The organism is Pseudomonas sp. Root329 (genome assembly GCF_001424925.1).
Classification (GTDB): Bacteria; Pseudomonadota; Gammaproteobacteria; order Pseudomonadales; family Pseudomonadaceae; genus Aquipseudomonas; species Aquipseudomonas arabinosi.
In genome coordinates, this window is record NZ_LMCV01000002.1 from 1 (window position 1) to 57671 (window position 57671).

Annotated in this window: 49 protein-coding genes; 30 read left to right on the forward strand and 19 right to left on the reverse strand. The window is 58.8% G+C overall.

Features of this window, described 5'->3' with window-relative positions; genetic code table 11:
* The first annotated feature begins 360 nt into the window (after nt 1-360).
* The 6 genes from ppc (at nt 361) to ASC74_RS02960 (ending at nt 6949) form a co-directional block, all read left to right on the forward strand.
* Nucleotides 361-2991, forward strand: a complete 2631-nt coding sequence (gene ppc, locus ASC74_RS02935; protein WP_056739115.1) for a phosphoenolpyruvate carboxylase — start codon at nt 361-363, stop codon at nt 2989-2991.
* A gap of 288 nt (nt 2992-3279) precedes the next feature.
* Nucleotides 3280-3927, forward strand: a complete 648-nt coding sequence (adk, locus tag ASC74_RS02940) for an adenylate kinase (protein WP_027924949.1) — start codon at nt 3280-3282, stop codon at nt 3925-3927.
* 93 nt (nt 3928-4020) lie between these two features.
* Nucleotides 4021-4695 carry a tRNA (adenosine(37)-N6)-threonylcarbamoyltransferase complex dimerization subunit type 1 TsaB gene (tsaB, locus tag ASC74_RS02945; protein WP_056739117.1) on the forward strand — a complete coding sequence of 225 codons (675 nt, stop codon included), beginning with the start codon at nt 4021-4023 and terminating at the stop codon, nt 4693-4695.
* A gap of 233 nt (nt 4696-4928) precedes the next feature.
* Nucleotides 4929-5234 (forward strand): hypothetical protein, encoded by a 306-nt coding sequence (locus tag ASC74_RS02950; RefSeq protein ID WP_008156859.1) that lies wholly within the window; start codon nt 4929-4931, stop codon nt 5232-5234.
* On the forward strand, nt 5234-6094 hold the full coding sequence (locus ASC74_RS02955; protein ID WP_056739119.1) for a DUF72 domain-containing protein: 861 nt from the start codon (nt 5234-5236) through the stop codon (nt 6092-6094). The genes ASC74_RS02950 and ASC74_RS02955 overlap by 1 nt, the downstream gene beginning before the upstream one ends.
* Before the next feature lie 33 nt (nt 6095-6127).
* Complete coding sequence (locus ASC74_RS02960) at nt 6128-6949, forward strand: isocitrate lyase/PEP mutase family protein (RefSeq protein WP_056739121.1); 822 nt, start codon at nt 6128-6130, stop codon at nt 6947-6949.
* A 49-nt stretch (nt 6950-6998) separates the two neighbouring features.
* Here ASC74_RS02960 and ASC74_RS02965 read toward each other — a convergent pair whose 3' ends face one another.
* Entirely contained in the window at nt 6999-7619 is a 621-nt protein-coding gene (locus ASC74_RS02965) for a hypothetical protein (protein WP_056739123.1), read from the reverse strand.
* A 93-nt stretch (nt 7620-7712) separates the two neighbouring features.
* On the opposite strand from ASC74_RS02965, the gene ASC74_RS02970 reads away from it, so the two are divergent.
* On the forward strand, nt 7713-8495 hold the full coding sequence (locus tag ASC74_RS02970) for a class I SAM-dependent methyltransferase (protein ID WP_008146717.1): 783 nt from the start codon (nt 7713-7715) through the stop codon (nt 8493-8495).
* Between the two features lie 118 nt (nt 8496-8613).
* Here the strand turns inward: ASC74_RS02970 and ASC74_RS02975 are convergent, their stop codons facing one another.
* Nucleotides 8614-9258: a TetR/AcrR family transcriptional regulator gene (locus tag ASC74_RS02975; protein WP_046048153.1), complete on the reverse strand. Its 645-nt coding sequence runs from the start codon at nt 9256-9258 to the stop codon at nt 8614-8616.
* Between the two features lie 93 nt (nt 9259-9351).
* Here ASC74_RS02975 and ASC74_RS02980 point away from each other — a divergent pair, with 93 nt between their 5' ends.
* The 3 genes from ASC74_RS02980 (at nt 9352) to ASC74_RS02990 (ending at nt 14760) form a co-directional block, all read left to right on the forward strand.
* A complete protein-coding gene (locus ASC74_RS02980) occupies nt 9352-10452 on the forward strand; it encodes an efflux RND transporter periplasmic adaptor subunit (protein ID WP_056739125.1) in 1101 nt (366 codons plus the stop codon).
* Nucleotides 10453-10458: 6 nt separating this feature from the next.
* Entirely contained in the window at nt 10459-13530 is a 3072-nt protein-coding gene (locus ASC74_RS02985) for an efflux RND transporter permease subunit (protein WP_056739127.1), read from the forward strand.
* Between the two features lie 96 nt (nt 13531-13626).
* Nucleotides 13627-14760: a Fic family protein gene (locus ASC74_RS02990; protein ID WP_056739129.1), complete on the forward strand. Its 1134-nt coding sequence runs from the start codon at nt 13627-13629 to the stop codon at nt 14758-14760.
* 432 nt (nt 14761-15192) lie between these two features.
* On the opposite strand, the gene ASC74_RS02995 is transcribed toward ASC74_RS02990, so the two are convergent.
* From ASC74_RS02995 to plsB, 4 genes are all read right to left on the reverse strand, one after another.
* On the reverse strand, nt 15193-15882 hold the full coding sequence (locus ASC74_RS02995; RefSeq protein WP_056739131.1) for a DUF4197 domain-containing protein: 690 nt from the start codon (nt 15880-15882) through the stop codon (nt 15193-15195).
* Nucleotides 15883-15909: 27 nt separating this feature from the next.
* Nucleotides 15910-16308, reverse strand: a complete 399-nt coding sequence (locus ASC74_RS03000) for a YbaY family lipoprotein (RefSeq protein ID WP_056739133.1) — start codon at nt 16306-16308, stop codon at nt 15910-15912.
* A 105-nt stretch (nt 16309-16413) separates the two neighbouring features.
* Nucleotides 16414-17016: a hypothetical protein gene (locus ASC74_RS31540; protein WP_156400787.1), complete on the reverse strand. Its 603-nt coding sequence runs from the start codon at nt 17014-17016 to the stop codon at nt 16414-16416.
* Nucleotides 17017-17126: 110 nt separating this feature from the next.
* On the reverse strand, nt 17127-19610 hold the full coding sequence (gene plsB, locus ASC74_RS03010) for a glycerol-3-phosphate 1-O-acyltransferase PlsB (RefSeq protein WP_056739137.1): 2484 nt from the start codon (nt 19608-19610) through the stop codon (nt 17127-17129).
* 163 nt (nt 19611-19773) lie between these two features.
* On the opposite strand from plsB, the gene ASC74_RS03015 reads away from it, so the two are divergent.
* A complete protein-coding gene (locus ASC74_RS03015) occupies nt 19774-19983 on the forward strand; it encodes a cold-shock protein (protein WP_008146705.1) in 210 nt (69 codons plus the stop codon).
* Between the two features lie 76 nt (nt 19984-20059).
* Here the strand turns inward: ASC74_RS03015 and ASC74_RS03020 are convergent, their stop codons facing one another.
* From ASC74_RS03020 to ASC74_RS03035, 4 genes are all read right to left on the reverse strand, one after another.
* Complete coding sequence (locus tag ASC74_RS03020; protein WP_008146702.1) at nt 20060-20437, reverse strand: hypothetical protein; 378 nt, start codon at nt 20435-20437, stop codon at nt 20060-20062.
* An 83-nt stretch (nt 20438-20520) separates the two neighbouring features.
* Nucleotides 20521-21330 carry a putative RNA methyltransferase gene (locus ASC74_RS03025; RefSeq protein ID WP_056739139.1) on the reverse strand — a complete coding sequence of 270 codons (810 nt, stop codon included), beginning with the start codon at nt 21328-21330 and terminating at the stop codon, nt 20521-20523.
* Nucleotides 21330-22481, reverse strand: a complete 1152-nt coding sequence (gene dapE / locus ASC74_RS03030) for a succinyl-diaminopimelate desuccinylase (protein ID WP_008146697.1) — start codon at nt 22479-22481, stop codon at nt 21330-21332. The genes ASC74_RS03025 and dapE overlap by 1 nt, the downstream gene beginning before the upstream one ends.
* Nucleotides 22482-22722: 241 nt before the next feature.
* Nucleotides 22723-25314 carry a glycosyltransferase gene (locus ASC74_RS03035; protein WP_056739141.1) on the reverse strand — a complete coding sequence of 864 codons (2592 nt, stop codon included), beginning with the start codon at nt 25312-25314 and terminating at the stop codon, nt 22723-22725.
* Between the two features lie 221 nt (nt 25315-25535).
* On the opposite strand from ASC74_RS03035, the gene tcdA reads away from it, so the two are divergent.
* On the forward strand, nt 25536-26354 hold the full coding sequence (gene tcdA, locus ASC74_RS03040) for a tRNA cyclic N6-threonylcarbamoyladenosine(37) synthase TcdA (RefSeq protein WP_056739143.1): 819 nt from the start codon (nt 25536-25538) through the stop codon (nt 26352-26354).
* Between the two features lie 87 nt (nt 26355-26441).
* Here tcdA and ASC74_RS03045 read toward each other — a convergent pair whose 3' ends face one another.
* The 9 genes from ASC74_RS03045 to map form a co-directional block, all read right to left on the reverse strand.
* The gene (locus ASC74_RS03045) at nt 26442-26846 is read right to left on the reverse strand and encodes a SufE family protein (RefSeq protein ID WP_056739145.1); all 405 of its coding nucleotides are present in this window, start codon (nt 26844-26846) and stop codon (nt 26442-26444) included.
* On the reverse strand, nt 26843-28048 hold the full coding sequence (locus tag ASC74_RS03050) for an aminotransferase class V-fold PLP-dependent enzyme (protein ID WP_056739147.1): 1206 nt from the start codon (nt 28046-28048) through the stop codon (nt 26843-26845). Before ASC74_RS03050 ends, ASC74_RS03045 begins: the two co-directional genes overlap by 4 nt.
* A gap of 88 nt (nt 28049-28136) precedes the next feature.
* Entirely contained in the window at nt 28137-29171 is a 1035-nt protein-coding gene (dapD, locus tag ASC74_RS03055) for a 2,3,4,5-tetrahydropyridine-2,6-dicarboxylate N-succinyltransferase (RefSeq protein ID WP_056739148.1), read from the reverse strand.
* Between the two features lie 32 nt (nt 29172-29203).
* A complete protein-coding gene (locus ASC74_RS03060; RefSeq protein ID WP_046046309.1) occupies nt 29204-29566 on the reverse strand; it encodes an ArsC family reductase in 363 nt (120 codons plus the stop codon).
* Nucleotides 29567-29783: 217 nt separating this feature from the next.
* Entirely contained in the window at nt 29784-30515 is a 732-nt protein-coding gene (locus ASC74_RS03065) for a M12 family metallopeptidase (protein ID WP_056739150.1), read from the reverse strand.
* Nucleotides 30516-30615: 100 nt separating this feature from the next.
* Nucleotides 30616-31425 (reverse strand): M12 family metallopeptidase, encoded by an 810-nt coding sequence (locus ASC74_RS03070; RefSeq protein WP_082555751.1) that lies wholly within the window; start codon nt 31423-31425, stop codon nt 30616-30618.
* 165 nt (nt 31426-31590) lie between these two features.
* Nucleotides 31591-32790: a succinyldiaminopimelate transaminase gene (gene dapC, locus ASC74_RS03075; RefSeq protein WP_056739152.1), complete on the reverse strand. Its 1200-nt coding sequence runs from the start codon at nt 32788-32790 to the stop codon at nt 31591-31593.
* A 43-nt stretch (nt 32791-32833) separates the two neighbouring features.
* On the reverse strand, nt 32834-35536 hold the full coding sequence (locus ASC74_RS03080) for a [protein-PII] uridylyltransferase (protein WP_056739154.1): 2703 nt from the start codon (nt 35534-35536) through the stop codon (nt 32834-32836).
* Between the two features lie 45 nt (nt 35537-35581).
* Nucleotides 35582-36364, reverse strand: a complete 783-nt coding sequence (gene map, locus ASC74_RS03085) for a type I methionyl aminopeptidase (RefSeq protein WP_046046303.1) — start codon at nt 36362-36364, stop codon at nt 35582-35584.
* 373 nt (nt 36365-36737) lie between these two features.
* Here map and rpsB point away from each other — a divergent pair, with 373 nt between their 5' ends.
* The 18 genes from rpsB to tilS all read left to right on the forward strand — a co-directional run bounded on the left by rpsB (nt 36738) and on the right by tilS (nt 57524).
* Nucleotides 36738-37475, forward strand: a complete 738-nt coding sequence (gene rpsB / locus ASC74_RS03090) for a 30S ribosomal protein S2 (RefSeq protein ID WP_003219330.1) — start codon at nt 36738-36740, stop codon at nt 37473-37475.
* A 192-nt stretch (nt 37476-37667) separates the two neighbouring features.
* Entirely contained in the window at nt 37668-38531 is an 864-nt protein-coding gene (gene tsf / locus ASC74_RS03095) for a translation elongation factor Ts (protein ID WP_033056302.1), read from the forward strand.
* A 210-nt stretch (nt 38532-38741) separates the two neighbouring features.
* Nucleotides 38742-39485 (forward strand): UMP kinase, encoded by a 744-nt coding sequence (gene pyrH, locus ASC74_RS03100; protein WP_003172271.1) that lies wholly within the window; start codon nt 38742-38744, stop codon nt 39483-39485.
* Nucleotides 39482-40039 carry a ribosome recycling factor gene (frr, locus tag ASC74_RS03105; RefSeq protein WP_008028968.1) on the forward strand — a complete coding sequence of 186 codons (558 nt, stop codon included), beginning with the start codon at nt 39482-39484 and terminating at the stop codon, nt 40037-40039. Before pyrH ends, frr begins: the two co-directional genes overlap by 4 nt.
* 13 nt (nt 40040-40052) lie before the next feature.
* Nucleotides 40053-40808: a polyprenyl diphosphate synthase gene (uppS, locus tag ASC74_RS03110; protein ID WP_033056297.1), complete on the forward strand. Its 756-nt coding sequence runs from the start codon at nt 40053-40055 to the stop codon at nt 40806-40808.
* Nucleotides 40808-41614, forward strand: a complete 807-nt coding sequence (locus ASC74_RS03115; protein WP_056739156.1) for a phosphatidate cytidylyltransferase — start codon at nt 40808-40810, stop codon at nt 41612-41614. Before uppS ends, ASC74_RS03115 begins: the two co-directional genes overlap by 1 nt.
* On the forward strand, nt 41611-42801 hold the full coding sequence (ispC, locus tag ASC74_RS03120; protein WP_056739158.1) for a 1-deoxy-D-xylulose-5-phosphate reductoisomerase: 1191 nt from the start codon (nt 41611-41613) through the stop codon (nt 42799-42801). Before ASC74_RS03115 ends, ispC begins: the two co-directional genes overlap by 4 nt.
* Nucleotides 42802-42854: 53 nt before the next feature.
* On the forward strand, nt 42855-44207 hold the full coding sequence (gene rseP / locus ASC74_RS03125; RefSeq protein WP_056739160.1) for a sigma E protease regulator RseP: 1353 nt from the start codon (nt 42855-42857) through the stop codon (nt 44205-44207).
* Between the two features lie 74 nt (nt 44208-44281).
* Complete coding sequence (gene bamA, locus ASC74_RS03130; RefSeq protein ID WP_056739162.1) at nt 44282-46672, forward strand: outer membrane protein assembly factor BamA; 2391 nt, start codon at nt 44282-44284, stop codon at nt 46670-46672.
* 45 nt (nt 46673-46717) lie between these two features.
* On the forward strand, nt 46718-47221 hold the full coding sequence (locus ASC74_RS03135; protein ID WP_010462812.1) for an OmpH family outer membrane protein: 504 nt from the start codon (nt 46718-46720) through the stop codon (nt 47219-47221).
* A gap of 2 nt (nt 47222-47223) precedes the next feature.
* On the forward strand, nt 47224-48279 hold the full coding sequence (gene lpxD, locus ASC74_RS03140) for a UDP-3-O-(3-hydroxymyristoyl)glucosamine N-acyltransferase (protein ID WP_056739164.1): 1056 nt from the start codon (nt 47224-47226) through the stop codon (nt 48277-48279).
* 107 nt (nt 48280-48386) lie between these two features.
* Nucleotides 48387-48827: a 3-hydroxyacyl-ACP dehydratase FabZ gene (gene fabZ, locus ASC74_RS03145; protein WP_008154051.1), complete on the forward strand. Its 441-nt coding sequence runs from the start codon at nt 48387-48389 to the stop codon at nt 48825-48827.
* Nucleotides 48824-49600 carry an acyl-ACP--UDP-N-acetylglucosamine O-acyltransferase gene (gene lpxA, locus ASC74_RS03150; protein ID WP_033056289.1) on the forward strand — a complete coding sequence of 259 codons (777 nt, stop codon included), beginning with the start codon at nt 48824-48826 and terminating at the stop codon, nt 49598-49600. The genes fabZ and lpxA overlap by 4 nt, the downstream gene beginning before the upstream one ends.
* Nucleotides 49601-49602: 2 nt before the next feature.
* Nucleotides 49603-50733: a lipid-A-disaccharide synthase gene (gene lpxB, locus ASC74_RS03155; RefSeq protein WP_056739165.1), complete on the forward strand. Its 1131-nt coding sequence runs from the start codon at nt 49603-49605 to the stop codon at nt 50731-50733.
* Nucleotides 50734-50744: 11 nt separating this feature from the next.
* On the forward strand, nt 50745-51371 hold the full coding sequence (gene rnhB / locus ASC74_RS03160; RefSeq protein ID WP_161990825.1) for a ribonuclease HII: 627 nt from the start codon (nt 50745-50747) through the stop codon (nt 51369-51371).
* Between the two features lie 83 nt (nt 51372-51454).
* Nucleotides 51455-54976 carry a DNA polymerase III subunit alpha gene (dnaE, locus tag ASC74_RS03165; RefSeq protein ID WP_046046294.1) on the forward strand — a complete coding sequence of 1174 codons (3522 nt, stop codon included), beginning with the start codon at nt 51455-51457 and terminating at the stop codon, nt 54974-54976.
* Between the two features lie 140 nt (nt 54977-55116).
* A complete protein-coding gene (locus ASC74_RS03170) occupies nt 55117-56064 on the forward strand; it encodes an acetyl-CoA carboxylase carboxyltransferase subunit alpha (RefSeq protein ID WP_046046293.1) in 948 nt (315 codons plus the stop codon).
* 131 nt (nt 56065-56195) lie between these two features.
* Nucleotides 56196-57524, forward strand: a complete 1329-nt coding sequence (gene tilS / locus ASC74_RS03175; RefSeq protein WP_056739168.1) for a tRNA lysidine(34) synthetase TilS — start codon at nt 56196-56198, stop codon at nt 57522-57524.
* The last annotated feature ends 147 nt before the right edge of the window (nt 57525-57671 follow it).

Genomic DNA, 57671 nt, shown 5'->3' on the forward strand with positions numbered 1-57671 from the left:
CCCCCGGCCATGGATGGCCGATGGCGGCGGGCCCCCCCCCGGCCATGGATGGCCGATGGCGGCGGGCCCCCGGAGCAATGCCGGAGTGAGGGCATGCCGAGCCTAGGCGAGGCACCGAATGGAGGGGCAAAGCCTTTTGCTTACTTTTCGGCGTTTGGAAAAGTGAGTCGCTGTAAGAGCGAAACCGTAATCAGCCATAACCGCAGAAACGGATATGTACCCACCACCCCCAACCCCAAAACTTTCTCGGGCGAACAGCATTCCCATCGTCGTCCGCTTGTAAGAACTGCTTTACAGCGGCACTCTCTAACCCAAGAGCATGGACACCAAGTCACCCGGATTTTCGCTGGAGAACTGCTGATGACCGATATTGATGCACGCTTGCGCGAGGATGTTCACCTGTTGGGTGAGCTGCTGGGCAACACCATTCGTGAACAGTACGGGGACGGTTTTCTCGACAAGATCGAGCAGATCCGCAAAGGCGCCAAGGCCGACCGTCGCGGTTCAATGGACGCTGAACTGAGCGCCAGCCTCAACCAATTGAGCGAAGAAGAGTTGCTGCCGGTGGCGCGGGCGTTCAACCAGTTTCTCAACCTGGCCAATATCGCCGAGCAATATCAGCTGATTCACCGTCGCGAAGAGTCACAGCCTGCGCCGTTCGAAGCGCGGGTACTGCCGGAACTGCTCGCCCGCCTGAGCGCTGAAGGTCATGGCGCCGAATCCCTGGCCCGGCAACTGGGACGGCTGGAGATCGAACTGGTCCTCACCGCCCACCCGACCGAGGTAGCGCGCCGCACGCTGATCCAGAAATACGACGCCATCGCTGCGCAACTGGCCGCCCAGGACCATCGTGACCTGACCACTGCCGAACACGAGCAGATCCACACGAAGTTGCAGCGCCTGATCGCCGAAGCCTGGCACACCGAAGAAATCCGCCGCACCCGCCCGACGCCGGTGGATGAAGCCAAGTGGGGCTTCGCGGTGATCGAGCATTCGCTGTGGCAGGCGATCCCCAACTATTTGCGCAAGGCTGATAAAGCCCTGCATGACGCCACTGGCCTGCATCTCCCGCTGGAGGCCGCACCGATTCGCTTTGCCTCGTGGATGGGCGGTGACCGCGATGGCAACCCCAACGTGACCGCTGCCGTGACCCGTGAAGTCTTGCTGCTGGCGCGGTGGATGGCCGCAGACTTGTACCTGCGCGATGTCGACCACCTGGCGGCCGAGTTGTCGATGCAGCAGGCCAGCGACGACTTGAGGGCCAAGGCCGGGGACAGCGCCGAACCTTACCGTGCGGTGCTTAAACAGCTGCGTGAGCGCCTGCGCGCGACGCGTAACTGGGCTCACGCCTCCTTGACGAAGACCACGCCGGCACCCGCCGATGTATTGCAAAGCAATCGCGAGCTGCTCGATCCGCTGGAGCTGTGCTACCACTCGCTGCATGAGTGCGGCATGGGTGTTATCGCTGATGGGCCGCTGCTCGATTGCCTGCGCCGGGCGGTGACGTTCGGGCTGTTCCTGGTGCGGCTCGATGTGCGTCAGGACTCGTCGCGGCATACTGCGGCCATGACTGAAGTCACTGACTACCTCGGCCTCGGTCGTTACGAAGACTGGAGCGAGGACGAGCGCATCACTTTCCTGATGCGCGAGCTGAACAACCGTCGGCCGTTACTGCCGGCGTACTTCAAGCCATCGGCCGACACCGCCGAAGTGTTGGCAACCTGTCGGGAAATCGCTGCCGCACCGGGCGCATCGCTCGGTTCCTATGTGATCTCCATGGCCGGCGCCGCTTCCGACGTGCTGGCCGTGCAACTGCTGCTCAAAGAGTCTGGCGTGTTGCGGCCGATGCGCGTGGTGCCGCTGTTCGAAACCCTTGCCGACCTCGACAACGCTGGCCCGGTGATTGAAAAACTGTTGCTGCTGCCCGGTTATCGCTCGCGCCTGCAAGGGCCGCAGGAAGTGATGATCGGCTACTCCGACTCGGCCAAGGACGCCGGCACGACGGCAGCGGCCTGGGCGCAGTATCGGGCGCAGGAGCGCTTGGTCGACATCTGCCGCGAGCAGCAAGTGGAACTGCTGTTGTTCCACGGTCGCGGTGGCACCGTGGGACGCGGCGGCGGTCCGGCGCACGCAGCGATTCTGTCGCAGCCGCCGGGTTCGGTGGCGGGGCGTTTCCGTACCACCGAGCAGGGGGAAATGATTCGTTTCAAATTTGGCCTGCCGGACATCGCCGAACAAAACCTCAATCTGTACCTGGCGGCGGTGCTGGAAGCGACCTTGCTGCCGCCGCCGCCACCGGAGCCAGCCTGGCGCAATCTGATGGACGAATTGGCCGCTGACGGTGTCAGCGCTTATCGCGCCGTGGTGCGGGAAAATCCGCAGTTCGTTGAGTATTTCCGCCAGTCCACGCCGGAGCAGGAACTGGGACGCTTGCCGCTGGGCAGTCGCCCGGCCAAGCGCCGCGCCGGCGGGATTGAAAGCCTGCGGGCGATCCCGTGGATCTTCGGCTGGACCCAGACGCGGCTGATGTTGCCGGCGTGGCTCGGCTGGGAAGCGGCGCTGAGCAAGGCGCTGGAGCGCGGCGAAGGCGAGTTGCTGGGGCAGATGCGCGAGCAGTGGCCGTTCTTCCGCACGCGCATCGATATGCTGGAAATGGTGTTGGCCAAGGCCGATGCCGATATCGCCCGGTCCTACGATGAGCGCTTGGTCGAGCCGAATCTGCTCCCTTTGGGGGCGCATTTACGCGACCTATTGTCGCAGGCCTGCTCGGTGGTCCTTGGGTTGACCGGTCAGTCGCAGCTACTGGCACATAGCCCAGCCACGCTTGAATTCATCCGCTTGCGCAACACTTACCTCGACCCTCTTCATCTATTGCAGGCTGAGTTGTTGGCGCGTTCGCGGCAACAGGAAGTGGCACAGGGCAGCCCGGTAGAACAGGCGCTGCTGGTGTCTGTGGCGGGGATTGCCGCCGGTTTGCGTAATACCGGCTAAGGTTTTCGTCGTGGGGCAAGGCACTCGGCGCGAGCGTCGGGTGCCTGTGGGCGAGGGCTTGAAAAGTGCTGCCAGGCGACAGTTAGTGATGGGGTTGCGACTAGGGTTACCCCGACGAAAGGCCACATCAGGCGTGGGTTTCTCCGACTTTCGGCGGCTTGTGTGCGTAGGATCTGCTGTGTATCTTGATCAGCCTTTGACCGTTTGGGCGGTCACGACCCTTATTTTGAGATTGGCCCCACGAGGCGAATCTGACGTTATCTATATAAAAAATTGAGGAGCACATCGATGCGCGTCATTCTGCTGGGAGCTCCCGGGGCCGGTAAAGGTACTCAGGCTAAGTTCATCACCGAAAAATTCGGCATTCCGCAAATCTCCACCGGCGACATGCTGCGTGCCGCGGTCAAGGCCGGCACCGAGCTGGGCCTGATCGCCAAGAGCGTCATGGACAGCGGTGGTCTGGTTTCCGATGACCTGATCATCAATCTGGTCAAGGAACGCATCAGCCAGGCCGATTGCGCCAACGGTTTCCTGTTCGACGGTTTCCCGCGCACCATTCCTCAGGCTGAAGCCCTGGTGAAAGCCGGCGTCGAGCTGGACCATGTGTTGGAAATCGACGTTAAAGACGAAGACATCGTTCAGCGTATCGCTGGCCGTCGTGTTCACGAGGCCAGCGGCCGCGTGTACCACATCGTCTACAACCCGCCAAAAATTGCCGGTAAAGACGACATCACCGGCGATGAGCTGGTGCAGCGCAAAGACGACACTGAAGAAACCGTGCGTCATCGCCTGTCGGTCTACCACGCCCAGACCGAGCCTCTGGTGAAGTTTTACCAGGAGCTGTCCGCCGCTCAAGGCAAACCGAAGTACAGCCACGTCGAAGGTGTTGGCTCGGTTGAAGCGATCACCGGCAAGGTGCTTGAAGCGCTGAGCTGAAAAGTCTGAATCGCTTCATCTTCTACGGCCCGCTTGCGGGCCGTAGTTGTTTATACTGACGCACTTTTTCTGACCTCTCTTACGGAAACATCGATGAGCACCTTGCTGGCCCTGGACACCGCGACTGAAGCTTGCTCCGTTGCCTTGCTGCATGACGGTAAAGTCACGAGCCATTACGAGGTGATCCCGCGCCTGCATGCACAAAAGCTGCTGCCGATGATCCAGCAACTGCTGGCGGATGCCGGCACCACCCTGCAAGCGGTCGATGCCATCGCGTTCGGACGTGGTCCGGGTGCCTTCACCGGCGTGCGGATCGCCATCGGCGTGGTGCAGGGGCTGGCGTTTGCGCTGGATCGCCCGGTGTTGCCGGTATCGAACCTGGCCGTGCTGGCGCAGCGGGCCTATCGGGAACATGGCGTGAGCCAGGTGGCTGCCGCCATCGATGCGCGGATGGATGAGGTGTATTGGGGTTGCTACCGCGAAACGGCGGGGGAGATGCGGCTGGTCGGCAAAGAAGCAGTGCTTCCGCCGGAAGTGGCCAAGTTGCCGGCTGACGCCAGCGGTGCGTGGTTTGGCGCCGGCACTGGCTGGGGGTATGCCGAGCGTATCGCCGTCAGCCTGACCGGGCAGGATGCGGGCATGCTGCCTCACGCTGAGGACCTGCTGACCCTGGCGCGTTTTGCCTGGGCGCGTGGCGAGGCGATCATGGCTGATGAAGCTCAGCCGGTGTACTTGCGCGATAAAGTCGCCACTCCCAAAGCGCGTTAAATTCCGAGACCGAGTCGGTCCTATCGCGAGCAGGCTCGCTCCCACATGGGTTAGCGCAAAACCTGTGGGAGCGAGCCTGCTCGCGAAGGCGATCTAACGAATGTAGCCAATCGTCGTTTTATACCCTCAGCTTTTAAACCTTTTCCATTTTCTGTGTTCTAGTTATCACTCGGCGGTTTGCGAAGTGGGTTCTGCGCCACTAAACTGCCATCATTGATCCCGGACATGTACTCATGCGTATAGACGGCGTTCCCTCTCAGTCCTACCCCATCAAACGCAAGCCTCGCAAAGGCCCTGTGGCGGATGACGACTACGTCGATATCGACGGCGAGCTGGAAATTCCATCCGAAGAGCAAATGGCTGCCCGCGCCGCCAAAGCCTCTGCGCAACGCTTGAGCAATCTCCCCGCCCGTCAACAAGACATGCTTTATCACCGTGCCATGAGCAGCAGTGTCGCGAAGGCCCTGGCCAGCTACCTGAGCACCGCCGGTTTTGTCGATTGGGATTCGGATGTACTGGGCCTCGACCTGTACATCTGATGCAGCTGCCTTACTTCCTGGGTTGTCCATCCTGGAGTGAAAACGCCTGGCGCGATTATCTATACCCGCCAGACGCCAAACCCGCCGAATTTCTGAGTCTCTATTCCCAAGTGTTCAACGCCGTGGAAGGCAATACGACCTTCTACGCGAGCCCGGCTGCGACGACCGTGCAGCGTTGGGCCGAGACCATGCCCGATCACTTTCGCTTCACGGCCAAGTTCCCCGGTGACATCAGCCACAGCGGCGACCTGCGCGAACAGTTGACCGCTGCCGAAACCTTCCTGCAATTGCTCAGCCCCCTGGGTGAACGGGTTTCACCGCTGTGGCTGCAACTGTCCAAAAGCTTCACGCCGCAACGATTGCCTGAACTGGCCGGTTTTATTGATGCGGTGGACCGGCCTCTGGCGGTTGAAGTGCGGCATGACGAGTTCTTCGCCAAAGGCGATGCCGAGCGAATGCTCAATCGTCTGCTACTGGATCGCGGTGTCGAGCGTATTTGCCTCGATCCCCGCGCGCTGTTCAGCTGCACATCGACCGATCCTTCCGTACTTCACGCCCAATCGAAAAAGCCGAGGGTGCCGCCGCGTCCGGCCGCCTTCACGCAATGTCCGCAGGTGCGCTTCATCGGCCATCCGCAGCTTGAGGTCAACGACCCGTTCCTGGTGCCGTGGGTCGAGAAAATCGCCGTGTGGATCGAAGAGGGCCGCACGCCTTATATCTTCCTGCACACCGCCGACAACCTGCTGGCCGCCAAACTGGCGCAACGTTTCCACGCAAAACTGATGCTGCGTTTGCCTGGCCTGCCGCCGCTGCCTGAGCTATACAGAGAGCCCGCTGCCGAGCAACTTGGCCTGCTCTGAAGCGGATTCCCTGCCCTTTTCAGGAGCCTGCCAATGGATGCGCAAACCCTTCGAGCCCAAGCGTTCAAAGCACTGCACGAACGCGCGGGGGCTTTTGTCATTCCCAACCCTTGGGACGCCGGCTCGGCGAAAATGCTCGCCAGCCTTGGTTTCGAAGCGCTGGCGACCACCAGTGCCGGTTACGCCTTTTCCAACGCCCGCCCCGATGGCGCGCTGACGCTGGACGACACCCTGGCAAACGTTCGGGCGATTGTTGCGGCAACTGAACTGCCCGTCGCCGTCGATCTGGAAAACGGCTTCGCTGACGATCCAGCGGAATGCGCACAGAGTATTTTGCGTGCGGCAGAGGCCGGCGCTGTCGGCGGCTCGATCGAAGATGCCACGGGCCGTGAAGGAGCGCCGATCTACTGCTTCGAGCATGCTGTCGCGCGCATTGAGGCTGCCGTGGCAGCGGCTCGCAGCTTGCCGTTTCCCTTTATGTTGACCGCTCGCGCGGAGAACTTTCTGCACGGCAATCCTGATCTCGCCGATACCATTCGCCGTTTGCAGGCGTTTGCCGAGGCAGGTGCCGACGTGTTGTACGCGCCGGGTCTGCGTAGTGCTGAAGATGTGTTGGCGGTGGTCCGTGCCGTGGCACCGAAACCGGTGAATGTGTTGATGTCTGGCGGACTGAAATTGACGGTCGAGCAGTTGAGCGAAATGGGCGTCAAACGCATCAGCGTCGGTTCGGCGCTGGCCTTGGCAGCGTATGGCGAGTTTTTCCGCGCTGCCGAAGAGATCAAGACGTCGGGCACGTTCGGCTTCACATCGCGATCCATGCCGTACGCCCAGGCCAATCAATTGTTCAAAGGCTGACGATGCGGTTTCGGTGGTGGCTGTGTCGCTGAGGGCTTGTTATTGAAAGTCAGGCGGCGATGCGCAAGTTTTGCAGGACGATCGGGCGAGCCCAGCCGTTATCGAAATCGAGTTGTTTCTGTTGCTCCACCCGCTCTTCGGGCGAGAACGGCGGGAATGGCTTGTCCAGCAGATCGAGTTCGAACTCCGCGATCGGCAGGTGCAGTGGACGCGGTTGCGGTGCCGCGCCAGGCTCTGGCAGCGGTTGACCGGCAGTGAGCACGATCGGGCGGACCCAGCGGCTTTCGAAGTCCTGTTGCTTCTGTTGAGCGACGATTTCTTGTGCCGGGAACGGTGGGAAAGGTTTGTCGGCCAGGTCCATTTCGAACTCGGCAATCGGCAGGAACAATGGCTCGGGCGGGCGGACCTCGGTTTCTTTCACATCGCATTCGCGCTGGGAAATGATGTGCGCCAGCAGTTCGCTGCCAACGGTGGGTTCGACCGGGCTGTCGAGATCGACCGGTGGAAAGTTGAGAGAAGCCGGTACGACATCGCCCGACTGATCGGCCAGGGCCTGGGCAAAGAAATCCTGCCACAGGTGACTGACGCCGCTCAGTGCTTGGGAGTTTCGTAGACCAAAATCGCCGTGGGGCGAGATGTAGCCTATCGATGTGCGTTGAATGTCTGACATTTCTCTCGGTCGACGCTCAGCTCTGGCAAAATGCTCGATAGTTTTGTTATCGGCCGTTTTTGCCGATCATTAATTTTTTGAGCGTGTTTTCTCATGATTGAGCAACCTGCGGCCTGCCGCATCCATGTCGAGGCCTTGGCCGCGACTTTTCAGCCACAGGCCGAACAATGGGCCGAGCGCCTGGGTTTGCCGATGCAGGTGGATGACGGTGAGTTCGCCTTGCAGGTCGGCGACCAGGGTTTGCAGCTGCAGCAACTGGGCCCGGACGCGCCGGGACCGGTGCGGGTGGACTTTGTCGAGGGCGGTGCGGCCCATCGCCGCTTGTACGGCGGCGGTAGCGGTCAGATGATCGCCAAGGCTGTCGGGGTTGCCCAGGGCGTACGTCCGCGCGTGCTGGATGCCACGGCGGGGCTGGGCAAAGATGCGTTCGTGCTGGCGAGCCTGGGCTGCGAGATGAGCCTGATCGAGCGTCAGCCGTTGATTGGTGCGTTACTTGAAGATGGCCTGGCACGCGGCGCGGAAGACTTTGAGGTGGCGCCGATCGTGGCGCGGATGCGCTTGCTCAAGGGCAACTCGATCGAGGTGATGCGCAATTGGGAAGGCGAGCCGCCGCAGGTGATCTACCTCGACCCGATGTTTCCGCATCGTGAGAAAACGGCCCTGGTGAAGAAGGAAATGCGCCTGTTCCGGCCGCTGGTAGGCGATGACCCCGATGCGCCTGCACTGCTCGAAGCCGCGTTGGCGTTGGCCAGCCATCGAGTGGTGGTCAAACGCCCGCGCAAGGCGCCATGCATCGAAGGGCCGAAGCCGAGTCATGCGCTGGACGGCAAATCCAGCCGGTATGACATTTATCCGAAGAAAGCGCTCAAGCCCTGATACCGAGTCGCTCCCTTCGCGAGCAAGCCCGCTCCCACACTGGATCTATGCAACGCCGTAGAACCCCTGTGGGAGCGGGCTTGCTCGCGAAGGGGCCAGATCAGACAACCGAAACCTATCAGGCTGTCTCTGGCCGATACGCCCGCATAAACAACGCCACCACTTCCTGAACATGGCTCTCGGCCGCATCCCCGGTCAGCGGCTCGCCACAGCCATAAAGCAACCTGAAATTCCCCGCACCCTTGAGCAGGCAGAAGAAGTGCTCGGCCGCATTGCGTGGTTTGTCGATGCTCAACGCGCCGCTCTGATCAACCTTGGTCAGCAACCGCTCCATGCCATGCAGCATGCGCTCAGGCCCTGCCTCGAAGAAGATCAGCGAGAGTTTCGGATCCTGGCTGCCCAGCGTCATCATCAGCCGATGCAGGTTGACCGATTCGTCGCTGTTGATCAGCTGATGAAAGCCGCGCGCGATGTTCAACAGCACCGTTTCTACGGCAGTGCCGTCCGGCAATTCGAAAAACAGCGTCGGCAATTGCTCTTCGCACTTGGCCATCACGGCGGCGGAGAACAGCGTCTCCTTGTCGTTGAAATGGCTGTAGACCGTCAACTTCGACACACCGGCCTCGGCCGCGACCGCGTCCATGCTGGTATTCGCATAACCCTTGCTCAGAAACAGAATTTTCGCCGCATCGAGGATCGCCTGGCGCTTGGCCAGATCCTTGGGACGGCCCGGGCCGTTGGGTACTGAAAGATTGTTAGGCATATGCGCTTTTATTACTGGACTGGTGAGTTTGCTATTAATAACATACTGCTCAGTATAATTATTCCAAGCACCATTAGCGAAAGGTCCTTCACCATGTTCCGCTATGCCTTGCCCCTCGCGTTGCCAGTCAGTCTGGCGTTTTTATTGTCTGCGTGTGGTCACGAAGAGGCGCCTCAAGTCACCGTTCGCCCGGCCATGGTCGTGCAGCCAGAGCCTTCGGCCCAGGCGATGGAAAGTTTTCCCGGTGAAGTCCGTGCACGGTTTGAGCCGGACCTGGCGTTTCGCATTGGCGGTAAAGTCAGTCGACGACTGGTCGAAGAGGGGCAGCGGGTCAAGGCCGATCAACCTCTGGCGGAACTCGATCCTCAAGACGTGCGCCTGCAACTGGAAGCCACCCGCGCCCAAGTCGCCGCAGCCGAGGCCAACCTGAGCCTGGTGCGCGCCGAACGTGATCGCTACAAGACCCTGATGGACCGTCAGATGGTCAGCCGTTCGCAGTACGACAATTCCGAAAACCTTTACCGATCCGGTGAAGCACGCCTCAAGCAAATCAAAGCCGAATTCAACGTTTCGACCAATCAGGCCAGTTACGCCGTGCTGCGTGCGCCTCAGGATGGGGTTGTGGCTAAACGCGCGGTTGAAGTCGGGCAAGTGGTGGCGGCGGGGCAAACCGTATTTACCCTCGCCACCGATGGCGAACGTGAAGTGTTGATCAGCGTGCCGGAGCAGAGCTTTGGCCGCTTCAAGGTCGGTCAGCCAGTATCAGTCGAACTCTGGACCCAACCCGACCAACGTTTCGCCGGGCGCATCCGTGAGCTGTCGCCCGCTGCCGATCCAAAATCGCGCACCTTTGCTGCCCGCATCGCCTTCACCGCCGGCAAGGTCCCCGCTGAACTCGGCCAGAGTGCCCGGGTGTTCGTTCAGACCTCCGATGTGGTGCCGCTGTCGGTGCCGCTTTCCGCACTGACAGCGGAAAACGGCGCGACCTACGTCTGGGTCGTCAACGCCAACAACACCCTGAAGAAAACTCCGGTACGTGTCGGTGCCTTCGGCGAGAAAACCGTACCGGTGCTCGAAGGCCTGAATGCCAGCGACTGGGTGGTGGCCGCTGGCGTCCATGTGCTGCTTGAAGGACAACAGGTGCGTCCGGTGGATCGCTCCAACCGCGTGGTCAATCTGGCGGACAAGGAGTAATCCCCGATGGGTTTCAATCTTTCCGAATGGGCGTTGCGTAATCGCCAGATCGTACTGTTCCTGATGCTCTTGCTGGCAGTTGTCGGCGCATTGTCCTACACCAAACTCGGCCAAAGTGAAGACCCGCCGTTCACCTTCAAGGCCATGGTGATTCGGACCAACTGGCCTGGGGCCACGGCGCAGGAGGTATCGCGCCAGGTCACCGAGCGCATTGAAAAGAAGCTGATGGAAACCGGCGAGTACGAACGCATCGTTTCGTTCTCCCGTCCGGGCGAATCACAAGTGACGTTCGTCGCCCGTGATTCCATGCACTCGGTGGAAATCCCGGACCTCTGGTATCAGGTTCGCAAGAAGATCGGCGACATTCGTCAGACCCTGCCACCGGGCATCCAGGGGCCATTCTTCAATGATGAGTTCGGCACAACGTTTGGCAACATCTATGCGCTGACGGGCGAAGGTTTTGATTACGCGGTGCTCAAGGACTACGCCGACCGCGTGCAGATTCAGCTGCAACGGGTCAAGGATGTGGGCAAGGTCGATCTGCTCGGGTTACAGGACGAGAAGATCTGGATCGAACTCTCCAACGTCAAACTAGCCACCCTGGGTCTACCTTTGTCGGCGGTTCAGCAGGCCCTTGAAGAGCAAAACGCAGTGTCCACCGCCGGGTTCTTTGAAACCAGCAGTGAGCGCTTGCAGCTACGCGTCTCGGGGAATTTTCAGACGGTCGAAGAGATCAAGAACTTTCCGATCCGCGTCGGTGATCGTACGTTCCGCATCGCCGATGTGGCGGATGTGCGTCGGGGTTTCAACGATCCGCCGGCGCCGAGCATGCGCTTCATGGCGGAAAACGCCATCGGTCTGGCCGTGGCCATGAAGGAGGGTGGCGACATTCTGGTGCTGGGCAAGGCGTTGGAAATCGAGTTCGACCGGATCCAGAAAAATCTCCCTGCCGGTATGCAGCTGCGCAAGGTCTCCGACCAGCCCGCCGCCGTGAAAAGCAGTGTCGGTGAATTTGTTCAGGTGCTGGTGGAGGCGCTGGCAATCGTCCTGCTGGTGAGCTTCTTCTCCCTCGGTGTGCGCACCGGCATGGTGGTCGCGCTGGCGATTCCCTTGGTATTGGCGATGACGTTCGCCTGCATGTATTACCTGGGAATCGGCCTGCACAAGATTTCCCTCGGGGCGTTGGTGCTGGCGCTGGGTTTGTTGGTGGACGACGCGATCATCGCCGTGGAAATGATGGCGATCAAAATGGAGCAGGGCTTCGACCGGATCAAGGCGGCCAGTTACGCCTGGACCAGCACCGCATTCCCGATGCTCACCGGCACGCTGATCACCGCCGCCGGCTTCCTGCCGATTGCCACTGCGCAATCGGGTACCGGCGAATACACCCGTTCGATCTTCCAGGTGGTGACCATCGCGTTGTTGGCCTCGTGGGTGGCCGCCGTTGTGTTTGTGCCTTATCTGGGGGAAAAACTCCTGCCGGATCTGGCGAAGATTCATGCAGCCAAACATGGCACCGGCGACGGCCAGCCCGACCCTTACGGCACGCCGTTCTATCAGCGCGTCAGACGCCTGGTGGAGTGGTGCGTACGGCGGCGCAAGACGGTCATTGTCCTGACGGTCGTGTTGTTTATCGGTTCTGTCATCCTGTTTCGCTTTGTGCCGCAACAGTTCTTCCCGGCATCAGGTCGTCTGGAGTTGATGGTCGATCTGAAACTGGCGGAAGGCGCCTCGTTGAGCAACACCCGCGATGAGGTCAAACGCCTCGAAGCACTGCTGAAGGATCACGCCGGTATCGACAACTATGTCGCTTACGTTGGCACCGGTTCGCCACGTTTTTACCTGCCGCTGGATCAACAACTTCCTGCAGCAAGCTTCGCGCAGTTTGTAGTCCTGGCCAAAACCATCGAGGAGCGCGAAATCCTGCGCACCTGGCTGATCGAAGCCCTCAAGGAACAATTCCCGGCCCTGCGCGCGCGGGTGACACGTCTGGAGAACGGGCCACCGGTTGGCTATCCGATGCAGTTCCGGGTCACCGGTGAGCACATCGAGGAAGTCCGCGCGCTGGCCCGTAAAGTCGCGGCCAAGGTTCGCGAGAATCCGCATGTGGTCAACGTCCATCTGGATTGGGAAGAACCGAGCAAAGTCGTTTATCTGAACGTTGATCAGGACCGCGCCCGGGCGCTTGGCGTGAGCACCGCGAACCTGTCGAAGTTCCTGCAAAGCTCTCTGACCGGTTCCAGCGTCAGCCAGTACCGTGAAGACAACGAGTTGATCGAGATTCTGTTGCGCGGCACGTTGCACGAACGCACCGAACTGTCATTGCTGCCAAGCCTGGCGGTGCCGACTGACAACGGTCGCAGCGTAGCGTTGTCGCAAATTGCGACCCTGGAATACGGCTTCGAAGAAGGCATCATCTGGCACCGCAACCGCTTGCCGAACGTGACGGTCCGCGCCGACATCTATGGCAAGGAGCAACCGGCGACGCTGGTGAAGCAGATCATGCCGACCCTCGATCCGATTCGCGCCGAACTGCCGGACGGGTATTTGCTTGAGGTCGGTGGCACGGTGGAAGATTCGGCTCGCGGGCAGAATTCGGTGAAGGCCGGTGTGCCGCTTTTCATCGTGGTGGTGCTGACGTTGCTGATGCTGCAACTGCGCAGTTTCTCACGCACGGTCATGGTGTTTCTGACGGCGCCTTTGGGTTTGATCGGTGTGACCTTGTTCTTGATGGTGTTCCGTCAGCCGTTCGGTTTCGTCGCCATGCTCGGGACGATCGCGCTGTCCGGGATGATCATGCGTAACTCGGTGATTTTGGTGGACCAGATCGAGCAGGACATCGCCGCCGGGCTCAAGCCGTGGCAGGCGATTATTGAAGCCACGGTGCGGCGCTTTCGGCCGATTGTGTTGACTGCGCTCGCGGCGGTGCTGGCGATGATTCCGCTGTCGCGCAGTGTGTTTTTCGGTCCGATGGCGGTGGCGATCATGGGCGGGTTGATTGTGGCAACGGCGCTGACATTGCTATTTCTGCCGGCGCTGTATGCGGCGTGGTTCAGGATCAAGAAAGACCCGGTCTAACGTCCTACGTGTATTTCAGATCCCTCTGATATTGAGTCAGAGGGATCGGAATGCTGTACTCAAGACTCAGTTTTACGAGTTTTTGAGACAGTAATAATGAAAAAGCCGCCGATTTTGAGAGGACGGACCGACCCGGTATTCGACCTGTTGGGGAAGTCACCCCACAAGGAACGCCTCTCGGACTACCTTGCCTTGCTCAAGCCGCTGGACGATCAGGGGCGCTATCTGCCTTTCGATGAGTTGCGCTACCGCTGGGCGCCGGGGCTGGATTCGAATCTGTGCTGGGCGCTGGTGAAGAAAGCCCGGACTGCGCAGTACTCAAGTCTTTTGCCGCTGGGCGAGCCGCTTCAATGGGGCAACTTCGTGCTCACGCCGTTGGCGCAGAAAGCTGTTTCCGCCGTCGATCGACAAGCCACAACGGCCGCGCTGGAGTACATGACCAGTCAGATTGGTGAGCATGCGCACTTCAGCTATCTGCTCAACGATTTGATCGAAGACGAAGCCATCAGCAGCAGCCAGCTCGAAGGCGCGGCGACCACCACGCGCGTGGCCAAGGACATGCTCAAGCGCAATCGCCTGCCGCGCACGCCGGATGAGCGAATGGTGATCGGCAACTTCAAGATGATGAATTTCGCCTGGGAAAAACGTTATGACGTCTTGAGTGTTGAACTGATTTCAGCCATGCACCGGGTGGGTGTCGAGGGCATTGATGACACGCAATATTCGCCGGGGGAGTTCAGGGCCAACGATGATGTGGTGGTGCAGGACGGCGAGGGCAACACCGTGCATACACCGCCGCCCGCAGCAGGGCTGGTGTCACGATTGCGGGTGTTGTCGACGAGGATCAACCAGCCCCACAACGATCCCGATCAAGTGGATTACCTTCATCCACTGATCAAAGGCATCGGGCTGCATTTTGCTCTGGGCTATGAGCATCCGTTCCGCGACGGCAACGGCCGGGTGGCGCGGGCGCTGTTTTATTGGTTCATGTTCAAGAATGACTTCTCTGCCTTTCGCTACATTGCGATCAGCATTTTGCTGCGCAGTGCGCCGGTGAAATACGGACGGTCTTATCTGAACACTGAGGCTGATGACCTCGATCTGACTTATTTCATCGATTTCCAGTGTTCGGTCATCCTGCGGGCTGTCAGCGGTTTCACCGAGGCTTGTCGGAAAAGTCTGGCGTATACCGAGTGTTTGAGAAGCGAAAGATGGGGCGCGAGTGGGTAATGTCGATCAGTTAAGCCAAAACGCGATCCGTAGCAGCTGGCGAAGCCTGCGTTCGGCTGCGCAGCAGTCGTAAAACCTGAGTTTGCGGTCTTCCTGAAACACCGCATCGTCTGATTTCACGACTGCTATCGNAACGCGATCCGTAGCAGCTGGCGAAGCCTGCGTTCGGCTCGATCCGTAGCAGCTGGCGAAGCCTGCGTTCGGCTGCGCAGCAGTCGTAAAACCTGAGTTTGCGGTCTTCCTGAAACACCGCATCGTCTGATTTCACGACTGCTGCGCAGCCGAACGCAGGCTTCGCCAGCTGCTACGGATTGTGTCGTTCCTTAACTGATCGGCATTAGGCGCGAGTGGGTGTTCTTTCTGCGGGCTCAAAACACAACTCCGTTCTGATCATCCCACGCAGAGCATGGGAATGATCAGCAGGAGAGAGTATTAGAGGGTGCCAAACACCTTCTTCGCCAAACTGGTCGCTGCGGCTGCAGGATTCTGGCGAATGGCTTCTTCCTGTTTACCAATCATCTCGAACAGACCGTTCAATGCCTGCTCGGTCACATAACTTTCGATGTTGGCGCTCTTCGCATCCACCACACCCATTGTCGCGGCTTGCCCGGCGAACGAGTTGTACTGCTTGGCCAGGCCCACCTGGTCGGTGGCTTGCTTGACGATTGGCAGGAACTTGACGCGGATCTGTTCGCGGCTGGTTTTGTTCAGGTACTGAGTGGCCGAGTCCTTGCCGCCGCTGAGAATGCCCTTGGCATCCTCCACGCTCATCTTCTTCACCGCGTCCACCAGGATCGGCTGGGCTTGTGTCACGGCGGTTTCAGCCGCTTTGTTCATGCTGGTTTCCAGCTGATCGACCTGGTCGCCCATGCCGAACTGCTTCATCTTGCTGGCGACTTTGCCCAGTTTGCCCGGCAATTCGATTTTCACGTCCGGGTTGTTGCTGAAGCCGCCCGGCGTGCCGAGTTGTTTCACGGCCAGTTGCGCACCTTGAGTCAGGGCATCCTTTAGGCCGCCGGTGGCGTCGTTTTGCGACAGGTCGTTGAGCGACAGCGCCAGGGCGCTGGCGGAGATCATCAAGCCTGCGCACAGGCCGGCGAAGCGAAGGGTAGGGCGGAACATGGCAGCTTCCTTGTTCAAAATAGAGAATTAGCGGGCGGCGTCGACGCGGATTTTCAGTGGCTGCGGGTCGCTGCCATCCAACTGCACGGCGTGATGTTCGGTGGTGATGAACATCAGCTCGCCGTTGACTTCGATCCGTGCGCTGACCGAATAACGATGACCCGGTTTGACCTGCGCTGGATCGTAACTCAGATGAAACGGCAGCGGCACCTGGCCTTTGATCGGGCCTTTCTGTTCGTCGAGAACCACGGCGGGCGCGTCGGCCAGGGAAACGTCCTGCAAGCTGACGCTCAAGGTCGCGCTGGGCGGCAAGGCGATGCGTTGCAAGTAGAAGACTTCGCCTTCAAGGCTGGTTTTGGCGGCAGGTTGTAGGGTTTGGCAGGCTCCGAGCAAGGCAGTAAGCCCTAGAAACAAGAGTTTTTTCATAAGTTGAATCCCTGTCGTTGGCGCCCGAAGTAGACGAGCGCCGACGACAATTTAACGGATTTTTCCGGTGATTTCGCCCCGTGGATCTTTTGATATGCGCTTTTTTCAAATTCTACTAAAGGGTTTCAATACAACGGACCCGGGATATAACGCAATTGAATTGTGGTATTCATTTTCAGTGGCGGTCAGCGTATAGCGTTTGCCAGGTACGACAGTCTCCGGGTCGTATTCCAGATAGAACGCCTCGGCCATTTTTTCGCTGATATGTATTTGAGTCAGTTGCGCAGCCGTATCGTCGTGCTCGTGGGCGACAACAGTGACTGCGTGTTCAGGTTGAACCGCTTCAGGCTCCTGTGCCTGGAGGTAAAGGCGGCCGACAGGGCTGAGATGCAGGGTTTGTCGGTGCGGCGCACGATGGACAGTCACGAAGTAGTCCAGGTCAATCAGCAGTGGAACGCCGTTGTGGGTCATGCTGATCGTTACAAGGTATTTGACGCTGACATCGGAATAGTTGTGCATGAATGAAAAATTCCAACGCCCGCTATACAGTTCCGGTTTGCGGGATTGCGCAACTTTTATGGAAGTTGTTGAGTTGGCAGTTTGCACGCTTATACAGGTTTCGCCTTCGCCATCATCGGGGGGTAGAAAGTCTTCAGGCAAACTGAAAGTTAGAGTGACGTAGTTGTTGGTGTTTTCTAATGGATTCATCGCGATATCCGTATCGGGATTTAAGTGGGCCTCTATTAATCCATAATTGACAGGTTATAAGAACATCCTTGTTCTTATAGTCATTGTCAGAAAGTTACAAGCAACCTCAACTAAGCCTGATCCGCCGCATCCTCACTTCGATGCAACGCGACCTGACGGATCGACAAGCGAATCTCCGCCGGCAACACCCGCTTGGCCGCGCCTTCGGCCAGTTCGCCGAGCAATTCGTGATAGCTCAGCTTGCCGGCCTCGTCGCGCTTGAGCACATCCAGATCCAGCATGGTCTGGATGAAGTGGCGGAACAGGCTCTTGTCGAAGAATTCCGGGGCGTTGAGGCCATGGAGGATCGACAGGCGCTGGGCCATGACTGTGCACAGGTCTTCCAGCTCTTCGGCGCTGATGCTGTTCTGACCGCTGTTGAGCAGCAGGGAAACGGTCATGTAGAAACGTTGCAGGGTCTGGGCGATGCTTTTCGACAGCAGGGTCAGCAGCACGAAATGCCGCGAGCTCGGCGCCGGACGCAGGTAGACATCATTCTCAAAACGCAGCAGACCTTGCTCGACGAAGGCTTCGAGCCATTGATCGATCACCGCATCCAGCTCGTCCAGCGACCAGCGAATGAACAACTCCGATTGCAGGTACGGATAGAGCGCGCGGGTGTAGCGCAGGATCTGTTCGCGGCTCATGCGCGAGGCGCTCTGGAAGAAGCTTGCCAGCAACGCCGGCAAGGCGAAGATGTGCAAAACATTGTTGCGGTAGTAGGTCATCAGGACGGCGTTCTGCTCGTCCAGGTACAGAATCTTGCCCAGTGCATCGCTCTGCTCGGACAGCAGATCCATGTCCTTCACATGCTCGATCAGCGCCCGGCCGTCACCTTCCGGCAGGGTGGTGTGCGGCGAATACGGGACCTTGCGCAACAGCGCCAGATACAGATCGAGCACCCGCGCCATGGCACGATCATCCAGCGCGAGACGACTGGTGGACAGCAACGCCAGGGCCACCAGGTTGACCGGGTTGATCGCTGCCGCTTCATTCAGATGCTGCGCGACTTTCTCGCCGAGGCGGTTGGTGGTTTCGTTGAGCCAGGCCGGTTTGAACTGCGGGCCGAGTTCCTGTTTACGCCAGTCCGGCTGTTCGCTGTCGAGGAATTCCGCCAGTTTGATCGGCTCGCCGAAGTTCACCGCCACTTGGCCGAAGCGCTGCTTGAGCGCGCCGATGACTTTGAAGATGTCGAAGATCGATTCTTTCTTCTTGGTCGCGCCACGCAGTTCGCCAAGGTAGGTCCGGCCTTCCAGCACGCGCTCGTAACCGATGTAGACCGGGATGAAAACGATCGGCATCCGCGACGAACGCAGGAAGCTGCGCAGAGTGATTGCGAGCATTCCGGTTTTCGGCTGCAGCATGCGTCCGGTGCGCGAACGGCCGCCTTCGACGAAGTATTCGACCGGGAAGCCTTTGGTGAACAGGGTGTGCAGGTATTCGTTGAACACCGAGGTGTACAGCGGGTTGCCCTTGAAGGTGCGGCGCATGAAGAACGCACCGCCGCGACGCAGCAGGCCGCCGATCCCCGGCATGTTGAGGTTGATCCCGGCGGCGATGTGCGGCGGGGTCAGGCCGTTGCGAAACAGTAAATAGGACAGCAGCAGGTAGTCGATGTGGCTGCGGTGGCAGGGCACGTAGATCACTTCGTAACCCGGGGCGACCTTTTGCACGCCTTCGATGTTGTTGACCTTGATGCCGTCGTAGATTTTGTTCCAGAACCAGCTCAGCACCACTTCCATGAAGCGGATCGCGGTGTAGGTGTAGTCGGAGGCGATCTCGTTGCCGTAGCGCAGGGCCTGGGCCTTGGCTTTCTCCGGGGAGATGTTCTCGCGCTCGGCTTCATCGAGGATCGCTTGCTTGACCAAAGGCTGGTTGAGCAGGCCTTTGACCAGGTTGCGCCGGTGGGAGATGTCCGGGCCGATGACCGCAGCTTTGAGGTTGCGGAAGTGCACCCGCAGAATCCGCTGGGCCATGCGCACGGTGCGCTCGTGGCCCTTGTTGTGGTCGATCAGCTCACGCAGGTGAATGGGTGCCGAAAACTGCACCCGGGTTTTGCGCCCTAGAACGATGATGCTCAACAATCGACGCAGACGCCCGGTGACTGCCCAGCTGTCGGCGAAGAGCAGTTTCCACGGGCTAGATTCGCTGTCCGGCGATTGGCCCCAGAACACGCTGACCGGAATGATCTGCGCATCTTCGGCGGCGTTCTGGCTCAGGGCGCTGACCAGACGAGTCAGGGTCGGCGGTGCACCGCGCTTATCCTGACGGCCGAGCCAATCGGGCTCCGGCGTCAGGTAAAAGAACGCGGCGGGCTCCACCAATGTACCTACCGAGACCGGCAACACCGGGCGCGGCAAGCCCGCCTTGCTGCACTCGGTATCGACCACGGCCAGGTCGGTCAGCGAAGGGTTTTGCAGGACGTAGAACACCGGACGGCTGCGGTCGAGGTTGAGGGTGAACGACGACTGATTGATCGTCTCCGAGCGAACCCAGAGGTAGAGCAGTCGGCGCAGGGTGCCAAACACAAGACGGCGGAACGGGGAACGGGTCATACGGCATCTGCGTGAGTGAATAAAACCGAGCGTTTGCTCGGGCGGCCGATAGTGTGCCGTATTCGCCGAAAATCGGCAAAAAAGCGGCTAAGTAAAGTGAGTTGAGAGTTTTGGCGGCTGTCATATACTCGGCCGTTCAAAATAAAAACAAGGGGGTACTGACATGGCTACGCGCGAAACCGGCAATGTGAAGTGGTTTAACGACGCCAAGGGCTACGGCTTTATTCAGCGCGAGGACGGGGTGGACGTGTTCGTGCACTACCGCGCGATTCGCGGCGAAGGGCACCGCTCGTTGGCTGAAGGTCAGCAGGTTGAATACGGCGTGGTGACTGGCGAGAAGGGTTTGCAGGCTGAGGATGTGGTGGGGCTGTAAGCCCATTCTCCAGATCACCCAAAACCACTGTGGGAGCGAGCAAGCCCGCTCCCACATTGGATTGGTGTTGCTGGTTTTAGACGGTTTTCCAGGTGATCTCTTCTTCACCATCCGCGCTGATGCGCATCCAGCGATCAGCTGTCTCTTCACCTTCCTCCTCGACCCAGCTACCCGGTGCGCAACGCACTTCGACGTTCAGCGCGGCGAACGCTGCGCGGGCGCAGGCGATGTCGTCTTCCCACGGGGTCTGGTCGCTGTCCAGGAACAGGCTGTTCCATTTGCCCACGGCTTTCGGCAGCCAGGTGACCGACACGTTGCCGGCCTTGCACTTGTAGGTCTGGCCTTTCTGGACCCAGTCGGTGCATGGGCCCAAAGCAGTGCCAAGCCAGGCCGCGACGGCCTTGTAGTCGACGTCGGCGTCTTTCAGGTAAATCTCGATATCGGGTTGGCGCATGGATGTCCTCACTGCGGGTTTGAAAAATCCATTCGCGGATTTAGCCGGCCTACGGCAAATGCCGGAGACCAAAAAATTAAAATTTATTGAAGTACGAAGTAATCGTAGCGCATCGAAACAGTGACCTCGAACGGCTCGACCTGTTCGATGACCGCCGCCCTGCGTTCAGCACTGGCGCGCCAGCCGTGGGGCGTCATGGCCAACAGGTTCGCACGGTCCTGACCCTTTTCCAGCGTCAGTTTGAACTCCAGGGTTTCGCTGTGCTGCAGCGTCATGCCTTCCGGCACCAGGGCCAGATGCTTGTCATCGGTGTATTCACGGACTTCGTCGTACAGACGTTCGCGCAATTCCATCAGATGGCCGCTGGTCGGCCCGACTTTCATCAAACCGCCACCTGGGCTGAGCAGGCGTTTGGCTTCCTCCCAATCCAGCGGGCTGAAGACGCTGGCGAGAAACTGGCAGCTGCCCGAGGCCAACGGCACCCGCGCCATGCTGGCGATCAACCAGGTCAGCTGCGGGTTGCGTTTGCAGGCGCGTTTGACCGCTTCCCGGGAGATGTCCAGCGCGTAACCGTCGGCGTTCGGCAAGGCCTCGGCAATTTGCGCGGTGTAGTAACCCTCCCCACAACCGATGTCCAGCCAGCGCTGCGGTGCGTACTGAGCGGCCAGTTCTGCCAGACGCTTGGCCACCGGCGCGTAATGGCCGGCGTTCAAAAAGTCGCGCCGGGCTTCGACCATCGCCAGGTTATCCCCAGGGTCGCGGCTGTTCTTGTGCTGCACCGGCAACAGGTTCAGGTAACCCTGACGCGCACGGTCGAAACGATGCCCGGCGGGGCAGGCCACGCCGTTGTCCACCGCGTTCAGCGGTTCGCTGCAGATCGGGCAGGCGAGCATCAGGCGAGCAACTTGATCAGAGTCTGGTAGTAAATTTCGGTCAGCACATCGAGGTCTGCAGCCAGTACACGCTCGTTGACCTGGTGGATCGTCGCGTTGACCGGGCCGAGTTCAACCACCTGAGTACCCATGGTCGCGATGAAGCGCCCGTCGGAGGTGCCGCCGCTGGTGGAGGCTTTGGTCTCGCGACCGGTGATGTCCTTGATGCTTGATGCGACAGCATCCAGCAACGCACCCGGCTCGGTGAGGAACGGCAGGCCGGACAGCGCCCAGTCGATGTGCCAGTCCAGGCCATGCTTGTCGAGGATGTCAGCGACGCGCTTTTGCAGGCCTTCCACGGTGGATTCGGTAGAGAAGCGGAAGTTGAACACCGCCACCAGGTCACCCGGAATTACGTTGGTCGCACCCGTGCCGGAGTTCACGTTGGAGATCTGGAAACTGGTCGGCGGGAAGAAGTCGTTGCCGTGGTCCCAATGCTCGGCGGCCAGTTCGGCCAGCGCCGGGGCGGCGAGGTGGATCGGGTTCTTCGCCAGGTGCGGATACGCCACGTGACCTTGCACGCCGCGCACGGTCAGCTTGGCACCGAGGGAACCGCGACGGCCGTTCTTGACCACGTCACCCACCAGGGTGGTGCTCGACGGTTCGCCGACGATGCACCAGTCCAGACGCTCCTTACGGGCGGCAAGGCGTTCGATCACCGCTTTGGTGCCGTGGTGCGCCGGGCCTTCTTCGTCGCTGGTGATCAGGAAAGCAACCTTGCCCTTGTGATCCGGGTAGTCGGTGACGAAACGCTCAGCCGCCACGGTCATGGAAGCGAGGCTGCCTTTCATGTCCGCCGCGCCACGGCCGCAGAGCATGCCGTGTTCGTCGATTACTGCGTTGAACGGGTCGATCTGCCAGGCAGTCACCGGGCCGGTCGGCACCACGTCGGTGTGACCGGCAAAGCACAGCACCGGACCGTCGTGTTTACCGTGGGTCGCCCAGAAGTTATCCACATCTTCGATGCGCATTGGCTCAAGCGCAAAACCGGCATCGCCCAGGCGCTGCATCATCTGCTTCTGGCAATCGGCGTCGACCGGCGTCACGGATGGACGGCGGATCAGGTCGATGGCGAGTTGAAGGGTCGGCGAAAGGTCGGCGTGGGCCGTCATGGGGAACTCCGAAAACATGAAATATGGGCGCGGGCTAAATGTGGGAGCGGGCTTGCTCGCGAATGCGGTGTGTCAGTCAGCATATAAAGTTGATTGTTACACCGCATTCGCGAGCAAGCCCGCTCCCACAGGTTTTGAGTACGGTCAGAAAGACCGTATATCACGCCAAGGCGCGCAAAATGGCGGTTATCTTAAAGCAAAACGGCGGCCATTGGCCGCCGTTTAGTGCATCCGCAACGATTTAGACCGCCGGTGCCGTCTCGCCCTCGACCGCCGGTTTCGGCAGCGAAGACAAGAACGCCATGATCAGCGCCGCCAGGTATGGCAATGATTGCACGAGCAACATCGTCACCCAGAAGCGCATGTCGTTGCTCGGCAGGCCGTTCACCAGGAAAATCCCCAGCGCCGCGCTCCACAACAGCAGCATGATGAACATTTCTTCGCGAGCTTCCGAAATCGCCACCCAGAAGCCGTGGTTGTCGGCGTTTTTCGGGGTGCGGAAGAACGGAATGCTGCTGGTGAAGAAACCGTACAGCACCGCTTTGGCGATGGTGTGCGACAACGCCAACCCTGCCAATGCCGCGCAGAACGCATCCTTCAGGTTGACCCCGACCGCACGGCGGTACAGGAAGATGATCTTGCCAACCTTGAACACGAACAGCGCCAATGGCGGGATCGCGAAAATCAGCAACGGTGGATCGACCCGCTGCGGCACGATGATCATCGCCGCCGACCACAACAGGGCGCCCACGGTGAAGAAGATGTTCATGCCATCCGCGACCCACGGCAACCAGCCCGCGAGGAAGTGGTAACGCTGGCCACGGGTCAGCTCGGTGTCCTTGCCGCGCAACAGACTGGCGGTGTGACGCTTGATGATCTGAATCGCACCGTAAGCCCAGCGGAAACGCTGTTTCTTGAAGTCGATAAAGGTATCGGGCATCAGGCCTTTGCCGTAGCTGGTGTGGTAATACGCCGCTGACAAGCCTTTTTCGAATACACGCAGACCCAACTCGGCGTCTTCACAGATGCACCAGTCAGCCCAGCCCAGTTCCTCGAGCACCGAGCGCCGGGTCATGGTCATGGTGCCGTGCTGGATGATCGCGTCACGGTCGTTACGGGTGACCATGCCGATGTGGAAGAAGCCTTTGTATTCCGCGTAGCAGAGCTTCTTGAAGGTGCTTTCGTTCTGGTCGCGGTAATCCTGCGGCGACTGCACCACGGCGATTTTCGGATCGGCGAAGTGCGGCACCATGTGCTTGAGCCAGTTCGGGTCGACGCAGTAGTCCGAGTCGATCACCGCAATCACTTCGGCATCCTTGGCGGTGTGCGGAATCAGGTAATTCAGCGCGCCACCCTTGAAGCCGGCCAACGGTGCAACGTGGAAGAACTTGAAGCGCGGGCCGAGGGTTTCGCAATAATCGCGCACCGGTTCCCAGACCGCCGGGTCCTTGGTGTTGTTGTCGATGATCAGGACTTCGAAATCCGGATAGTCGAGGTTGGCCAGGGCGTTGAGGGTCTGTTTGACCATCTCCGGCGGCTCGTTGTAGCAAGGCACGTGAATCGAGACTTTCGGTCGGTAGTCCGAATCGCCCACCACCGGCAGGAATTCACGTCGGCGTTTGTGGGTCCAGACCGCTTCGGCCAGTTCATGCGCCTCGGTCAGCAACACGATAAACACCCCGAGTGCGCCGAGCGCGAGCAAGAAGCCCACCGTCAGGCTGAACCAGGTGCTGTATTGCTGACTGTAGTCGTAACCGATCCACACCAGCACCGAACCACAGAGGAACGCGGTGAAGGTCAGGAAGGTGCGGCCACGTTGACGCAGGGCCGAGCCGTCGATCATCAGCAGGGTCAGGGACAGCAGAGCCAATACCACGGAACCGATGGCCAGCACGCGCCATTGCGGGATCGCGACGACCGGGCCTTCGAAGTTGAATTTCTGCTGGCGCGCGGCGTTGAAAACACCCCAGTAAGCGCCCACGGAACCTTCGTCACTGGCCTTCCACGGTTGGTCAAAGGCTTCGATCACGAAGTAGTTGAAGCCCTGGCGATTGAGCTTGTTGACCAAGGTCCGCAGATAAATCGCCTGGTCTGCCGGCGACGCGTCGGCGCCACCGCGCATACGGCCGTTGCTCGGCCAGCCGACTTCCGACAGCAGCAGCGGTTTTTTCGGGAACATCTTTTTCAGGTCCCGGGCGCGGTCGAGTACGAACTGCCCGGACTGCTCCATCGGAACATGTTCCCAGTACGGCAGGACGTGGGCGGCGATCAGGTCGACGTGCTTGGCCAGGCTAGGGTTTTCTTCCCAGACGTGCCATTGCTCGGAGGTCGTCACCGGTACTTTCACTGCCGCGCGGACGCGATCAAGGATCACGCTCAGTTCGGCGGCGGTAATTTCCTTACGGAAGATCGCCTCGTTACCGACTACGACGCGAACCACGCTGCGGGAGGTATTGGCCAGGTCAATGGCGCGCAGGATTTCACGCTCGTTGCGCGCAAGATCCGGGCTGATCCAGATACCCAGCGTCACGCGCAAACCGAATTCTTCGGCGAGCTTGGGAATATCACCCAGGCTGCCATCGACCGAGTAAGTACGGATGTTGTCCGTCAACTTGCTCATGATCTCCAGATCGCGACGCATTTCATCGTCGGTCGGGTATTGCTCTTTTTGTGGGTACTGCCCTTGCTGGAACGGCGAGTACGAAAAGCCGGAGATCTGTTCAGGCCAGTTGGGGGCGGTGACCGGGCGATTGATCAGCGCCCAGAAGCCGGTAAACAAGGCTGCGATGGCGAGCACCACGACCAGGTTGAGTCCAAATTTACGCGATGACATAGCTTTTTCGGGTTCCAAAGGCTGTGGAACGAAGGAACGGTTTGCGGCTGGCTGCCAGGGGCAGGGGCGCGCATCCTACACTGGAGGTTCTCTGACCGTACAGCGAACAGGGAAACGCCCGACATTGGGCACTCTGGTTTCACATAAGTTCTTTCACTTGTCGCCGGAAGGTTAAAAGTTCTCGCACTGTGGCCCTATAATGCGCGCCGGTTTTTGGGGTAATGGTCATGAGTACAGAAGATCCGCGGTTTGCAGGCATCGCCCGTTTGTATGGCATCGACGGCCTGGAGCGTTTGCGCGCGGCCCACGTGGCGATCGTCGGCGTTGGTGGCGTCGGTTCCTGGGCGGCGGAAGCCGTCGCCCGTTGTGGCGTGGGCGAGATTTCGCTGTTCGACCTGGACGACGTCTGCGTCAGCAACGCCAACCGTCAGTTGCACGCGCTGGACAGCACCGTCGGCAAACCCAAGGTTGACGTGATGGCCGAGCGCCTGCGCGGGATCAACCCGGACTGCACGGTGCACGCGGTGGCGGATTTCGTCACCCGCGAGACCATGGCCGAATACATCACGCCGAACATCGACTGCGTCATTGATTGCATCGACAGCGTGAATGCCAAGGCGGCGCTGATTGCCTGGTGCAAGCGCCGCAAGATTCAGATCATCACCACCGGCGGTGCGGGTGGGCAGATTGATCCGACGTTGATTCAGGTGTGCGATTTGAACCGGACCTTCAATGATCCGTTGGCTTCGAAAGTGCGCTCGACCTTGCGCCGGGATTACAACTTCTCACGCACTGTGACCCGCCATTACAGCGTGCCGTGCGTGTTTTCCACCGAACAACTGCGCTACCCGAAACCGGATGGCAGCATTTGCTTGCAGAAGAGTTTTGTCGGTGATGGTGTGAAGCTCGACTGCGCCGGAGGATTTGGTGCGGTGATGATGGTGACAGCGACGTTTGGCATGGTTGCGGCGACCAAGGCTGTGGATAAGATTGTGGCGGGTGTGCGTCGCCCATCGGATCGGGTTAAACCTGAGGTTTAGAGGGCTGCGGATGGCCCCTTCGCGAGCAAGCCCGCTCCCACATTGGAATGTGGTTCCCTGTGGGAGCGGGCTTGCTCGCGAAGGCGGTTAACCAGCCAACTCATTCATCCGCTGTAACACGGCATTAAGGCCATTACTGCGCGACGGCGACAGCTGCCGGCTAAGCCCCAACTGATCAAACCAATCCGGCAAATCCACGTGCTGCAACTCAACCGCTGACAACCCGTTAACCCGCGCCAGCAGCAACGCCACCAACCCGCGAATCAACCGCGCATCGCTGCTCGCGGCGAACTGCCAGTGACCATCCTTTAAGTTACCCACCAGCCATACCTGACTTTCACAGCCATGCACGCGGTTGGCGTCGACTTTATCCACATCGCCCAAAGCGGGCAGACGGTCGCCCCATTGCATCAACAGCCGCGCCCGTTGTTCCCAACCGGCAGCCTTCTGAAAAGTATCCAGCGCTGTAGCTGCATCGGCAGGCAAGTTCATCGCAACAACTCCAGCGCCTGATCCAGCGCTTCAAAGAACCGTTCCAAATCTTCGGAATCGTTGTACAGCGCCAACGACACCCGGATGGCCCCAGCCAGCTCAAAATGCTTGAGCAACGGCATTGCGCAGTGATGACCGGCGCGCACCGCGATCCCCTGTTCGGTCAGCAAATGCGCCAAATCAGAGTTATGCACACCCTCGACGACAAAACTGGCCAGCGCCAGTTGCGGTTTGCCCAACAACCGAATGCCGTTGCGTGCTTCAAGGCCTTTGAGCAAATAGTCATGCAGCGCTGCTTCATGGGCGCAAACCGCGTCCTGATCGAGCCCCGCCAGATAATCCAGCGTCGCCCCCAAACCAATCACCCCGGCAATTGGCGGCGTACCCGCCTCGAAACCCAGTGGCGCCGGGCGGAACCGTGCGCTGTGGTAATCCGTATCCAGCACCATTTCACCGCCGAATTGCCAGTGGCGCAGTTGCTCAAGCGCTTCGTTGCGACCGAACAGCACGCCCAGACCGTCGGGGCCGTAGAGCTTGTGGCTGGAAAACACATAGAAGTCGCACCCCAGCGCCTGCACGTCGTGCCGGCCATGAACCACGCCTTGGGCGCCATCGACCACGGTCAGCGCGTTATGCGCCTTGGCCATCGTCAAGAGGGCGGGCAACGGTTGCCAGGCGCCGAGTACGTTGGACAGCTGACTGACGGCCAGCAAGCGGGTTTGAGGACCGATCAACTGCGCGGCAGCATCAAGGTCGATCAAACCGTCGGCGTCCAGTGGCAGGATCACCAGTTTCAGGTCGCGACGGTGGGCCAGCTGCTGCCATGGCAACAGATTGGCGTGATGCTCCAGGGCGCTGATGACAACTTCATCGCCCGGATTGAAAAGATGTTCCAGGCCATAAGCCAGGAGGTTCAGCGCAGACGTTGCGCCGTGGGTAAAGATGATCTGCCCGCAATCGCCAGCATTGAGCCAGTGGGCGACTTTGCTGCGGCTGGCCTCGAACGCCTGGGTGGCGTGGGCGCCGGGCAGGTGTTGCGCCCGATGCACGTTGGCCGCGCCGTTGGCGTAGTAGTGCGCCAAGGCATCCAGCAGGGCTTGAGGTTTTTGCGTGGTGGCGGCGTTGTCCAGATACGTCTGGTCTTGCCGTTGCAATGCGGCGATGGCCGGAAAATCGGCGCGCCAGGGAGAGTGAATCATCATGTGTTCAGCCCTGTGAACTTGGGCGGATGTACACCGGACCTTGTGGGAGCGACGGTGCGACCGTCGCTCCCACAGGTGCCTGCGGCACTTAGTTGTGAGCGTGCAGCGCTTCGTTCAGTTCGATAGCCGATTTGTGGGTTTTGCATTCCACAGCACCGGTCTCCGAATTGCGGCGGAACAGCAGGTCAGGTTGACCGGCCAGTTCACGGGCCTTCACGACTTTGACCAGTGCGTTGTTTTCGTCCAGCAGCGCCACTTTGGTACCCGCGGTCACGTACAGGCCCGACTCAACAGTGTTGCGGTCGCCCAACGGAATGCCGATACCGGCGTTCGCGCCGATCAGGCAGCCTTCGCCGACCTTGATCACGATGTTGCCGCCGCCCGACAGGGTGCCCATGGTCGAGCAACCGCCGCCCAGGTCCGAACCCTTACCGACGAATACGCCAGCGGAAACGCGGCCTTCGATCATGCCCGGGCCTTCGGTACCAGCGTTGAAGTTGACGAAACCTTCGTGCATCACGGTAGTGCCTTCGCCGACGTAAGCGCCCAGACGAATACGTGCCGCGTCAGCGATACGCACGCCGGCCGGAACCACGTAGTCAGTCATTTTCGGGAACTTGTCCACCGAGAACACTTCCAGCAGCTCGCCGCGCAGACGGGCTTCCAGTTGATGTTCGGCCAGTTCGGCCAGGTCGATTGCGCCCTGGCTGGTCCATGCCACGTTCGGCAGCAGCGGGAACACACCGGCCAGGTTCAGGCCGTGCGGCTTGACCAGACGATGGGACAGCAGGTGCAGCTTGAGGTAAGCCTCAGGCGTGGAAGTCAGCTGAGCGTCTTCGGCCAGAAGGGTTGCGACCAGCGGCTTGTGGCTCTCGGCCAGACGGGTCAGCAAGGCAGCCTGGGCAGCGTCGACGCTTTTCAGGGCTTCAGCCAGTTGCGACGCCTGAGCGGTAGTGAACGCGATGGCCTGATTGCCTTCGGTGTAGCCCAGAACCGGCGCGATGGCAGCGATCAGTTCGGCCGACGGGTTGAGCAGTGGCTGCGCGTAAAACACTTCCAGCCATGCACCTTGACGGTTTTGAGTGCCGACACCAAAGGCCAGGCTGAACAGGGTAGTGGACATGTTGATACCTCTAAAAAATGGAACGGGCTGCCTTACTTGAGCGCTGCCGCGTAGATATCTGGCTTGAAGCCAATCAGGGTTCGGTCACCGAGATCAAGCACCGGGCGCTTGATCATCGAGGGTTGTGCGAGCATCAGTTCGATGGCTTTCGGCTGGTCGAGATCGGCTTTGCGTTCGTCGTCGAGCTTGCGAAAGGTCGTGCCTGCACGGTTCAACACCACTTGCCAGCCGTGCTCGTCGCACCATTGGGTCAGGTGTTCACGGTCGATTCCGACCGCTTTGTAATCATGAAAGTCATAGCCGACAGCGTGTTCATCGAGCCAGGTGCGCGCCTTTTTCATGGTGTCGCAGGCTTTGATGCCGAAAAGGTGCAACGTTTTACTTGAAACGGTCAAGGAATTGCCCCCTTTGCAGGTGCTGGAAATAAAAGGTGACGGATTATGCCATGACCGGACGGTTTCGCGTCGGTCGTGGTCGGGTTTGTCCGTTTGTCGTGGCGATCAGCGATTGCATGCGACATAGGTGTAACGGCCTGCCTGCAGTCTAAGCGGCTAATATGGCACTTCAATGCTGTCGATTGTCTTGGAAAACGCGCTTGATGCAAACCGCCTGCTAACGTTTGGGGTAAAGCAACTTCATCAGTTTTTTATCTTTTTTACTGAGCTTTCGGTTAATAGGGATTTCCCAATCGCCCAGTGTCAGCGTGTTAGCCACCGGGTGGTGCATGATGGATTTTCTGTCGTAAGGCGTGTAAATCGCTTCGATCGTATCGAAGGAAGCAAAGAGATTTCTGTCGACTTGTTCTTTGGTCAGCGGATTCATTTCTCGATTCTGGTAGAACGCATACACTTTCGGCTTATCCCAGGGAATATTGGCCTCAGGGTGTTGGTGTTCATGCATGGCGCCTAAGGCATGTCCAAACTCATGAGTCACGATCACGTCGAAGTCTGCATCTTCAGGTTTGACACCCAGATCCATGGTCGGCCAGTCCGGATGAATCAACAGCGCATCGGTGCCCAGCATTGAGCTGTTGACGTTGTTTTTTGTCGCGATTCGGATATCACCCTCGAGCCCATCAACGAAGTCGAAGCGCAGATTGATATAGGGCAGCCACTGGCTGGCCGCATTGATGATTTTCTGTTTGTGTTCATCGTTGGGGCCGTCGATAAACGCGATCTTGAGTGTGCGTCCGTTTGCCCACAGTTTTGAATAATTGATCAGAGAGCGCTTGCGACGAGTGCCGCCGCCGGTGCCGGCATTCTCAGGGTTCTCGTTGATGGTGGCTTCGTAGGATTGTTGATCGTCGGGCCATTGGATAAGGGTGCAGTCTTCAATACTGTTCATTGGCTACTTCTTCCTTGAAGTGAGGTTGTGTGAATACACACGCTAATGTGCTGCATGAGAGTAATGGGGGCTCTGCAGTTTGGTGAATCTTAATTTCGTCTTAAGTGTTACCGGTTATGAAAGTGGCAAACTTGATCTCAGCAAGGCTAATCCGGGGGGGGGGTGAAGTAGCCCTGTCTTCTTTATTGCGGGGATAAACCTTTCGCATCAGTCGCCGATCTTTTTGACTGATAGTGCTGTTGTTCTCTACCGACCAGTCGCCGGTGGTGAACTCGTTCGGAATCTTATAATGCATGATTGAAAGTTTGTCATAAGGAGTTGTTCGTGTGTTGATCGCGTCCAGTGTTCTAAAGAAGTTGTGATCGACTTGCTCTTTCGACCAGTTGAAGTTGTGCAGGTAGACGTCATAGACCTTGGGTTTGTCCCATGGGATATCGGCGTGCGGGTGTTGATGTTCATGCTCCATTCCGAGTGCATGTCCGAACTCGTGCATGACCGTTGCCTCGAATTGTGGGTGCATCAGGTCGGTGCCAACATTCATGGTGTTCTGATGAGGCTGGCGCAGTGTCGCATCAGTGCCAATGGCCGAGTAATTGGCAGGCGCCTCCAGGGTGATCCGGATATCGCCCGTGGCATCGTCTACAAATTCAAGTGTTAGGTTGATTGAGTTTTGCCAATGTTTTATAGCGTTGATAACTGCGTTGCGGTGTGCGTGGGAGGGCGGGTTTATAAATGCAATTTTCAGAGTTCTGTGGCTGGCCCAGAATTTTGAGTGCGTGGCGACTCCACGTTTCTGGCGTCCACCGGTTGAAGAATTCTGGAGGTTGTCAGGGTTTTCTCGTAGAGCAGCCTCGTAAGAGGCGCGTGGATCAAAGATTCCAATAACTTGGCAGGGTGCTAGAGGATGCATTGGTATGCCCTTATCAAATTTAACTTTCGAATGGGTTCGAATGTTGGCGCATTTGATTAGGATTGAATCAGTGATAAGTGGGTGGGGGAGGTTTTAATGTTTAAGTGCTTGTTGCTTTATTGTGAGTGAGGCCTGTACTGCGTTGCGCAGTACAGGCTCAGGTTGTTACTTGCGATTAGTTATGAAATTGCGAATCCGCTCAGCGGCTTCGACACATTCCGCCAGCGGTGCAACCAGCGCCATGCGCACTCGGCCTGCGCCGGGATTTGAGCCGTTCACTTCGCGAGACAGATAAGACCCGGGAACGACCGTCACATGTTCTTCAACGAACAGATCACGGCAGAACGCCTCGTCGTCGCCTTCAACATTCGGCCACAAATAGAAACCGCCGTCCGGACGTTGCACATCCATCACTGGGCCAAGAATTTCCAGCACTGCATCGTATTTCTCGCGATACAGCGCACGGTTGGCGCGTACGTGCACTTCGTCATTCCACGCGGCAACACTGGCCAGTTGGGTCTGAACCGGCATCGCACAGCCGTGGTAGGTGCGATAGAGCAGGAAGCCCTTGAGGATGTCGGCGTCACCGGCCACGAAGCCTGAACGCAGACCCGGCAGGTTGGAGCGCTTGGACAGGCTGTGGAACACCACGCAACGCTTGAAGTCTTTTCGGCCCAGTTCCACGCAGGCGCTGAGCAGGCCGGCCGGTGGGGTTTGTTCGTCGAAGTACAGTTCGCTGTAGCACTCGTCCGCGGCGATCACGAAGTCGTATTCGTCGGCCAGGGCGATCAGCTTCTTCAGGGTTTCGACCGGGATCAATGCGCCGGTCGGGTTGCCCGGCGAGCACAGGAACAGGATCTGGCAGCGTTTCCAGATGTCAGGGGAAACGGCGTCGAAATCCGGGTTGAAGCCGTTTTCATCCAGGCATGGCAGGTAATGCGGCTTGGCACCGGCGAGGAACGCCGCGCCTTCGTAGATTTGATAGAACGGGTTCGGGCTGACCACCAGTGCGTCGTCGCCTCGGTTGACCACGGTCTGGGTGAACGCGAACAAGGCTTCACGGGTGCCGTTGACCGGCAGCACATTGCGCGCCGGGTCGAGCCAGCCGTTCGGAACGCTGAAACGACGTTCGCACCACGCGGCGATGGCTTCACGCAGGGCCGGAATTCCGAGGGTGGTCGGGTACACGGCCATCTTATCCAGATTGCTTGCCAGGGCTTCGGCGACAAAGCTTGGCGAACGGTGTTTCGGCTCGCCAATGGACAGCGCAATGGCACGCTTGTCCGGGTTTGGCGTGACGCTGCCGAGCAGGGCGCGGAGCTTCTCGAACGGGTAGGGCTGCAACTGGTTCAGAGCGTTGTTCATCGGTACGGGGTCTCGTTCAAAGCGGCTGAATCCTGACGCGAAATCAGATGCTGATGCGCGACAGTTTGATATCGGGTTCGTTGCTGACGGTCAGCTGTTCGACGATTGCATCCTGCAAGCGGCTGCACAGCAATGGGTCGGACAACGGCTGGTTGTTCGCATCGGTGATGAAGAACACGTCTTCCACGCGCTCGCCGAGGGTCGCAATCTTGGCGTTCTGCAACGACAGGTCGAACTCGAGGAAGATCGTGCCGATGCGTGCCAGCAGGCCTGGGCGGTCGGGGGCGCTGAGTTCCAGCACGGTCACCGGACGCTGGGCGTCATTGTGGATCGTCACCTGTGGCGCAAACGCGAAATGCTTGAGCTGGCGCGGTACCCGACGCTGAATGATGGTCGGGTAGTCGTCCGGGTTGCGCAGGGCTTCGGTCAGGCCTTCGCGAATCTGTTTGACCCGCGCCGGGTTATCGCCGATCGAGTCGCCGTCGGTGTCGAGCACGATGTAGGTGTCGAGGGTGAACTGGCTGCTGGAGGTGATGACCCGGGCGTCGTGAATGTTCAGGTTGAGCTGGTCCATTGCCGCCACGGTCACGGCGAAGAAGTCGTGCTGATCCGGCGCATAGATAAAGATCTGCGTGCCGCCTTCGAACTCGCGCTGGGTGGTTTCCTTGATCAGCACCAGCGGTCCGCCGTCGGCCGGCTGCTGGAGGATCGCGTCACTGTGCCAGGCCACGTCGCCGGCAGTGTGGCGCAGGAAGTAGTCATCGCCCAATTGCGCCCACAGCTGCTCGACGTCGTCCGGATCGGTGCCGCCGCGCACCAGAATGTCCAGTGCTGCGCTCTGGGTCTGGCGGATCTGTTCTTCGCGATCGACCGGGTTTTCCAGGCCGCGGCGCAAGGCCCGCTTGGTCTCGGTGTAGAGCTGGCGCAAAAGGCTGGCGCGCCAGGAATTCCACAGCGTCGGATTGGTGGCGTTGATGTCGGCGACGGTCAGCACGTACAGATAATCGAGGTGAGTTTCGTCGCCGACGATCTGCGCGAAATCGTGGATGACTTGCGGGTCGGACAAGTCCTTGCGCTGGGCGGTGGTCGACATCACCAAATGGTTCTGCACCAGCCAGACGATCAGGCGACTGTCCCACACCGGCAACTGATGGCGCTGGCAAAAGGCTTCGGCATCCACGGCGCCGATTTCGGAGTGATCGCCATGCCGGCCCTTGCCGATGTCGTGGTACAGGCCGGCCAGGTAGATCAGCTCGGGTTTGGGCAGTTTGCCCATGAGCTTGCTGGCCAGCGGGAATTTTTCCGACACCTGGGTGTACTGCAACTTACGCAGATGTTTGATCAGGTTCAGGGTGTGAGCATCGACCGTGTAGATGTGAAACAGGTCGTGCTGCATCTGCCCGACGATGAAGCCGAACTCCGGCAAGTAGCGCCCGAGAATGCCGTAGCGGTTCATCCGTCGCAGATTGCGATGGATGCCGATCTTGCACTTGAACAGTTCGATAAACAGGCTGGTATTGCGGATGTCGTTGCGGAAGTCGTCGTCGATCAGGTGACGGTGTTCTCGCAGCAGACGAATGGTATCGGCGCGCACGCCTTTGATTTCCGGCTGCTGGGCCATCAGTACGAAGATTTCCAGCATGGCGAACGGTGTGCGGCGGAACACGTTGTCGTTGCGCGCCTCGATGTAACCGTCGTGCAGCTGGAATCGCGAGTTGATCGGCTGCGGCGGCGCTTGGTCTTCCGGCGCGAGGATGACTTCCTCGAAGTGCTGGATGATCAGGTCGCTGAGCTGGGCAATGCTCATGACCACGCGGTAATACTGCTGCATGAAGTTTTCGATGGCTTGCTTGGCGTCATCGCCTTTGAAGCCCAGCAGCCCGGCGATGGTGCGCTGGTGGTCAAACAGCAAGCGGTCTTCGGAACGTCCGGCAAGCATGTGCAGGGCGTAACGAACCTTCCACAGGAATTCCTGGGAGGAGGCCAGCAGCGCGTTTTCGCTCTCGACCAGGAAGCCTTCGCCGGCCAGGGCCCGCAGGTTCAGGGTGCCGTACTCGCGACGGGCCACCCACAGAATCGTCTGAATATCCCGTAGGCCGCCGGGAGAGCCTTTGACGTTGGGTTCCAGGTTGTATTCGGTGTCGTTGTATTTGTGGTGACGGGCCTTCTGCTCGGCGCGTTTGGCCAGGAAGAAGTCTTTGCTCGGCCACATGTGCGCGGTGCTGGTGACGTCCAGCATGCGCTGGCGCAAGCGCTCGGGGCCGCAGATGGTGCGGCTTTCCATCAGGTTGGTGACGACCGTCAGGTCGGCGCGGGCCTCCTGGACGCATTCGTCCACTGAGCGAACGCTCTGGCCCACTTCGAGGCCGATATCCCACAACAGCGTCAGAAAACGCTCGATGGAATCTCGGAAAACTTCGTGATCGGCGCTGTCCAGCAGGATCAGCAAATCGATGTCGGAATAAGGGTGCAACTCACCGCGACCGTAGCCGCCGACCGCGACCAGCGCGATGTCGGCGTCTTCGCTCCAGTTAAACTGCTCCCAGGCCTTTTGCAGGATGTTATCGACGAACCAGGCGCGATCCTCGATCAACCGGCGAATGTCGCGGCCGCTGCGAAAGCGCTCGTCGAGCACCTCGCGGGCTTGGCGAATCGCCTTCTTGAAGGCCGCGATCGGGCTTGCCTTCAGGGCCAGTTCAGCCTGGAACTGGCCACGGTCGAAGAGTTCGGGATCCACCTGCGGCATCGATTGGCTTTCCTGTCTATGAGGCTGAGGAGCTGCGCGCCCGGATCAGGCCGAAACGCGCGGGATGGTGTCGTCGGCGCGCAGGGTGAAGATCTCGTAACCGGTTTCGGTTACCAGCAGGGTGTGTTCCCACTGTGCCGACAGCTTGCGGTCCTTGGTGATCGCGGTCCAGCCATCGCCCAACACCTTGGTATCGGCCTTGCCCTGGTTGATCATCGGCTCGATGGTGAAGGTCATGCCGGCCTTCAGTTCCATGCCGGTGCCAGCGCGGCCGTAGTGCAGGATCTGCGGCTCTTCGTGGAACACTTTGCCGATGCCGTGACCGCAGAATTCGCGAACCACCGAGAAACCGTTTTTCTCTGCGTGTTTCTGGATGATTTCACCGATGTCGCCCAGGCGGCAGCCGGGTTTGACAATTTCGATGGCCTTGTACATGCATTCCTGGGTCACTTGCGACAGGCGCTCGGCCCAGACCGGCACGGTGCCGACGTGGAACATGCGGCTGGTGTCGCCGTGGTAGCCGTCCTTGATGACGGTGACGTCGATGTTCAGCGTATCGCCATCCTTCAAGGCCTTCTCGTTCGGAATGCCGTGGCAGACCACGTGGTTGATCGAGGTGCAGATCGACTTCGGGAAACCCTTGTAGTTGAGCGGGGCAGGGATGGCTTTCTGCTCGTTGACGATGTAGTCGTGGCAGATGCGGTCCAGTTCTTCTGTGGTAATGCCCGGCTTGACATGTTCGGCAATCATTTCCAGCACATCGGCGGCCAGTTTGCCGGCGATGCGCATTTTTGCGATGTCCTCTGGGGTTTTGAGGGTGACGGTCATACAGGCTCTCTCTGCGCTCGATGGCGCCTTCTAAAACGGAATGGGCGTTGCGCGGTCGATCTTCGCGGCCCTGAAAAACGCGATTCTAACAGACGAGCAACGCAAATCTGAGCCTCTGTGCATCGCTTCTCCTTATAGAATGGCGCATTCTTGGAGGATTCCAAGGGACGGAACCAAGGCGCGCACCAGGATTTAACAATCCGGGTTCCGTTTTTTTCAGCCTTGTGATATAAAATGCGCCGCTTTCCGGGGATCCCCTGAAAAGCCTAAATCCACACACGTGTCGACACGATGACCTGGGTGCCTTCAGCTGATGCTGCTGGTTGGTCATTGGGATACGTGGAGGCCAAACCCGACTTATTAAGGAACTATCATGTCCCAAGTCAACATGCGCGATATGCTGAAGGCCGGTGTGCACTTCGGTCACCAGACCCGTTACTGGAACCCGAAAATGGGTAAATACATTTTCGGCGCGCGTAACAAGATCCACATCATCAATCTTGAAAAAACCCTGCCAATGTTCAACGAAGCTCTGACTTTCGTAGAGCGTCTGGCCCAGGGCAAAAACAAGATTCTGTTCGTCGGCACCAAGCGTTCCGCTGGCAAGATCGTTGCTGAAGAAGCAGCACGTTGCGGTTCGCCGTACGTCGATCACCGCTGGTTGGGCGGCATGCTGACCAACTTCAAAACCATCCGTGCTTCCATCAAGCGTCTGCGTGACCTTGAAGTGCAAGCCGAAGACGGTACTTTCGCCAAGCTGACCAAGAAAGAAGCGCTGATGCGCACTCGCGATCTTGAGAAGCTCGATCGTTCCCTGGGTGGTATCAAGGACATGGGCGGTCTGCCAGACGCTCTGTTCGTTATCGATGTTGATCACGAGCGCATCGCGATCACCGAAGCCAACAAGCTGGGTATCCCGGTTATCGGCGTAGTCGATACCAACAGCAGCCCGGAAGGCGTTGACTACATCATCCCAGGCAACGATGACGCAATCCGCGCTATCCAGCTGTACATGGGTTCGATGGCTGACGCAGTTATCCGCGGTCGCAACCACGTTGCTGGCGGCACCGAGCAGTTCGTTGAAGAAGCTCCGGTAGCAGCAGCTGAGTAATTGACGCCTAGGCGTTGACTCAGTAAGCAAAAAGGGGGCTTGGCCCCCTTTTTGCCACCTCGAAAACCGTTTGTCGGCAGCGCAGTTACAGTCTTTGTAGCCTGCAGCGGCCAGCAAGGGTGGTTCGGGAAGAATTGATCGCCCGTTCGATCGGGTGGAATGGTTGAAAACCTATCCAAGAGGAATTTTGAAATGGCAGAGATTACTGCAGCGTTGGTCAAAGAACTGCGCGAGCGTACTGGCGAAGGCATGATGGACTGCAAAAAGGCCTTGACCAAGGCTGGCGGCGACATCGAAAAAGCCATTGATGACATGCGTGCTTCGGGCGCCATCAAGGCTGCCAAGAAAGCAGGCAACGTGGCTGCTGAAGGCGCAATCGCTCTGAAGGAAGACGGTAAATCCGCCGTTCTGCTGGAAGTGAACTCGCAGACCGACTTCCTGGCTTTGCAGGATGACTTCAAGGCATTTGTCGCTTCCAGCGTTGAAAAAGCGTTCGCTGACAAACTGACTGACGTCGCTCCTCTGATCGCAGCTCAAGAAGCCGATCGCCTGGTTCTGGTCGGCAAGGTTGGCGAAAACGTCAACATCCGTCGCCTGGCTCGCGTTGAAGGTGACGTTGTTGGTGGTTACCTGCACGGCAACAAGATCGGTGTTGTGGTTGCCCTTAAAGGCGGCAGCGTTGAGCTGGCCAAAGACATCGCCATGCACGTAGCGGCGACCAACCCTGAATTCCTGCTGCCATCGGAAGTTTCCGCTGAAGCGGTCGAGCGTGAGAAGGGCGTGTTCCTGACCCTCAACGCTGACAAGATCGCCGGCAAGCCAGAAAACATTGTTGAAAACATGGTCAAAGGCCGTATCAGCAAGTTCCTGGCTGAAGCGAGCCTGGTTGAGCAGGCGTTCGTCAAGAACCCTGAAATCAAGGTTGGCGAACTGGCCAAGAAAGCCGGTGCTGAAATCGTTTCCTTCACCTACTTCAAAGTAGGCGACGGCATCGAGAAGCCGGTCGACAACTTCGCTGAAGAAGTTGCTGCCCAGCTGGCTGCCGCCAAGCAATAAGACGGTTTTTTAACTGTCGCCCTGAAGAGGCTGCCCGCTCACGCGCGCAGCCTCTTTTCAGATGGGGTACCAATTTTTAATTGGTTTCCTTTTGGAACTGGCTTACAAAGCCATGTTCCGATGGCGCTGAAGCAGCGCCAAGTTAGAGTGAACGCCAGCTGTAAACAGCTCGCAAAGAATTTTTAAAATACGCCGCAGGAGAGATTCGCAATGGCTCAGCAGGGCAGTGGTTATCAGGCTCGCTATAAACGCATTCTACTCAAGCTTAGCGGCGAGGCCCTGATGGGCTCGGAAGAGTTCGGGATCGATCCGAAAGTTCTGGATCGCATGGCGCTGGAAGTCGGCCAACTGGTCGGCATCGGTGTTCAGGTCGGTCTGGTGATCGGCGGCGGCAACCTGTTCCGCGGTGCAGCGCTAAGCGCGGCCGGCATGGATCGGGTCACCGGCGACCACATGGGCATGCTGGCCACTGTGATGAACGCCCTGGCCATGCGCGATGCGCTGGAACGTGCCAATATCTCGGCCATCGTGATGTCGGCTATTTCCATGGTTGGCGTAACCGATCACTATGATCGCCGCAAAGCCATGCGCCACTTGAACGCCAAGGAAGTCGTGATTTTCGCGGCCGGTACCGGCAATCCGTTCTTCACCACGGATTCGGCAGCGTGCTTGCGTGCAATCGAGATCGATGCCGATGTCGTGCTCAAGGCGACCAAGGTCGATGGCGTCTACACCGCTGACCCATTCAAAGACCCGCATGCCGAGAAGTTCGATCATCTGACTTACGATGAAGTGCTGGATCGCAAGCTGGGTGTGATGGATCTGACCGCCATTTGCCTGTGCCGCGACCACAAGATGCCGTTGCGCGTATTTAACATGAACAAGCCCGGCGCCCTGCTGAACATCGTACATGGCGGCGCTGAAGGGACCCTGATCGAGGAAGGCCAACAATGATCAACGAAATCAAGAAAGACGCTAAAGAGCGTATGCAGAAATCCGTCGAGTCGCTGATGCACAACTTCGGCCGTATTCGTACGGGCCAGGCGCACCCAAGCATTCTGGAAGGCGTGATGGTGCCGTATTACGGTTCCGACACTCCGATCAAGCAGGTAGCGAACATCACCGTCAAAGACGCCCGTACCCTGCAAGTCGTTGCCTTTGAGCGCAACATGCTGGGTGCCGTCGACAAAGCCATCGGTAGCGCGGGTCTGAACCTCAACCCGACGAACCTGGGTGAATTGCTGCTGATCTCCATGCCGGCCCTGACCGAAGAAACCCGTAAGGGCTTCACCAAACAGGCTCGCGATGTTGCTGAAGATGCCCGTGTTGCGGTGCGCAACATCCGTCGTGATGCGAACAGCCAGCTCAAGGATCTGGTCAAGGAAAAAGAAATCAGCGAAGACGAAGAGCGCCGCGCCACTGGTGAGATCGATGATCTGACCAAAAAGTACGTGGCTGAAATCGACGCGAATCTGGCGCAGAAAGAAAAAGACCTGATGGCCGTATAAGGGTCGCGTTTTCATGGAAAAGACCAAGCAGACTGCGCCGTCCGCGGTGCCGCGCCATGTCGCGATCATCATGGATGGTAATAATCGCTGGGCGAAAAAGCGCTTTATGCCGGGTGTCGCCGGTCATAAAGCGGGCGTGGATGCGGTTCGTGCGGTGATCGAGGTGTGCGCTGAGGCCGGGGTCGAAGTATTGACCCTGTTCGCCTTCTCCAGCGAGAACTGGCAGCGCCCGGCCGACGAGGTCAGCGCCTTGATGGATCTGTTCTTCAAGGCATTGCGTCGCGAGGCCAAGCGCCTGAACGAAAACAACATCAGTTTGCGCATCATTGGCGACCGTTCGCGCTTTCATCCTGAGCTTCAGGCTGCCATGCGTGAAGCTGAGGCAATGACGGCGGGCACCAATCGCTTCGTTCTGCAGATCGCTGCCAACTATGGCGGACAGTGGGATATCGCGCAGGCCGCACAGCGTCTGGCTCGGGAAGTTCAGGCCGGGCACCTGCGTCCGGAAGACATTACTCCGGAACTGTTGCAAACCTGCCTGGCTACCGGCGATTTGCCGTTGCCGGACTTGTGCATCCGTACCGGTGGCGAGCACCGCATCAGTAACTTCCTGCTGTGGCAACTGGCTTACGCCGAGTTGTACTTCTCCGACCTGTTCTGGCCGGACTTCAAACACGATGCCATGCGTACCGCGCTGGCCGATTTTGCTTCTCGGCAGCGCCGCTTCGGTAAAACGAGCGAGCAGGTCGAGGCTGGAGCCCGGGTTTAATGCTTAAACAACGAATCATCACCGCGCTGATCCTGCTGCCGATTGCCTTGTGCGGGTTTTTCCTGCTCGAAGGCACCGGTTTTGCGCTGTTCATCGGGCTGGTCGTGACCCTCGGTGCGTGGGAGTGGGCTCGCCTGGCGGGCTTCACTGAGCAGCCGGCCCGCATTGCCTATGCAGCTGTGGTCGCGATGATGCTGTTTGTCATGCATATCGTGCCTGGGCTCGCACCCTGGGTGTTGGGCGCTTCGGTGCTTTGGTGGGGCGTCGCAACCTATCTGGTGCTGACTTATCCACGCACCAGCGATCTTTGGTCCAGCGCTGCCTGCAAGTTGGTGATCGGTCTGCTGATCCTGCTACCCGCCTGGCAAGGTCTGATTCAGATCAAGCAGGAGTCTTTAGGCAACTGGCTGATCATGGCGGTGATGGTGCTGGTCTGGGGCGCTGATATCGGTGCTTACTTTTCAGGCCGAGCCTTCGGCAAGCGCAAACTGGCGCCACAGGTCAGTCCCGGCAAAAGCTGGGAGGGCGTCTACGGTGGCCTCGCGGTGAGTCTGGTCATTACTGTCATTGTTAGTCTGGTTCGAGACTGGACGGTGGCGCAGCTGTTCAAAGGTTTGATTGGTGCAGCCATCATCGTGTTTATCTCGGTGGTAGGTGATCTCACCGAAAGCATGTTCAAGCGTCAGTCCGGGATCAAGGACAGCAGTAATCTGCTGCCGGGTCACGGCGGCGTGCTGGACCGTATCGACAGCCTGACTGCAGCGATTCCGGTGTTTGCCGTGCTGCTGTGGATGGCGGCACCGTGAGCCGCCCGCAGCAGATTACCGTCCTGGGGGCGACCGGTTCGATTGGACTGAGCACGCTTGACGTCATCGCTCGCCACCCCGAGCGTTATCAGGTTTTCGCCTTGAGCGGTTACACCCGTCTGAGCGAGCTGTTGGCGCTGTGCGTTCGCCATACGCCGCGGTTCGCCGTGGTACCTGAGGCGGGTGCTGCCCGAGGCTTGCAGGACGACTTGCGCGCTGCTGGTCTGCCGACCCGCGTGCTGGTGGGTGAGGAAGGCCTGTGTCAGGTTGCTTCCGATCCTGAGGTCGATGCGGTCATGGCGGCCATCGTTGGCGCTGCTGGCTTGCGACCGACTCTGGCGGCGGTCGAAGCCGGCAAGAAAATCCTCCTGGCCAACAAAGAAGCACTGGTGATGTCCGGTGCGCTGTTCATGCAGGCGGTGCGCAAGAGTGGTTCGGTGTTGTTGCCGATCGACAGCGAGCACAACGCGATTTTCCAGTGCATGCCACAGGATTTCGCTCGTGGGCTGAGTGCCGTCGGGGTGCGTCGGATTTTACTCACGGCCTCTGGCGGTCCGTTCCGACAGACACCTATGGCTGAACTGGTGCATGTTTCCCCTGAGCAAGCGTGTGCCCACCCGAACTGGTCCATGGGGCGCAAGATTTCGGTGGATTCGGCCAGCATGATGAACAAGGGGCTGGAGCTGATCGAAGCCTGCTGGCTGTTTGATGCCAAGCCGTCCCAGGTCGAAGTGGTGATTCATCCTCAAAGCGTGATTCATTCCCTGGTCGATTACATTGATGGTTCGGTATTGGCCCAGTTAGGTAACCCTGACATGCGCACGCCGATCGCCAACGCGCTGGCCTGGCCGGAGCGAATCGATTCGGGTGTTGCGCCGCTGGACCTGTTTGCAATTGCGCGGCTGGACTTCCAGGCGCCTGATGAAGAGCGATTCCCGTGCCTGCGCCTTGCGCGTCAGGCGGCTGAATCCGGCAATAGCGCGCCGGCCATGCTGAATGCGGCGAATGAAGTGGCGGTCGCGGCCTTTCTCGACGGGCGGGTTCGCTACCCGGAAATCGCGAGTATCATCGAAGAAGTATTGAATCTCGAGCCCGTGGTTGCGGTTGACGATCTCGAGGCAGTGTTCACGGCTGACGCAAAAGCGCGAGTACTGGCCGAACAATGGTTGAGTCGTCACGGGCGGTAAGTGCTGCAATACGTTGACCCATGCGGCACTGGACAGGATTGCGGAGAAAGTAGATGAGCGCGCTCTATATGATTGTCGGCACCCTGGTGGCTTTGGGTGTGCTGGTCACCTTCCACGAATTCGGCCATTTTTGGGTCGCGCGTCGCTGTGGGGTCAAAGTGCTGCGTTTCTCCGTGGGCTTCGGTATGCCGTTGCTGCGCTGGCACGACAAGAAAGGCACTGAGTTCGTCGTCGCCGCGATCCCGCTGGGCGGTTACGTGAAAATGCTCGACGAGCGCGAAGGCGAAGTGCCGGCCGATCAGCTTGATCAATCTTTCAATCGCAAATCCGTCCGCCAGCGTATCGCTATCGTATCGGCGGGCCCGATTGCCAACTTTTTACTGGCGATGATTTTTTTCTGGGTGCTCGCCATACTCGGCAGCGAGCAAGTGCGCCCGGTCATTGGTGCAGTCGAATCCGGCAGTATCGCCGCCAAGGCTGGTTTGAGCGCGGGCCAGGAAATCATTGCCATCGATGGCGAGCCAACTTCCGGCTGGGCCGCGGTGAACCTGCAGTTGGTCCGTCGTCTTGGGGAGAGCGGTTCCCTGCAGTTGCTGGTCCGTGATCAGGGTTCCACGGTGGATTCGCCCCGTGAGCTGATGCTGGATAAATGGCTCAAGGGTGCCGATGAGCTCGATCCGATTCGTTCGCTGGGTCTACGCCCTTGGCGTCCGGCGCTGCCACCGGTCCTGGCCGAGCTTGACCCGAAAGGCCCGGCGCAGGCTGCTGGCCTGAAGACCGGTGACCGACTGTTGGCTCTGGACGGCAAGTCGCTTGATGACTGGCAGCAGGTGGTGGACACGGTCCGTATGCACCCTGATACCAAAATCATGCTGCGCGTCGAGCGTGATGGTGCTCAAATCGACGTCCCTGTGACGCTGGCCGCTCGCGGCGAGAAGAAGGCACCCAGTGGTTATCTGGGGGCTGGGGTGAAGGCAGTCGATTGGCCGCCAGAGATGATTCGCGAAGTGAGTTATGGTCCTGTGGCAGCGATTGGGGAGGGTGCTCGACGCACCTGGACCATGAGCGTACTGACCCTCGATTCGCTCAAGAAAATGTTGTTCGGTGAGCTCTCGGTAAAAAACTTGAGTGGACCGATAACCATTGCTAAAGTGGCGGGCGCTTCTGCCCAGTCGGGTGTCGCTGATTTCCTGAATTTCCTTGCTTATCTGAGTATTAGCTTGGGGGTTCTGAATTTGTTGCCCATTCCTGTACTGGATGGGGGGCATTTGTTGTTTTATCTGATCGAGTGGGCGCGTGGTCGCCCCTTGTCGGATCGGGTGCAGGGTTGGGGGATACAGATCGGTATCAGTTTGGTGATCGGGGTGATGTTGCTTGCTCTTGTCAATGATCTGGGTCGACTGTAACGCTTCGCTGAATTGCGAATCTGCCGCATTTTGCGGCAGTTTGTTTATTGCCAGTTGGAATAAGAAAGGACTTCATGAAACGTCTGCTGCTAACTGCGGTTCTCACCGTATTGATGATCGCCGAAGTTCACGCCGAGTCCTTCACTATCTCTGATATTCGCGTCAATGGCCTCCAGCGGGTCTCCGCGGGTAGCGTCTTTGGTGCTTTGCCGTTGAACGTCGGTGAACAGGCGGATGATCGTCGCCTGGTGGAATCCACTCGTGCGTTGTTCAAAACCGGTTTCTTTCAAGATATCCAGCTGGGCCGCGATGGCAACGTCCTGGTCATCACGGTAGTCGAGCGTCCGTCGGTCGCCAGTATCGAGATCGAGGGTAACAAGGCGATCTCCACTGAAGACCTGATGAAAGGCCTCAAACAATCCGGTCTGGCCGAAGGCGAGATCTTCCAGCGCGCCACCCTCGAAGGCGTGCGTAACGAGTTGCAGCGCCAATACGTCGCTCAGGGTCGCTACTCGGCTACCGTCGACACTGAAGTGGTGCCGCAGCCGCGTAACCGCGTTGGGTTGAAGGTCAATATCAACGAAGGCACCGTTGCTGCTATCCAGCACATCAACGTGGTGGGTAACACCGTCTTCCCTGAAGAAGACCTGATCGACCTGTTTGAACTCAAGACCACCAACTGGTTGTCGTTCTTCAAGAACGATGACAAGTACGCTCGTGAAAAACTGTCCGGTGACCTGGAGCGTCTGCGCTCCTACTACCTGGACCGTGGCTATATCAACATGGATATCGCTTCGACCCAGGTGTCCATCACCCCGGACAAGAAGCACGTCTATATCACCGTCAACGTCAATGAAGGCGAGAAGTACACCGTCCGTGACGTCAAGCTGAGCGGCGACCTGAAAGTCCCTGAAGACCAGGTCAAGTCCCTGCTGCTGGTCCAGAAAGGCCAGGTGTTCTCGCGCAAGCTGATGACCACCACGTCCGAACTGATCACCCGTCGTCTGGGTAACGAGGGTTACACCTTCGCCAACGTCAATGGCGTGCCTCAGCCTCACGATGAAGACCACACCGTCGACATCACGTTCGCCGTCGATCCGGGTAAACGTGCTTACGTGAACCGCATCAACTTCCGTGGCAACACCAAGTCCGAAGACGAAGTGCTGCGCCGTGAAATGCGTCAGATGGAAGGCGGCTGGGCTTCGACTTACCTGATCGACCAATCCAAGACTCGTCTTGAACGTCTGGGCTTCTTCAAGGAAGTCAACGTCGAAACACCGGCCGTGCCGGGCGTCGACGACCAGGTAGACGTGAACTACAGCGTTGAAGAACAGGCTTCCGGTTCGATTACCGCCAGCGTCGGTTTCGCCCAGAGCGCCGGTCTGATCCTCGGTGGTTCGATCACCCAGAACAACTTCCTGGGTACGGGTAACAAAGTCAGCATCGGTTTGACCCGCAGTCAATACCAGAGTCGCTATAACTTCGGTTATGTCGACCCGTACTGGACTGCCGATGGCGTGAGCCTGGGTTACAACGCGTTCTATCGCACCACTGACTACAAAGACCTCGACGTCGACGTAGCCAGCTATGCCGTAGACAGCCTGGGTGCAGGCGTGAGCGTCGGTTACCCGATCAGCGAGACTTCGCGTCTGACCTTCGGCCTGACTGCGCAACAAGACAAGATCAAGACCGGTCAATACACCGTTGACGAGATCTTCGACTTCGTTAACAGGGAAGGCGACAGCTACCTGAACTTCAAGGCCTCGGCCGGCTGGTCCGAGTCCACACTGAACAAAGGCGTATTGGCGACCCGTGGTCATTCCCAAAGCCTGACACTGGAAACCACCACGCCTGGCAGCGACCTGTCGTTCTTCAAGCTTGATTACCGTGGCCAGTTGTTCCAGCCATTGTCTGAAAACTACACCATGCGCCTGCACACCGAACTGGGCTATGGCGATGGTTATGGTTCTACCGATGGCTTGCCGTTCTATGAAAACTACTATGCTGGTGGTTTCAACTCGGTTCGTGGCTTCAAGGACAGCACCCTCGGTCCTCGCAGTACACCAAGTCGCGGTGCGGCTGTGACGGGTAATACCGGCACGCTGGCCGACCCGGACCAGGATCCGCTGCCGTTCGGTGGTAACGTTTTGATCCAGGGTGGTGTCGAGGTGTTGTTCCCGCTGCCATTCGTCAAGGATCAACGTTCCCTGCGTACTTCGGTATTCTGGGATGTGGGTAACGTATTCGACTCCAAGTGCGATAAAACGACGAACGCTAATGTCGGTTCAACCGCTCAAACAGAATGTAACGACATCAGCCTGAGCAACTTGGCCAGCTCCGTCGGTGTAGGCGTGACCTGGGTTACCGCACTGGGTCCTCTGAGCTTCGCGTTGGCCATGCCGGTCAAGAAACCGAATGACGCTGATACTCAAGTGTTCCAATTCTCCCTCGGCCAGACGTTCTAAGCGTCTGACCCAAGATAACGACAATGGATTTTGTAGGAGTGCATCGTGCGTAAGTTGACTCAATTGGTTCTCCTGGCGACCGTACTGGTAGCAGGTCCGGCTTTTGCCGACATGAAAATCGCCGTTCTGAACTATCAGATGGCTCTGTTGGAATCCGATGCGGCCAAGAAGTACGCCGTTGATGCCGAGAAGAAGTTCGGCCCACAGCTGAGCAAGCTCAAGACTCTGGAAAGCAGTGCCAAGGGCATTCAGGACCGTCTGATGGCTGGCGGCGACAAGATGCAGCAAGGCGAGCGTGAACGCCTGGAACTCGAGTTCAAGCAAAAGGCCCGTGACTTCCAGTTCCAGTCCAAGGAATTGAACGAAGCCAAAGCCGTTGCTGACCGTGAAATGCTGAAACAGCTCAAGCCGAAACTGGACAGTGCTGTGGAAGAAGTCATCAAGAAAGGTGCTTTTGACCTGGTCTTCGAGCGTGGCGCAGTGATTGATGTCAAACCTCAGTACGACATCACTCGCCAGGTTATCGAGCGCATGAATCAGCTGAAGTAACCATGACAGCGACTATAAAGCTCGGCCAATTGGCCGAGTTCCTCGGCGCCACACTGCGTGGCGACCCGGAGAAAGAAATCACTGGGCTAGCCACTTTGCAAGAGGCTGGCCCAGCTCAGTTGAGCTTTCTCGCAAACCCCCAATACCGTAAATACCTGGCTGACAGCCGGGCCGCAGCCCTGTTGCTGAAGGCCGCTGACGCTGAAGGTTTTGCAGGTAATGCGCTGGTGGTGCCTGATCCGTATCTGGCCTACGCGCGGATTTCCCATCTGTTCGATCCCAAGCCAAAGGCGGCTGCCGGTATTCATCCGACAGCGGTTGTGGCAGCGGATGCAGTGGTCGATCCGGCGGCGAGCATTGGCGCCTTTGCGGTGATCGAAAGCGGCGCGCGTATTGCTGCGGGTGTGACCGTTGGCGCGCACTGCTTCATCGGTGCCCGCTGCGAGATTGGTGAGGGCGGCTGGCTGGCCCCGCGAGTCACGCTGTACCACGATGTTCGCATCGGTAAGCGGGTGGTGATTCAATCGGGTGCCGTACTCGGCGGCGAAGGTTTCGGTTTTGCCAACGAGAAAGGTATCTGGCAGAAAATCGCCCAGATCGGTGGTGTGCTGGTCGGTGACGACGTGGAGATTGGCGTGAATACCGCTATCGATCGCGGTGCACTGGCCGATACCGTTCTGGGTAACGGGGTGAAACTCGACAACCAGATTCAGATCGCCCACAACGTCCAGGTCGGTGATCACACCGCCATGGCCGCGTGTGTGGGGATCTCCGGCAGCACCAAGATCGGCAAGCATTGCATGCTCGCCGGTGGCGTAGGGCTGGTGGGGCATATCGAGATTTGCGACAACGTTTTTATCACCGGGATGACCATGGTGACCCACTCGATTACCGAAAAGGGTTCCTATTCTTCCGGTACAGCCATGCAACCGGCAGCCGAATGGCGCAAAAGCGCGGCACGCATTCGTCAGCTCGATGACATCGCGCGGCGTCTGCGACAGCTGGAAAAGCGTGTAGGGGAAGTGACCCCTGACGGTAATGCTTCATCAGATGGCTGATACCATTTCAATATCAAGTGTGCACAGCCGCTAGACTGCCTCCTTGATTTGCTAGAGGGGTGCGCGTCAGTCGCGCCTCCCAATCTTTACATAGGCTTCCCCCCGAAATGATGGACATCAACGAGATTCGCGAATACCTGCCTCACCGTTACCCGTTCCTGCTGGTGGACCGGGTCGTGGATCTGGATGTGGAAGGCAAGCGCATTCGCGCTTACAAGAATGTCAGCATCAACGAACCCTTCTTCAATGGTCACTTCCCTGCGCATCCAATCATGCCGGGTGTGTTGATCATCGAAGCGATGGCTCAGGCTGCCGGCATCCTTGGCTTCAAAATGCTCGACGTGAAGCCTGCCGACGGCACGCTCTACTACTTCGTCGGCTCCGACAAGCTGCGTTTTCGCCAGCCCGTCACCCCAGGCGATCAGTTGATCCTCGAAGCCCGCTTCATCAGCTGCAAGCGTCAGATCTGGAAGTTCGAGTGCCAGGCTTCGGTCGATGGCAAGCCAGTCTGCTCTGCTGAAATCATCTGCGCGGAACGCAAACTATGAGTTTGATTGACCCTCGCGCAATCATCGATCCGACGGCTATCCTGGCCGACGGCGTCGAGGTCGGCCCTTGGTCGATCATCGGTGCAGGTGTGGAAATCGGCGAGGGGACAGTGATCGGGCCGCATGTGATTCTCAAAGGCCCGACCCGAATCGGAAAGCACAACCGCATCTACCAGTTTTCTTCGGTAGGCGAGGACACGCCCGATCTGAAATACAAGGGTGAAGAAACTCGCCTGGTCATCGGTGACCACAACGTCATCCGTGAAGGCGTGACGATTCACCGTGGAACCGTTCAGGACCGTTCTGAAACAACCCTGGGCGATCACAATCTGATCATGGCTTATGCCCACATCGGCCACGACAGCGTCATCGGCAACCACTGCATCCTGGTCAACAACACCGCGTTGGCGGGCCATGTGCACGTTGAAGACTGGGCGATCCTGTCCGGTTTTACCCTGGTTCACCAGTATTGCCATATCGGCGCCCACAGCTTTTCCGGTATGGGCACCGCCATCGGCAAGGACGTCCCGGCGTACGTTACGGTGTTTGGCAACCCGGCCGAAGCCCGCAGCATGAACTTCGAAGGCATGCGTCGTCGTGGTTTCAGCGAAGATGCGATCCACGCGCTGCGTCGTGCCTACAAGGTGGTTTATCGCCAGGGCCTGACGGTCGAACAGGCGCTCGCCGAACTGGCCGAGCCTTCGGATCAGTTCCCGGAAGTCGCGGTGTTCCGTGATTCCATCCAGTCTTCGACCCGCGGCATCACTCGTTAATCATGGCTAATCTGCGTATTGCGCTGGTAGCGGGTGAGGCTTCCGGCGACATTCTTGGCGCGGGTCTCATGCGCGCACTCAAGTCTCAGCACCCGGCAGTCGAGTTCATCGGTGTCGGCGGTCCGCTGATGCAGGCCGAAGGCCTGACCTCGTATTTCCCGATGGAGCGTCTTTCGGTCATGGGCCTGGTGGAAGTGCTGGGTCGCTTGCGCGAGTTGCTGGCACGCCGCAAGAAGCTGGTTGCCGACCTGATCGCCGAGAAGCCGGACGTATTCATCGGTATCGATGCCCCGGACTTCAACCTCAATATCGAACTCAAGCTGCGTCAGGCCGGGATCAAGACCGTGCATTACGTTAGCCCGTCGGTTTGGGCGTGGAGGCAGAAACGGGTGCTGAAGATTCGCGAAGGCTGCGATCTGATGCTGACGCTGTTCCCGTTCGAAGCAAAATTCTATGAAGAGAAGGGCGTGCCGGTGCGGTTTGTCGGGCATTCCCTGGCTGACGCCATCCCGCTGGAGGCCGATCGTGCCGCCGCGCGGGCTGAACTCGGCTTGCCCGACGGGCCGCTGGTTGCTCTGATGCCGGGCAGTCGTGGTGGCGAAGTTGGCCGGCTAGGTGCGTTGTTCCTCGATACGGCCCAGCGTCTGCGAGCCCTGCGCCCTGGTGTGCGGTTCGTCATGCCTTGCGCCGGCCCCGAGCGCCGCAAGCAGCTTGAAGAGCTGCTGGCGGGCCGAGATCTGCCGCTGACATTGCTCAACGGTAAATCCCATCTGGCCCTCGCAGCCTGTGACGCTGTGCTGATCGCGTCCGGAACCGCGACGCTTGAAGCGTTGTTGTACAAACGGCCGATGGTGGTCGCGTACCGCTTGGCACCGCTGACGTTCTGGATTCTCAAGCGCATGGTGAAAAGTCCCTACATCTCCTTGCCGAACCTGCTGGCCCAGCGCCTGTTGGTGCCCGAGTTGCTGCAGGACGATGCGACGGTTGAAGCCTTGGCCCAGACGCTGTCGCCACTGATCGAAGGCGGTGAAGAACAGACCCGCGGCTTCGATGAAATTCACCGTACCTTACGTCTGGACGCCTCCAATCAGGCGGCGGACGCGGTACTGAACCTGATCGGCAAAACACAATGAGCAAAGCAAGCATTCAGATGGGCCTGGACTTCACCCTGGTCGCCGAAGTTGAAGATCTGGTCGCCGGCGTTGACGAGGTCGGTCGCGGCCCGCTTTGTGGTGCTGTGGTGACAGCCGCGGTGATCCTCGATCCGAACCGTCCGATCCTGGGCCTGAACGACTCGAAGAAGCTCACCGAAGCCCGCCGCGAAAAGCTCTACGACGAGATCTGCGAAAAAGCCCTGAGCTGGTGCATCGCCCGGGCCGAAGTCGAAGAAATCGACGAGCTGAACATTCTCCACGCCACCATGCTGGCCATGCAGCGCGCCGTCGAAGGTCTGCACATCACGCCGAAACTGGCGATGATCGACGGCAATCGTTGCCCGAAACTGTCGATGCGTGCCGAAGCAGTGGTGCAAGGCGACGGCAAGGTACCGGCCATCGCAGCCGCGTCGATTCTGGCCAAGGTCAGTCGCGACCGCGAGATGGCAGCGTTCGAATTGATTTACCCGGGGTACGGCATCGGTGGCCACAAAGGCTACCCGACGCCTGTTCACCTGGAGGCGCTGGCCCGCTTGGGGCCAACGCCGATTCACCGCCGCTCGTTCGCCCCGGTACGCCTGGCTTACGAGGCGCGGGAAAACCTGATCGAGAGTTAGTCGCAAGGCTGATGTTTTTGGCAAGGCCCGGTACAATCCGGGCCTTGTTGTCTTCACGTTTCTAGTTTCTAGACAGGATCACTATGCCGGCTTCATTCGTTCATCTACGCCTGCACACTGAGTATTCCCTGGTCGACGGTCTGGTGCGGATCAAACCGCTGGTCAAGACCCTGGTCGGCATGAACATGCCTGCCGTAGCGGTCACCGATCAGAACAACATGTGTTCCCTGGTCAAATTCTATAAAGCCGCCATGGGCGCCGGGATCAAGCCGATCTGTGGCGCCGACCTGTGGCTGTCGAACAAGGATCCGGATAACGCTCTGAGCCGGATCAGCCTGCTGGCGATGAACGCCGTGGGTTATCGCAACCTCACCGAACTGATCTCCCGCGGCTTCATCGACGGCCAGCGCAATGGCTCGGTCATCATCGAGCGTGAGTGGGTGGCCGAAGCCAGCGAAGGCTTGATCATGCTGTCGGCGGCGAAAGAAGGCGAGATCGGCCTGGCCATGCTCAGTGGCAACCCGGCCGAAGCGGAAAACCTGGCACGCGAATGGATGGCCGTGTTCCCGGATCGTTTCTATCTGGAGATCCAGCGCACCAACCGCCCCAACGACGAAGAACAGCTGCACGGCGCCGTGGCCCTGGCTGAAAAAATCGGCGCGCCGCTGGTCGCGACCAACGACGTGCGCTTCATCAAGCAGGAAGACTTTGCCGCTCACGAAACCCGCGTTTGCATCGGTGAGGGCCGCGCCCTCGACGATCCGCGGCGTTCGAAGAATTACAGCGATCAGCAATACCTCAAAAGTGCCGAGGAAATGGCTGAGTTGTTCAGCGACATTCCCGAAGCGCTGGAAAACACCGTCGAGATTGCCAAGCGCTGCAACATCGAAGTGAAGCTGGGCACTCACTTCCTGCCCAACTTCCCGATCCCCGATGGCATGACCATCGACGAGTATTTCCGCAAGGTTTCCTTCGATGGCCTGGAAGATCGCCTGAGCGTTCTGCTGCCCAAGGACACCACCGAAGACTACGAAACCAAGCGTCAGGTCTACGTCGATCGGCTGAATTTCGAGCTGGATATCATCATCCAGATGGGTTTCCCCGGTTACTTCCTGATCGTTATGGACTTTATCCAGTGGGCCAAGAGCAACGGTGTGCCAGTAGGCCCAGGCCGTGGATCGGGTGCCGGGTCGCTGGTGGCCTATGTGCAGAAGATCACCGACCTCGACCCGCTGGAATATGACCTGCTGTTCGAACGTTTCCTTAACCCGGAACGGGTATCCATGCCCGACTTCGACGTCGACTTCTGCATGGACGGTCGCGACCGTGTAATCGACTACGTGGCCGAGAAATACGGCCGCAACGCGGTAAGCCAGATCATCACCTTCGGTTCCATGGCGGCCAAGGCTGTGGTCCGTGACGTGGCGCGGGTGCAGGGCAAGTCCTACGGTTTGGCGGATCGTCTGTCGAAGATGATCCCGTTCGAAGTCGGCATGACCCTGGAAAAGGCCTACGAACAGGAAGAAATCCTCCGTGACTTCATCAAGGTCGATGAAGAAGCTGCCGAAATCTGGGAAATGGCCCGCAAGCTTGAAGGCGTTGTGCGTAACGTCGGCAAGCACGCCGGTGGTGTGGTTATTGCCCCGACCAAACTGACTGACTTCTCGCCGATTTATTGCGATGAGGCCGGTGATGGTCTGGTCACCCAGTTCGACAAGGACGACGTTGAAGCTGCTGGCCTGGTGAAGTTCGACTTCCTCGGTCTGCGGACCCTGACGGTCATCGACTGGGCGCTGAAAACCATCAACCGTGATCGCGCCAAGGTTGATGAGCCGCCGCTGGATATCGCGTTCATCCCGCTGGATGACAAGCCGACTTACCAGTTGCTGCAAAAAGCTGAAACGACTGCGGTGTTCCAGCTTGAGTCGCGAGGCATGAAAGAGCTGATCAAAAAGCTCAAGCCCGACTGCCTGGAAGATTTGATTGCACTGGTGGCCCTGTTCCGTCCGGGCCCGTTGCAATCGGGCATGGTGGACGACTTTATCAACCGTAAGCACGGTCGCGCCGAACTTGCGTACCCGCACTCGGACTACCAGTACGAAGGCCTCAAACCGGTTCTGGCACCGACTTACGGCATCATCCTGTATCAGGAACAGGTGATGCAGATTGCCCAGGTCATGGCCGGTTACACCCTTGGCGGCGCGGACATGCTGCGTCGAGCCATGGGTAAGAAAAAACCCGAAGAAATGGCCAAGCAGCGCGGCGGTTTCATTGAAGGTTGCACGACCAACAATATCGACGCCGACCTGGCTGGTAACATTTTCGACCTGGTAGAAAAGTTCGCCGGTTACGGTTTCAACAAATCCCACTCCGCTGCTTACGGCCTGGTGTCCTACCAGACCGCCTGGCTGAAAACGCACTACCCGGCGCCCTTCATGGCCGCGGTACTGTCGGCGGATATGCACAACACCGACAAGGTCGTGACCTTGATCGAAGAAATTCGCACCATGAAGCTGCGTCTCGACGCGCCGGATGTGAATACTTCGGAGTTCAAGTTCACGGTGAATGACGAAGGCCGGATTATTTACGGCCTCGGCGCGATCAAAGGTGTGGGTGAAGGTCCGGTGGAAGCCATTACCGAGGCGCGTCAGGAAGGTCCGTTCAAGGATCTGTTCGATTTCTGCGCCCGTGTCGACCTCAAACGTATCAACAAGCGCACCCTGGACGGTTTGATCCGCAGCGGTGCGCTGGATCGTCTGGGGCCTTACTTCCATGACGAGCAGAAAGCCTATCAGGCCAATATCGACCGCAACCGGGCGGTCTTGCTGAACGCGATGGAAGGGGCGATCAAGGCGGCCGAACAAACCGCGCGTACCCACGACAGCGGTCATGTCGACCTGTTTGGCGGTCTGTTCGTCGAAGAAGATGCCGATGTCTACGCTAATCACCGCAAGGCCAAGGAACTGACCCTCAAGGAACGCCTGAAAGGGGAGAAAGACACCCTGGGCCTGTACCTGACCGGTCACCCGATCGACGAATACGAAGGTGAGATCCGCCGTTTCGCCCGCCAACGCATCATCGACCTGAAACCGGCCCGCGATACCCAGACCGTCGCGGGCATGATCATCGCCCTGCGAGTCATGAAGAACAAAAAGGGCGACAAGATGGGTTTCATTACCCTCGACGACCGCTCTGGACGGATCGAGGCCTCGCTGTTCGCCGAAGCATTCCATTCCGCGCAATCGTTGTTGCAGACCGACGCGATGGTGGTGGTCGAAGGCGAAGTCAGCAACGACGATTTCTCCGGTGGCTTGCGGCTACGGGTCAAGCGGGTGATGAGCATGGAAGATGCGCGCACCAATCTGGCTGAAAGCCTGCGCTTGAAGCTGCAAACCCAGGATTTGAAAGGCGATCAGCTACGCTGGCTCGGTGAGTTGTTCAAGCGTCACCGTGGCGCGTGCCCGATCACCATGGAATACACCAGTCCCGATGCGAAAGCCTTGTTGCAGTTCGGCGAGACCTGGCGGATCGACCCGGCGGATGCCTTGATTCAAGCCCTGCGTGACCAGTTCGGGCGAGACAACGTCTTCCTCCAATACCGTTGACGGTCCGGCCCTATAGCTAGGGCCTGATCTCGACCTGAATTTTTAATCTCGACCTGAACGCGCCTCTCCCTTAAGGTAGGGCGCGAATAGACAACCGGCCGGCCCAAGCTCTCTTGGAGGTCGACCCAAGACGGACGCCTATGAACCCGAATTTTCTAGATTTCGAACAGCCGATCGCCGACCTGCAAGCCAAGATCGAAGAGTTGCGCTTGGTCGGTAATGACAATTCGCTGAATATCGGCGATGAGATCTCCCGCCTGCAGGACAAAAGCAGCACGCTGACCGAAGACATCTTCGGCAAGCTGACCAGCTGGCAGATCGCGCGTCTGGCGCGTCACCCGAAACGTCCATATACCCTGGACTACATCGAACACATCTTCACCGAGTTCGACGAGCTGCATGGCGACCGTCACTTCTCCGACGACGCTGCGATCGTCGGCGGCATTGCCCGTCTGGACGACCAGCCGGTGATGATCATCGGTCACCAGAAAGGCCGTGAAGTGCGCGAGAAAGTTCGTCGCAACTTTGGCATGCCGCGTCCGGAAGGCTACCGCAAGGCCTGCCGCCTGATGGAAATGGCCGAACGTTTCAAAATGCCGATCCTGACCTTCATCGACACCCCGGGTGCTTACCCAGGTATCGACGCTGAAGAGCGCAACCAGAGCGAAGCGATTGCCTGGAACCTGCGTGTCATGGCACGCCTGAAAACCCCAATCATCGCCACCGTGATCGGTGAAGGTGGTTCCGGTGGTGCGCTGGCGATCGGCGTTTGCGATCAACTGAACATGCTGCAGTACTCGACTTACGCAGTAATTTCGCCGGAAGGTTGCGCTTCGATTCTGTGGAAGACCGCCGAGAAAGCGCCGGACGCTGCCGAAGCCATGGGCATCACTGCCGAGCGCCTGAAAGGCCTGGGTATTGTGGATAAAGTGATCGGCGAGCCTTTGGGCGGCGCACACCGTAATCCGGCCGCTGCGGCTGCATCGATCCGTGCCGAGCTGAGCTCGCAGCTGGCGATGTTGAAGAAGTTCGATAACGAAGCGCTGTTGGCTCGCCGTTACGAGCGTCTGATGAGCTACGGTCTCTGATCTGACCTCGGCTTCAATGTGGGAGCGGGCTTGCTCGCGAAGGCGGTATAACAGTCAACCGATGTGTTGAATGTTAAGCCGTCTTCGCGAGCAAGCCCGCTCCCACATTTGATTTGTGCGAAGTGATCGATATGAGTCAGTCCATGATTGATCTTCCTGCCAGGCTCTTGCTGAATCTCAAGCCTTGGCGCAACGCCGCAACCTGGCGCATCGCCTTCTCCGGTGGTCTCGACTCCACCGTTCTGCTGCACCTTCTCGTACACCTCGCAAAAACCGAATCCCTGCCAGCGCTAAGCGCCATCCATGTTCATCATGGCCTTCAGGCTGTGGCTGATGCGTGGCCGGATCATTGTCAGTCGGTCTGTGATGCGCTGGGTGTGCCGCTGCAGGTTGTTCGTGTGCAGGTTCAACCCGGCGCCAGCCTTGAGCGTGCAGCCCGGGATGCGCGATATGCCGCGTTCATCGAGGCGACTCAGGTCAATGAAGTGTTGATGACCGCCCAGCACCGTGATGATCAGGCGGAAACGTTGTTGTTTCGGCTATTGCGTGGGGCAGGGGTGAGGGGGTTGTCGGGGATGCCACGCCAGCGCCCGCTTGGTAAAGGGCAGTTGCTTCGGCCATTGCTCGATGTCACGCGGGCTGAGCTTGAAGCCTATGCGGCGGAGCATCGGCTGAGCTGGATCGAAGACCCATCGAACCAGGATCGGCAATTCTCGCGAAATTACCTGCGCCATCAGGTATTCCCGGTATTGACCGAGCGCTGGCCGCAAGCGGTAACGACCATGGCTCGCAGCACTGCGCATCTGAGTGAGGCACAGGGATTGCTCGATGAGCTTGCGCAAATCGACCTGGCCGGCGCCAGCACTGCCAATGATTTTGATTGGCTGGGATTGCCGTCCCTGGAACTGGGGGCATTGGAAACGCTGTCCGCTGCTCGTCAGCGTAATGCGTTAAGTCATTGGCTCGAACCGTTGACGAGACTGCCGGACAGTGACCATTGGTCGGGTTGGGAGAATTTACGTGATGCCACCGGCGATGCCTGCCCGATCTGGCGGCTGGCGGATGGCGAACTGCATCGGGCGGGTGGGCGTATCTGGTGGTTGTCCGGCCGTTGGTTGCGCCCGTCGCCCGCCGTCGGAAACTGGCCCGACCCCTCGCTATCGCTGGTGTTGCCGGACAACGGCGTGCTCACACTCACCGGCCAAATCCCCGATGGCCTGCTGCATATTCGCTATCGTGAGGGAGGTGAGGTGATGAATCTACCCGGTCGCGGCCATCGCGACTTGAAGCGATTGCTCAACGAAAGCGGCTTGCCGGGTTTCGTCCGTGGCAGATTGCCGCTGCTCTACCGAGGCGAGCAATTACTGGCCGTGGCCAACCTGCGGGGCTTGGACGGCAGTGCAAAGGACCGTTGGAATTTGCATTGGCAGCCGCCGCACGAAGATCTAGGTTTGAGCTGAAAGGGGCTTTCCGGTAGACTACGCTCCCTTCTTGATACAACTTCTGTGGATTCGCCTGAATTGCAGGAGTTGCCGATTACCAAGCAGTCTTTGCTGGGCGATTCCAAAAAATGTGTAGCGAGCAACGTACCGGTGTTTCATCTTCCG

Excerpts from the sequence above, each read along its gene's own strand:
- ASC74_RS02995 (WP_056739131.1), bottom strand. The coding sequence starts at position 15,882 with ATGTTCCGCCCTACCCTTCGCTTCGCCGGCCTGTGCGCAGGCTTGATG.
- fabZ (WP_008154051.1), top strand. The coding sequence starts at position 48,387 with ATGATGGACATCAACGAGATTCGCGAATACCTGCCTCACCGTTACCCG.
- ASC74_RS03080 (WP_056739154.1), bottom strand. The coding sequence starts at position 35,536 with ATGCCGCAGGTGGATCCCGAACTCTTCGACCGTGGCCAGTTCCAGGCT.
- ASC74_RS31540 (WP_156400787.1), bottom strand. The coding sequence starts at position 17,016 with ATGAATCCATTAGAAAACACCAACAACTACGTCACTCTAACTTTCAGT.
- dapC (WP_056739152.1), bottom strand. The coding sequence starts at position 32,790 with ATGAACAACGCTCTGAACCAGTTGCAGCCCTACCCGTTCGAGAAGCTC.
- ASC74_RS02965 (WP_056739123.1), bottom strand. The coding sequence starts at position 7,619 with ATGTCAGACATTCAACGCACATCGATAGGCTACATCTCGCCCCACGGC.
- lpxA (WP_033056289.1), top strand. The coding sequence starts at position 48,824 with ATGAGTTTGATTGACCCTCGCGCAATCATCGATCCGACGGCTATCCTG.
- pyrH (WP_003172271.1), top strand. The coding sequence starts at position 38,742 with ATGGCTCAGCAGGGCAGTGGTTATCAGGCTCGCTATAAACGCATTCTA.
- ASC74_RS03115 (WP_056739156.1), top strand. The coding sequence starts at position 40,808 with ATGCTTAAACAACGAATCATCACCGCGCTGATCCTGCTGCCGATTGCC.
- map (WP_046046303.1), bottom strand. The coding sequence starts at position 36,364 with ATGACCGTCACCCTCAAAACCCCAGAGGACATCGCAAAAATGCGCATC.
- tcdA (WP_056739143.1), top strand. The coding sequence starts at position 25,536 with ATGGTCATGAGTACAGAAGATCCGCGGTTTGCAGGCATCGCCCGTTTG.
- dnaE (WP_046046294.1), top strand. The coding sequence starts at position 51,455 with ATGCCGGCTTCATTCGTTCATCTACGCCTGCACACTGAGTATTCCCTG.
- tsaB (WP_056739117.1), top strand. The coding sequence starts at position 4,021 with ATGAGCACCTTGCTGGCCCTGGACACCGCGACTGAAGCTTGCTCCGTT.
- ASC74_RS02970 (WP_008146717.1), top strand. The coding sequence starts at position 7,713 with ATGATTGAGCAACCTGCGGCCTGCCGCATCCATGTCGAGGCCTTGGCC.
- ASC74_RS03000 (WP_056739133.1), bottom strand. The coding sequence starts at position 16,308 with ATGAAAAAACTCTTGTTTCTAGGGCTTACTGCCTTGCTCGGAGCCTGC.
- ASC74_RS03035 (WP_056739141.1), bottom strand. The coding sequence starts at position 25,314 with ATGTCATCGCGTAAATTTGGACTCAACCTGGTCGTGGTGCTCGCCATC.
- ASC74_RS02950 (WP_008156859.1), top strand. The coding sequence starts at position 4,929 with ATGCGTATAGACGGCGTTCCCTCTCAGTCCTACCCCATCAAACGCAAG.
- tsf (WP_033056302.1), top strand. The coding sequence starts at position 37,668 with ATGGCAGAGATTACTGCAGCGTTGGTCAAAGAACTGCGCGAGCGTACT.
- ASC74_RS03170 (WP_046046293.1), top strand. The coding sequence starts at position 55,117 with ATGAACCCGAATTTTCTAGATTTCGAACAGCCGATCGCCGACCTGCAA.
- ASC74_RS02980 (WP_056739125.1), top strand. The coding sequence starts at position 9,352 with ATGTTCCGCTATGCCTTGCCCCTCGCGTTGCCAGTCAGTCTGGCGTTT.
- ASC74_RS02990 (WP_056739129.1), top strand. The coding sequence starts at position 13,627 with ATGAAAAAGCCGCCGATTTTGAGAGGACGGACCGACCCGGTATTCGAC.
- lpxD (WP_056739164.1), top strand. The coding sequence starts at position 47,224 with ATGACAGCGACTATAAAGCTCGGCCAATTGGCCGAGTTCCTCGGCGCC.
- ASC74_RS02975 (WP_046048153.1), bottom strand. The coding sequence starts at position 9,258 with ATGCCTAACAATCTTTCAGTACCCAACGGCCCGGGCCGTCCCAAGGAT.
- rseP (WP_056739160.1), top strand. The coding sequence starts at position 42,855 with ATGAGCGCGCTCTATATGATTGTCGGCACCCTGGTGGCTTTGGGTGTG.
- ASC74_RS03025 (WP_056739139.1), bottom strand. The coding sequence starts at position 21,330 with ATGCTCGCCTGCCCGATCTGCAGCGAACCGCTGAACGCGGTGGACAAC.
- tilS (WP_056739168.1), top strand. The coding sequence starts at position 56,196 with ATGAGTCAGTCCATGATTGATCTTCCTGCCAGGCTCTTGCTGAATCTC.
- uppS (WP_033056297.1), top strand. The coding sequence starts at position 40,053 with ATGGAAAAGACCAAGCAGACTGCGCCGTCCGCGGTGCCGCGCCATGTC.
- lpxB (WP_056739165.1), top strand. The coding sequence starts at position 49,603 with ATGGCTAATCTGCGTATTGCGCTGGTAGCGGGTGAGGCTTCCGGCGAC.
- dapE (WP_008146697.1), bottom strand. The coding sequence starts at position 22,481 with ATGACGGCCCACGCCGACCTTTCGCCGACCCTTCAACTCGCCATCGAC.
- ASC74_RS02960 (WP_056739121.1), top strand. The coding sequence starts at position 6,128 with ATGGATGCGCAAACCCTTCGAGCCCAAGCGTTCAAAGCACTGCACGAA.
- ppc (WP_056739115.1), top strand. The coding sequence starts at position 361 with ATGACCGATATTGATGCACGCTTGCGCGAGGATGTTCACCTGTTGGGT.
- rpsB (WP_003219330.1), top strand. The coding sequence starts at position 36,738 with ATGTCCCAAGTCAACATGCGCGATATGCTGAAGGCCGGTGTGCACTTC.
- ASC74_RS02985 (WP_056739127.1), top strand. The coding sequence starts at position 10,459 with ATGGGTTTCAATCTTTCCGAATGGGCGTTGCGTAATCGCCAGATCGTA.
- ASC74_RS03065 (WP_056739150.1), bottom strand. The coding sequence starts at position 30,515 with ATGAACAGTATTGAAGACTGCACCCTTATCCAATGGCCCGACGATCAA.
- ASC74_RS02955 (WP_056739119.1), top strand. The coding sequence starts at position 5,234 with ATGCAGCTGCCTTACTTCCTGGGTTGTCCATCCTGGAGTGAAAACGCC.
- ASC74_RS03070 (WP_082555751.1), bottom strand. The coding sequence starts at position 31,425 with ATGCATCCTCTAGCACCCTGCCAAGTTATTGGAATCTTTGATCCACGC.
- dapD (WP_056739148.1), bottom strand. The coding sequence starts at position 29,171 with ATGTCCACTACCCTGTTCAGCCTGGCCTTTGGTGTCGGCACTCAAAAC.
- frr (WP_008028968.1), top strand. The coding sequence starts at position 39,482 with ATGATCAACGAAATCAAGAAAGACGCTAAAGAGCGTATGCAGAAATCC.
- ASC74_RS03015 (WP_008146705.1), top strand. The coding sequence starts at position 19,774 with ATGGCTACGCGCGAAACCGGCAATGTGAAGTGGTTTAACGACGCCAAG.
- ASC74_RS03050 (WP_056739147.1), bottom strand. The coding sequence starts at position 28,048 with ATGATGATTCACTCTCCCTGGCGCGCCGATTTTCCGGCCATCGCCGCA.
- ASC74_RS03045 (WP_056739145.1), bottom strand. The coding sequence starts at position 26,846 with ATGAACTTGCCTGCCGATGCAGCTACAGCGCTGGATACTTTTCAGAAG.
- adk (WP_027924949.1), top strand. The coding sequence starts at position 3,280 with ATGCGCGTCATTCTGCTGGGAGCTCCCGGGGCCGGTAAAGGTACTCAG.
- bamA (WP_056739162.1), top strand. The coding sequence starts at position 44,282 with ATGAAACGTCTGCTGCTAACTGCGGTTCTCACCGTATTGATGATCGCC.
- plsB (WP_056739137.1), bottom strand. The coding sequence starts at position 19,610 with ATGACCCGTTCCCCGTTCCGCCGTCTTGTGTTTGGCACCCTGCGCCGA.
- ASC74_RS03020 (WP_008146702.1), bottom strand. The coding sequence starts at position 20,437 with ATGCGCCAACCCGATATCGAGATTTACCTGAAAGACGCCGACGTCGAC.